This window comes from Sulfolobus tengchongensis (genome assembly GCF_036967215.1).
GTDB lineage: Archaea > Thermoproteota > Thermoprotei_A > Sulfolobales > Sulfolobaceae > Saccharolobus > Saccharolobus tengchongensis_A.
The window spans coordinates 2,458,524-2,516,194 of sequence record NZ_CP146016.1; the positions used below are offsets into that span (position 1 = coordinate 2,458,524).

General features: G+C 35.1%; 68 protein-coding genes, 1 tRNA gene and 1 pseudogene (2 of these 70 cut by a window edge). 34 read left to right on the top strand and 36 right to left on the bottom strand.

Annotated elements, in window-relative coordinates; genetic code table 11:
* The 12 genes in view from pyrB to V6M85_RS12135 are tightly spaced (at most 49 nt apart) and all read left to right on the top strand, a layout consistent with a single transcriptional unit that may run on beyond the window.
* Positions 1–110, top strand: the end of a protein-coding gene (pyrB, locus tag V6M85_RS12080; RefSeq protein WP_338600497.1) for an aspartate carbamoyltransferase. Its footprint begins 793 nt before the window's first position; only the last 110 of its 903 coding nucleotides appear in the window; its start codon lies beyond the left edge, outside the window; its stop codon occupies positions 108–110.
* A 3-nt stretch (positions 111–113) separates the two neighbouring features.
* A complete protein-coding gene (pyrI, locus tag V6M85_RS12085; protein WP_338600500.1) occupies positions 114–593 on the top strand; it encodes an aspartate carbamoyltransferase regulatory subunit in 480 nt (159 codons plus the stop codon).
* Positions 590–1,201, top strand: a complete 612-nt coding sequence (locus tag V6M85_RS12090) for a 2-polyprenylphenol hydroxylase (protein ID WP_338600503.1) — start codon at positions 590–592, stop codon at positions 1,199–1,201. The genes pyrI and V6M85_RS12090 overlap by 4 nt, the downstream gene beginning before the upstream one ends.
* Positions 1,191–2,360, top strand: a complete 1,170-nt coding sequence (gene pyrC, locus V6M85_RS12095; protein ID WP_338600506.1) for a dihydroorotase — start codon at positions 1,191–1,193, stop codon at positions 2,358–2,360. Before V6M85_RS12090 ends, pyrC begins: the two co-directional genes overlap by 11 nt.
* A complete protein-coding gene (pyrD, locus tag V6M85_RS12100; RefSeq protein ID WP_338600509.1) occupies positions 2,353–3,225 on the top strand; it encodes a dihydroorotate dehydrogenase PyrD in 873 nt (290 codons plus the stop codon). The genes pyrC and pyrD overlap by 8 nt, the downstream gene beginning before the upstream one ends.
* A 1-nt stretch (position 3,226) precedes the next feature.
* Positions 3,227–3,526 carry a hypothetical protein gene (locus V6M85_RS12105; protein WP_338600512.1) on the top strand — a complete coding sequence of 100 codons (300 nt, stop codon included), beginning with the start codon at positions 3,227–3,229 and terminating at the stop codon, positions 3,524–3,526.
* Entirely contained in the window at positions 3,519–3,830 is a 312-nt protein-coding gene (locus tag V6M85_RS12110; RefSeq protein ID WP_338600515.1) for a hypothetical protein, read from the top strand. The genes V6M85_RS12105 and V6M85_RS12110 overlap by 8 nt, the downstream gene beginning before the upstream one ends.
* Positions 3,827–4,435 (top strand): MarC family protein, encoded by a 609-nt coding sequence (locus V6M85_RS12115; RefSeq protein WP_338600517.1) that lies wholly within the window; start codon positions 3,827–3,829, stop codon positions 4,433–4,435. Before V6M85_RS12110 ends, V6M85_RS12115 begins: the two co-directional genes overlap by 4 nt.
* Positions 4,436–4,477: 42 nt before the next feature.
* On the top strand, positions 4,478–4,963 hold the full coding sequence (locus V6M85_RS12120) for an Lrp/AsnC family transcriptional regulator (protein WP_338600520.1): 486 nt from the start codon (positions 4,478–4,480) through the stop codon (positions 4,961–4,963).
* 4 nt (positions 4,964–4,967) lie between these two features.
* Positions 4,968–5,318, top strand: a complete 351-nt coding sequence (locus V6M85_RS12125) for an RPA12/RPB9/RPC11 RNA polymerase family protein (RefSeq protein ID WP_338600523.1) — start codon at positions 4,968–4,970, stop codon at positions 5,316–5,318.
* 49 nt (positions 5,319–5,367) lie between these two features.
* Complete coding sequence (locus V6M85_RS12130; protein ID WP_338600526.1) at positions 5,368–5,607, top strand: hypothetical protein; 240 nt, start codon at positions 5,368–5,370, stop codon at positions 5,605–5,607.
* Between the two features lie 41 nt (positions 5,608–5,648).
* A complete protein-coding gene (locus V6M85_RS12135) occupies positions 5,649–7,169 on the top strand; it encodes a radical SAM protein (RefSeq protein ID WP_338600529.1) in 1,521 nt (506 codons plus the stop codon).
* Here the strand turns inward: V6M85_RS12135 and serS are convergent, their stop codons facing one another.
* From serS to hisC, 11 genes are read right to left on the bottom strand one after another with little or no spacing between them, the layout of a single operon-like run.
* Positions 7,170–8,543: a serine--tRNA ligase gene (serS, locus tag V6M85_RS12140; protein ID WP_338600532.1), complete on the bottom strand. Its 1,374-nt coding sequence runs from the start codon at positions 8,541–8,543 to the stop codon at positions 7,170–7,172.
* A gap of 25 nt (positions 8,544–8,568) precedes the next feature.
* Entirely contained in the window at positions 8,569–8,967 is a 399-nt protein-coding gene (locus V6M85_RS12145; RefSeq protein WP_338600535.1) for a metal-sulfur cluster assembly factor, read from the bottom strand.
* 26 nt (positions 8,968–8,993) lie between these two features.
* A complete protein-coding gene (gene hisI / locus V6M85_RS12150) occupies positions 8,994–9,341 on the bottom strand; it encodes a phosphoribosyl-AMP cyclohydrolase (protein ID WP_338604793.1) in 348 nt (115 codons plus the stop codon).
* Positions 9,342–9,358: 17 nt separating this feature from the next.
* Positions 9,359–9,958, bottom strand: a complete 600-nt coding sequence (gene hisH / locus V6M85_RS12155) for an imidazole glycerol phosphate synthase subunit HisH (RefSeq protein WP_338600538.1) — start codon at positions 9,956–9,958, stop codon at positions 9,359–9,361.
* A complete protein-coding gene (hisE, locus tag V6M85_RS12160) occupies positions 9,955–10,239 on the bottom strand; it encodes a phosphoribosyl-ATP diphosphatase (RefSeq protein WP_338600541.1) in 285 nt (94 codons plus the stop codon). The genes hisH and hisE overlap by 4 nt, the downstream gene beginning before the upstream one ends.
* Positions 10,232–11,428: a histidinol dehydrogenase gene (gene hisD, locus V6M85_RS12165; RefSeq protein WP_338600544.1), complete on the bottom strand. Its 1,197-nt coding sequence runs from the start codon at positions 11,426–11,428 to the stop codon at positions 10,232–10,234. The genes hisE and hisD overlap by 8 nt, the downstream gene beginning before the upstream one ends.
* On the bottom strand, positions 11,425–12,180 hold the full coding sequence (gene hisF, locus V6M85_RS12170; RefSeq protein ID WP_338600547.1) for an imidazole glycerol phosphate synthase subunit HisF: 756 nt from the start codon (positions 12,178–12,180) through the stop codon (positions 11,425–11,427). The genes hisD and hisF overlap by 4 nt, the downstream gene beginning before the upstream one ends.
* Entirely contained in the window at positions 12,177–12,740 is a 564-nt protein-coding gene (gene hisBd / locus V6M85_RS12175) for an imidazoleglycerol-phosphate dehydratase (protein ID WP_422398143.1), read from the bottom strand. Before hisBd ends, hisF begins: the two co-directional genes overlap by 4 nt.
* Before the next feature lie 14 nt (positions 12,741–12,754).
* Positions 12,755–13,447: a 1-(5-phosphoribosyl)-5-((5-phosphoribosylamino)methylideneamino)imidazole-4-carboxamide isomerase gene (gene hisA, locus V6M85_RS12180; RefSeq protein ID WP_338600553.1), complete on the bottom strand. Its 693-nt coding sequence runs from the start codon at positions 13,445–13,447 to the stop codon at positions 12,755–12,757.
* Positions 13,448–13,449: 2 nt separating this feature from the next.
* Positions 13,450–14,310 carry an ATP phosphoribosyltransferase gene (gene hisG, locus V6M85_RS12185; protein WP_338600556.1) on the bottom strand — a complete coding sequence of 287 codons (861 nt, stop codon included), beginning with the start codon at positions 14,308–14,310 and terminating at the stop codon, positions 13,450–13,452.
* Positions 14,288–15,361, bottom strand: coding sequence for a histidinol-phosphate transaminase (gene hisC / locus V6M85_RS12190; protein ID WP_338604796.1), 1,074 nt, complete (start codon positions 15,359–15,361; stop codon positions 14,288–14,290). The genes hisG and hisC overlap by 23 nt, the downstream gene beginning before the upstream one ends.
* A gap of 58 nt (positions 15,362–15,419) precedes the next feature.
* Here hisC and V6M85_RS12195 point away from each other — a divergent pair, with 58 nt between their 5' ends.
* A complete protein-coding gene (locus tag V6M85_RS12195; RefSeq protein ID WP_338600559.1) occupies positions 15,420–16,019 on the top strand; it encodes a hypothetical protein in 600 nt (199 codons plus the stop codon).
* On the opposite strand, the gene leuS is transcribed toward V6M85_RS12195, so the two are convergent.
* The gene (gene leuS / locus V6M85_RS12200; protein ID WP_338600562.1) at positions 16,003–18,837 is read right to left on the bottom strand and encodes a leucine--tRNA ligase; all 2,835 of its coding nucleotides are present in this window, start codon (positions 18,835–18,837) and stop codon (positions 16,003–16,005) included. The two genes, V6M85_RS12195 and leuS, sit on opposite strands and share 17 nt — an antisense overlap.
* A gap of 82 nt (positions 18,838–18,919) precedes the next feature.
* Here leuS and V6M85_RS12205 point away from each other — a divergent pair, with 82 nt between their 5' ends.
* Positions 18,920–19,444, top strand: coding sequence for a cob(I)yrinic acid a,c-diamide adenosyltransferase (locus V6M85_RS12205; RefSeq protein WP_338600566.1), 525 nt, complete (start codon positions 18,920–18,922; stop codon positions 19,442–19,444).
* Here V6M85_RS12205 and V6M85_RS12210 read toward each other — a convergent pair.
* Positions 19,420–20,391 carry a TIGR00269 family protein gene (locus tag V6M85_RS12210; protein ID WP_338600569.1) on the bottom strand — a complete coding sequence of 324 codons (972 nt, stop codon included), beginning with the start codon at positions 20,389–20,391 and terminating at the stop codon, positions 19,420–19,422. The genes V6M85_RS12205 and V6M85_RS12210 overlap by 25 nt on opposite strands.
* Positions 20,378–20,668: a DUF211 domain-containing protein gene (locus V6M85_RS12215; RefSeq protein WP_338600572.1), complete on the bottom strand. Its 291-nt coding sequence runs from the start codon at positions 20,666–20,668 to the stop codon at positions 20,378–20,380. The genes V6M85_RS12210 and V6M85_RS12215 overlap by 14 nt, the downstream gene beginning before the upstream one ends.
* Positions 20,669–20,782: 114 nt before the next feature.
* On the opposite strand from V6M85_RS12215, the gene speD reads away from it, so the two are divergent.
* Both speD and V6M85_RS12225 read left to right on the top strand, forming a co-directional pair.
* Complete coding sequence (gene speD / locus V6M85_RS12220; protein ID WP_338600574.1) at positions 20,783–21,154, top strand: adenosylmethionine decarboxylase; 372 nt, start codon at positions 20,783–20,785, stop codon at positions 21,152–21,154.
* Between the two features lie 2 nt (positions 21,155–21,156).
* Positions 21,157–22,071 carry an NAD(P)/FAD-dependent oxidoreductase gene (locus V6M85_RS12225; RefSeq protein ID WP_338600577.1) on the top strand — a complete coding sequence of 305 codons (915 nt, stop codon included), beginning with the start codon at positions 21,157–21,159 and terminating at the stop codon, positions 22,069–22,071.
* Here the strand turns inward: V6M85_RS12225 and V6M85_RS12230 are convergent.
* The gene (locus V6M85_RS12230) at positions 22,042–22,272 is read right to left on the bottom strand and encodes a PolB1-binding protein PBP2 family protein (RefSeq protein ID WP_338600580.1); all 231 of its coding nucleotides are present in this window, start codon (positions 22,270–22,272) and stop codon (positions 22,042–22,044) included. The genes V6M85_RS12225 and V6M85_RS12230 overlap by 30 nt on opposite strands.
* Positions 22,273–22,283: 11 nt before the next feature.
* Here V6M85_RS12230 and V6M85_RS12235 point away from each other — a divergent pair, with 11 nt between their 5' ends.
* The gene (locus V6M85_RS12235) at positions 22,284–23,135 is read left to right on the top strand and encodes a UbiA family prenyltransferase (protein ID WP_338600583.1); all 852 of its coding nucleotides are present in this window, start codon (positions 22,284–22,286) and stop codon (positions 23,133–23,135) included.
* Here V6M85_RS12235 and V6M85_RS12240 read toward each other — a convergent pair.
* On the bottom strand, positions 23,125–24,102 hold the full coding sequence (locus V6M85_RS12240; RefSeq protein WP_338600586.1) for a hypothetical protein: 978 nt from the start codon (positions 24,100–24,102) through the stop codon (positions 23,125–23,127). The two genes, V6M85_RS12235 and V6M85_RS12240, sit on opposite strands and share 11 nt — an antisense overlap.
* Before the next feature lie 34 nt (positions 24,103–24,136).
* Between V6M85_RS12240 and V6M85_RS12245 the strand changes: the two genes are divergently transcribed.
* From V6M85_RS12245 to hjc, 6 genes are all read left to right on the top strand, one after another.
* Positions 24,137–24,940 (top strand): GTPase, encoded by an 804-nt coding sequence (locus V6M85_RS12245; RefSeq protein ID WP_338600589.1) that lies wholly within the window; start codon positions 24,137–24,139, stop codon positions 24,938–24,940.
* Entirely contained in the window at positions 24,918–25,418 is a 501-nt protein-coding gene (locus tag V6M85_RS12250) for a magnesium-dependent phosphatase-1 (RefSeq protein WP_338600592.1), read from the top strand. Before V6M85_RS12245 ends, V6M85_RS12250 begins: the two co-directional genes overlap by 23 nt.
* 211 nt (positions 25,419–25,629) lie before the next feature.
* Positions 25,630–27,348, top strand: a complete 1,719-nt coding sequence (locus V6M85_RS12255; RefSeq protein WP_338600595.1) for an acetolactate synthase large subunit — start codon at positions 25,630–25,632, stop codon at positions 27,346–27,348.
* A complete protein-coding gene (locus V6M85_RS12260) occupies positions 27,326–27,718 on the top strand; it encodes a hypothetical protein (protein ID WP_338600598.1) in 393 nt (130 codons plus the stop codon). The genes V6M85_RS12255 and V6M85_RS12260 overlap by 23 nt, the downstream gene beginning before the upstream one ends.
* Entirely contained in the window at positions 27,690–28,700 is a 1,011-nt protein-coding gene (gene ilvC, locus V6M85_RS12265) for a ketol-acid reductoisomerase (RefSeq protein WP_338600601.1), read from the top strand. Before V6M85_RS12260 ends, ilvC begins: the two co-directional genes overlap by 29 nt.
* A 247-nt stretch (positions 28,701–28,947) precedes the next feature.
* Positions 28,948–29,376, top strand: coding sequence for a Holliday junction resolvase Hjc (gene hjc / locus V6M85_RS12270; RefSeq protein WP_338600604.1), 429 nt, complete (start codon positions 28,948–28,950; stop codon positions 29,374–29,376).
* Here hjc and V6M85_RS12275 read toward each other — a convergent pair.
* The 12 genes from V6M85_RS12275 to V6M85_RS12330 all read right to left on the bottom strand — a co-directional run bounded on the left by V6M85_RS12275 (position 29,373) and on the right by V6M85_RS12330 (position 39,576).
* A complete protein-coding gene (locus V6M85_RS12275) occupies positions 29,373–30,878 on the bottom strand; it encodes a PINc/VapC family ATPase (protein ID WP_338604799.1) in 1,506 nt (501 codons plus the stop codon). The two genes, hjc and V6M85_RS12275, sit on opposite strands and share 4 nt — an antisense overlap.
* Positions 30,879–30,941: 63 nt before the next feature.
* Positions 30,942–31,544, bottom strand: a complete 603-nt coding sequence (gene pdxT / locus V6M85_RS12280) for a pyridoxal 5'-phosphate synthase glutaminase subunit PdxT (protein WP_338600607.1) — start codon at positions 31,542–31,544, stop codon at positions 30,942–30,944.
* The gene (gene pdxS / locus V6M85_RS12285; protein WP_338600610.1) at positions 31,541–32,554 is read right to left on the bottom strand and encodes a pyridoxal 5'-phosphate synthase lyase subunit PdxS; all 1,014 of its coding nucleotides are present in this window, start codon (positions 32,552–32,554) and stop codon (positions 31,541–31,543) included. Before pdxS ends, pdxT begins: the two co-directional genes overlap by 4 nt.
* Before the next feature lie 34 nt (positions 32,555–32,588).
* On the bottom strand, positions 32,589–32,876 hold the full coding sequence (locus tag V6M85_RS12290) for a 30S ribosomal protein S26e (protein ID WP_338600613.1): 288 nt from the start codon (positions 32,874–32,876) through the stop codon (positions 32,589–32,591).
* Between the two features lie 34 nt (positions 32,877–32,910).
* Positions 32,911–34,359: a proline--tRNA ligase gene (gene proS, locus V6M85_RS12295; RefSeq protein WP_338600616.1), complete on the bottom strand. Its 1,449-nt coding sequence runs from the start codon at positions 34,357–34,359 to the stop codon at positions 32,911–32,913.
* Positions 34,360–34,396: 37 nt separating this feature from the next.
* Positions 34,397–34,705, bottom strand: coding sequence for a V-type ATP synthase subunit K (locus V6M85_RS12300; protein WP_338600619.1), 309 nt, complete (start codon positions 34,703–34,705; stop codon positions 34,397–34,399).
* Between the two features lie 20 nt (positions 34,706–34,725).
* Entirely contained in the window at positions 34,726–34,884 is a 159-nt protein-coding gene (locus tag V6M85_RS12305; protein WP_338600622.1) for an ATPase, read from the bottom strand.
* Positions 34,871–35,512, bottom strand: a complete 642-nt coding sequence (locus V6M85_RS12310) for a V-type ATP synthase subunit D (RefSeq protein WP_338600625.1) — start codon at positions 35,510–35,512, stop codon at positions 34,871–34,873. Before V6M85_RS12310 ends, V6M85_RS12305 begins: the two co-directional genes overlap by 14 nt.
* The gene (locus tag V6M85_RS12315) at positions 35,509–36,900 is read right to left on the bottom strand and encodes an ATP synthase subunit B (RefSeq protein WP_338600628.1); all 1,392 of its coding nucleotides are present in this window, start codon (positions 36,898–36,900) and stop codon (positions 35,509–35,511) included. Before V6M85_RS12315 ends, V6M85_RS12310 begins: the two co-directional genes overlap by 4 nt.
* Positions 36,900–38,678, bottom strand: a complete 1,779-nt coding sequence (locus V6M85_RS12320) for an ATP synthase subunit A (protein ID WP_338600631.1) — start codon at positions 38,676–38,678, stop codon at positions 36,900–36,902. Before V6M85_RS12320 ends, V6M85_RS12315 begins: the two co-directional genes overlap by 1 nt.
* A 2-nt stretch (positions 38,679–38,680) precedes the next feature.
* Positions 38,681–39,268: a V-type ATP synthase subunit E gene (locus V6M85_RS12325; RefSeq protein WP_338600634.1), complete on the bottom strand. Its 588-nt coding sequence runs from the start codon at positions 39,266–39,268 to the stop codon at positions 38,681–38,683.
* 5 nt (positions 39,269–39,273) lie between these two features.
* Positions 39,274–39,576, bottom strand: a complete 303-nt coding sequence (locus V6M85_RS12330; protein WP_338600637.1) for a V-type ATP synthase subunit F — start codon at positions 39,574–39,576, stop codon at positions 39,274–39,276.
* Positions 39,577–39,651: 75 nt separating this feature from the next.
* Here V6M85_RS12330 and V6M85_RS12335 point away from each other — a divergent pair, with 75 nt between their 5' ends.
* Positions 39,652–41,760 carry a V-type ATP synthase subunit I gene (locus V6M85_RS12335; protein WP_338600640.1) on the top strand — a complete coding sequence of 703 codons (2,109 nt, stop codon included), beginning with the start codon at positions 39,652–39,654 and terminating at the stop codon, positions 41,758–41,760.
* On the opposite strand, the gene metG is transcribed toward V6M85_RS12335, so the two are convergent.
* Positions 41,749–43,470 carry a methionine--tRNA ligase gene (gene metG, locus V6M85_RS12340; protein ID WP_338600643.1) on the bottom strand — a complete coding sequence of 574 codons (1,722 nt, stop codon included), beginning with the start codon at positions 43,468–43,470 and terminating at the stop codon, positions 41,749–41,751. The two genes, V6M85_RS12335 and metG, sit on opposite strands and share 12 nt — an antisense overlap.
* A 62-nt stretch (positions 43,471–43,532) precedes the next feature.
* On the opposite strand from metG, the gene priL reads away from it, so the two are divergent.
* Positions 43,533–44,465, top strand: a complete 933-nt coding sequence (priL, locus tag V6M85_RS12345; protein WP_338600645.1) for a DNA primase regulatory subunit PriL — start codon at positions 43,533–43,535, stop codon at positions 44,463–44,465.
* On the opposite strand, the gene pgsA is transcribed toward priL, so the two are convergent.
* Entirely contained in the window at positions 44,435–45,022 is a 588-nt protein-coding gene (gene pgsA, locus V6M85_RS12350; protein ID WP_338600647.1) for an archaetidylinositol phosphate synthase, read from the bottom strand. The genes priL and pgsA overlap by 31 nt on opposite strands.
* A 34-nt stretch (positions 45,023–45,056) precedes the next feature.
* Between pgsA and V6M85_RS12355 the strand changes: the two genes are divergently transcribed.
* The 3 genes from V6M85_RS12355 to V6M85_RS12365 are packed head-to-tail and all read left to right on the top strand — an operon-like array spanning position 45,057 to position 46,314.
* The gene (locus V6M85_RS12355; RefSeq protein ID WP_338600650.1) at positions 45,057–45,368 is read left to right on the top strand and encodes a hypothetical protein; all 312 of its coding nucleotides are present in this window, start codon (positions 45,057–45,059) and stop codon (positions 45,366–45,368) included.
* Between the two features lie 26 nt (positions 45,369–45,394).
* Positions 45,395–45,880 carry a protein-lysine N-methyltransferase gene (locus V6M85_RS12360; protein WP_338600652.1) on the top strand — a complete coding sequence of 162 codons (486 nt, stop codon included), beginning with the start codon at positions 45,395–45,397 and terminating at the stop codon, positions 45,878–45,880.
* Entirely contained in the window at positions 45,877–46,314 is a 438-nt protein-coding gene (locus V6M85_RS12365) for a DUF2286 domain-containing protein (RefSeq protein WP_338600654.1), read from the top strand. The genes V6M85_RS12360 and V6M85_RS12365 overlap by 4 nt, the downstream gene beginning before the upstream one ends.
* 20 nt (positions 46,315–46,334) lie before the next feature.
* On the opposite strand, the gene V6M85_RS12370 is transcribed toward V6M85_RS12365, so the two are convergent.
* Positions 46,335–48,974, bottom strand: coding sequence for a DNA-directed DNA polymerase I (locus V6M85_RS12370; RefSeq protein WP_338600656.1), 2,640 nt, complete (start codon positions 48,972–48,974; stop codon positions 46,335–46,337).
* Between the two features lie 52 nt (positions 48,975–49,026).
* Between V6M85_RS12370 and V6M85_RS12375 the strand changes: the two genes are divergently transcribed.
* Positions 49,027–49,101, top strand: a tRNA-Arg gene (locus tag V6M85_RS12375).
* A 30-nt stretch (positions 49,102–49,131) separates the two neighbouring features.
* On the opposite strand, the pseudogene V6M85_RS12380 reads toward V6M85_RS12375, so the two are convergent.
* Positions 49,132–49,212: pseudogene (locus V6M85_RS12380) on the bottom strand (putative integrase); the annotation flags it as partial.
* 631 nt (positions 49,213–49,843) lie between these two features.
* Here V6M85_RS12380 and V6M85_RS12385 point away from each other — a divergent pair.
* The 5 genes from V6M85_RS12385 (at position 49,844) to V6M85_RS12405 (ending at position 54,422) form a co-directional block, all read left to right on the top strand.
* Entirely contained in the window at positions 49,844–50,164 is a 321-nt protein-coding gene (locus V6M85_RS12385) for a hypothetical protein (protein WP_338600658.1), read from the top strand.
* Positions 50,165–50,937: 773 nt separating this feature from the next.
* The gene (locus V6M85_RS12390; protein WP_338600661.1) at positions 50,938–51,723 is read left to right on the top strand and encodes a hypothetical protein; all 786 of its coding nucleotides are present in this window, start codon (positions 50,938–50,940) and stop codon (positions 51,721–51,723) included.
* Between the two features lie 41 nt (positions 51,724–51,764).
* Positions 51,765–53,000, top strand: coding sequence for a phosphoglycerate kinase (locus V6M85_RS12395; RefSeq protein ID WP_338604801.1), 1,236 nt, complete (start codon positions 51,765–51,767; stop codon positions 52,998–53,000).
* Positions 52,993–54,015 carry a phosphorylating glyceraldehyde-3-phosphate dehydrogenase gene (locus V6M85_RS12400; protein WP_338600663.1) on the top strand — a complete coding sequence of 341 codons (1,023 nt, stop codon included), beginning with the start codon at positions 52,993–52,995 and terminating at the stop codon, positions 54,013–54,015. The genes V6M85_RS12395 and V6M85_RS12400 overlap by 8 nt, the downstream gene beginning before the upstream one ends.
* Positions 54,012–54,422: a universal stress protein gene (locus V6M85_RS12405; protein WP_338600666.1), complete on the top strand. Its 411-nt coding sequence runs from the start codon at positions 54,012–54,014 to the stop codon at positions 54,420–54,422. Before V6M85_RS12400 ends, V6M85_RS12405 begins: the two co-directional genes overlap by 4 nt.
* Here V6M85_RS12405 and glyA read toward each other — a convergent pair.
* The 4 genes in view from glyA to V6M85_RS12425 are tightly spaced (at most 52 nt apart) and all read right to left on the bottom strand, a layout consistent with a single transcriptional unit that may run on beyond the window.
* A complete protein-coding gene (gene glyA / locus V6M85_RS12410; protein ID WP_338600669.1) occupies positions 54,415–55,716 on the bottom strand; it encodes a serine hydroxymethyltransferase in 1,302 nt (433 codons plus the stop codon). The genes V6M85_RS12405 and glyA overlap by 8 nt on opposite strands.
* Before the next feature lie 52 nt (positions 55,717–55,768).
* Positions 55,769–56,998: a hydroxymethylglutaryl-CoA reductase (NADPH) gene (gene hmgA / locus V6M85_RS12415; RefSeq protein ID WP_338600672.1), complete on the bottom strand. Its 1,230-nt coding sequence runs from the start codon at positions 56,996–56,998 to the stop codon at positions 55,769–55,771.
* Positions 56,985–57,395, bottom strand: a complete 411-nt coding sequence (locus V6M85_RS12420; protein WP_338600675.1) for a Zn-ribbon domain-containing OB-fold protein — start codon at positions 57,393–57,395, stop codon at positions 56,985–56,987. Before V6M85_RS12420 ends, hmgA begins: the two co-directional genes overlap by 14 nt.
* A gap of 5 nt (positions 57,396–57,400) precedes the next feature.
* Positions 57,401–57,671, bottom strand: partial view of a thiolase family protein gene (locus V6M85_RS12425; protein WP_338600678.1) — the end only. Its footprint extends 806 nt past the window's final position; only the last 271 of its 1,077 coding nucleotides appear in the window; its start codon lies beyond the right edge, outside the window; the stop codon is at positions 57,401–57,403.

Genomic DNA, 57,671 nt, shown 5'->3' on the forward strand with positions numbered 1-57,671 from the left:
ATGAGATTGATAGAAGAGTAGACAAGACTCCTCATGCAAAGTATTTCTATCAAGCATCTCTAGCTGTGCCAGTTAGAATGGCACTTTTCTACGATATTTTAGGTGAATGAGATATGATTAGCTACTCAAAGAAAGATGAATTAATCGTAAGTAAAATAAGAAATGGCACTGTAATAGACCATATCCCCGCGGGAAGAGCATTAGCGGTTCTGAAGATTCTAGGGATAAAGGGAAATGAGGGTTATAGAATAGCGTTAGTTATGAACGTAGAAAGTAAAAAAATAGAAAGAAAAGATATAGTTAAGATCGAAGGAAGGGAAATCGATGAGAAAGAAGCGAGCTTAATCACTCTGATAGCTCCATCTGCAACAATAAATATCATAAGAGATTACGTAGTAGTAGAAAAAAGGCATCTTGAAGTTCCAAAACAAATTAAAGGCTTAATAAAATGTCCCAATCCCCAATGTATAACTAATAATGATGTTGAGGCTGAAAGTAGGTTCCTAACAATCTCTATTAAACCTCTTAAATTAAAGTGTGAATACTGCGAGATTTACATAACTGAAGAGGATGTAGTAAGGCAGATATTATGACATATTATTACGACGTTATTGAGAAGAAAAGGATCATAGATCAAGGCATTTATGAGATAAAGATAGCCAATTTTAGCATACATCCAAAGCCTGGACAGTTTGTAAGTTTAGTTCTTCCCAGTGAGAGTGAAATACCTTTAGGTATTGGCGATTATGATGAGTTTAGCAAGACGCTCAAACTATACATAGAATCAGAGAAATTAGCCAGCAGAATAGGTAAGAGAGTAATATTAAAAGGACCAATGGGAAAACCACTGGATTTTAGTGGTTTAAGAACTATTATAGGAGTAGCGTATGGAAACCTTTATCATGATTTATTATATCCACTACGGTTTGCGAGTAAAATAGGAATACGAGTTTTAGCTAAATGTGTAGATTGCCATATTGGGTATGAAGAACCTAAAAGCCTTGAAGAAGGTGATCTAATTATAGTTTCTATGCCGTTACATCTACTTCATGAATTAAATTTACCTGCGAGAAAAACTCTAGTATATAATAGGTGGGTTAAAATGAACTGTTCTTTAGGGGTTTGCGGTATCTGTGAAGTTAAAGGCAAACTAGTTTGCGTTGAAGGCCCCTTTATGAGGCTTGAGGAAGTTGTGGATTAGAGGAAAAGCATATGTGAATAATGAGATTAGAGAAGTATGTATAAGTTTTGATAGGAGGATAAAAGAGATTAAATCGCTTTGTAAGCCAGATGTTACGTTACCACAAGGTACCTTAATTCTACCAGGTGCAATAGATCTTCACACCCACATAAGAGGTTTAAAATTAGCATATAAGGAGGATGTAATATCTGGAACCAGTGAAGCCTCTTATGGTGGAATAACCCTATTAGGTGATATGCCAAATACGATGCCCGTTGTAAATACAGTAGAAATCATAAATACTAAGTTGAAGGAATTCGAATACTACTCTAGAGTAGATTATTTCATTTATTCTGGTGTTACTAAGGAATTTGAAAAAGTAGAAAAAACTCCTATAGCAGGTTATAAGATATTCCCTGAAGATCTAGAAAAAGAAGAAACATATAGGGTTTTAAAATCTAAGAAATTGAAAGTTCTTCATCCAGAAGTTCCATTAGCATTAAGAGGTAATAGAAAATTGAGGTTAAATATTTGGTACGAGATAGGAGCATTATTTTATGTCAAAGATTATGAAAGAGTACACATAACTCATGCTACTAATTTAACTACAGTGAAGTTAGCTAGAGAGCTGGGTTTTAGCGTTGATTTAACACCACATCATCTACTAGTTAATGGTGAAAGTGACTGTTTATCTAAGGTGAATCCCCCAATAAGAAGTATCAATGAAAGGTTATGGTTATTACAAGCAATTAATGAAGTTGATACCATCGTTAGTGATCATGCACCTCATGCCAAGTTTGAAAAAGCACAACCTTACGAAATCTGCCCACCTGGTATTGCGGCAATCTCGTTCACTGTTCCATTTGTTTTCACATTGGTTAATAAGGGTATAATAGGTCTAGATAGGGCCATAGACTTAATATCGAGAAATCCCGCAAGGATTCTCGGAATTCCTTATGGCGAAATAAAGGAAAATAACTATGCCAATTTTACTGTTATTCAATTTAAAAACTGGAGATATTCGACTAAATATTCTAAAGTAACTGAGACTCCACTAGACCAATATCCTTTAGAAGCCTCTGTTTATATGACTATAGTTCAAGGTAAAGTAAGTAATCTAGAAGGAGAGGTTTTTCCAGTAAAAGGGATAAACCCATTTGGTGAGAATAGAGATGATTAAAATAAAAGATCTCGAATTTAGTGACCCATTAATAATAGCGTCCGGTATAGTACCAGACGTACCAAATTACATCAGAGAGATTTGTGAGAAATATAACCCATCAGCTATTACGACAAAAACAGTTACGCTTAATCCATTGGATCCACACGCACCTCCGACAGTTATTAAACTTTACGATGGAATTTATATTAATGCCATAGGATTAGGAAATCCAGGTGCAAAAATATTTGATAATATAAACGTTCAATGTCCTCTTATAGCAAGTGTTAGTGGTTCATCTGTTAGTGAAATTATGGAAGCAGTAAAAATTGTCGAAAAGAAAGCTAAAATTATAGAAATAAATGTGAGTAGTCCAAATAGAAAAGGATATGGCGAATCACTTTCGTCATTAATTGGTAATATAGTTAAAGAGGTAAAGAGCGTAACCAACCTACCAGTATTTGTTAAGTTAGGCCCTTGGGATAACGCTGTTGAATTGGCTGGGAAAGCTCTAGAAAAAGGAGCAGATGGATTAACTCTCATAAATACCATTAAGGGGTTAGTGATAGATGTAGATACCTTTAAACCGATTCTCAGCTATGGTACTGGAGGGATTTCGGGTAGATGTTTATATCCCATAGCGCTTAGGATAATAAAGGACGTTTACGAAGAGTATGGTGTTGATATTATCGGGGTTGGTGGAGTATTCGAGTGGGCTGATGTGATAGGGATGTTAGCAGTAGGGGCCAAATTGGTGGGTTTAGGTACAGTGCTTATTGAGAAGGGATTTAATGTAATCAACGAAATTCGAAAGGATTTACATTCCTATTTACTTGAAAAGGGTTTAAAATTTGAGGAGATTATAGGTATTTCAGTGAAAAAATAAAATGGTTAGGCCAGTAATGAAAGGACGAGACTTAGAAACGTTAGTGTTTTTGGGTAGGCTAAAAGAAGTAAAAGTAGAATATTGTGATGAAGAAAAGAAAATGGCTAAAGTAGTTGGAATTACAGATACTAATGAGGAAGTTGAAACGGAATGCATACCATTAAGAGCAGCGGGTAAGATTTCTACGGTGCTTAAACATTATATTAGGTTAGGTGTAGGAAAGTATATTATAAAACAAAGTGACTTAAGTAATGTTACGAACGTGGATACCATAGAGGAGGAGGAAGGTAAAAATGAGTAAGTTTAGAATAGATAAAATACCTAAGAATGAGCAAGATATGGAGGATATTCAAAGAGAGATTGAACAGACTCATCAACATGAACATGAACACGAGCACAGTGTGGAAGAATTATTAGGAGAACTATATTTGAATGTACAGAGCCTCCAGGGTAAATTAGAAGAATTAAGTAAGTCTAACGATGATTGCAAGAAAGAAATTTCTAAAATATACCTTATTGTTGGGAAGTTATTGATAGCATTAACTACTAAGGACGATAACGAGAAGATTAAAAATCTTAAAGAAGTTCTTAGTTTACTAGAATGAGTTCAATCTTATCAGTCCCAGAGATAGCCTTTAAGTTATATGCGATAATGGATCCTCTATCTATTCTTCCTTATCTTATTGCTATATATGAGGAGTTTAATCGTAATTCTCAAACTAAAATAAGCTGGAATTTCTTAGTAAATAAGCTATCTATAGCTGTTACTGCATTACTTGTGTTTTTCTCCTTACTAGGAGGACCTCTATTAGCATTTTTGGGAATAAGTGTCTCAGCTTTAGAAATAGGTGGAGGTATAATATTAGTATATCTAGGTGTTGATACACTTGGTGGATTTCAGCAATTAAAGTTCTTGTCAAGTAGGATTGAGGAAGCTATAATTACACCAATTGCAACTCCTCTCATTGTAGGTCCTGGTACTATGACTGCATTAATTACATTGACGGTTAATAATAATTTACTAATCTTAATATTAGGTAGTTTACTAGCAGCACTTTTAGTATATCTTTCCTTATTACTAGGGCCGATTATAATTAAGATCTTAGGTAATACTGGAACTGTAGCAGTGGGGAGATTTATGGCAATTATAATAGCTGCCTTTGGAGTCCAATTAATAATAAATGGTATATCCCAAATAAAGTTGATATGAAGAACTGTATTTAAGATGAAAATTTTTTAACATGATCTCTATATGTCTATTAGCATGTCAGATAGTAAAAAACGAATGGTAGATTTAGACGCAATAGACAGAAGGTTATTAATAGAACTAACCAGAGATGCTAGAACTAGTTTAAGGCGTCTTGCGGAAGAGATGAATGTTTCACCTGCTACTCTTCATAATAGAATGACTAGAATGGTTCAAGAAGGAATAATAAAAAGCTTCGTTGCATTGTTAGATTACTCTAAGTTAGGCTTCGCTCTAACGGGAATAATCATGGCTAAGGTGGATGGTAAGCATCTTGTAGAATTTGAGAAAGAAATAGCAAATGCTGATAACGTAATAGCTGTTTATGATGTAGTTGGAGAATATGATGTGGTAATAATAGCTAAATTTAGAAGTGTAGAAGAATTAGATAGTTTCCTAAAACAATTACTTAAAAACCCTAAAATTGAAAGGACTTATACAAGCATAGTATTGAATGTAGTTAAGGAAGATCCAAGAATAAGAATATTTTAATGTAATGCAAAAGTTTTTATACTATCCTATCGCTTTATTTTCACTTATGAAGTTCTGTCCTAAGTGTGGAGGATTAATGGTTCCATCGAAGAAAGATGGAAAAGATATTCTAAAGTGCAATAAATGTGGTTATGAAATGGCATTAAGTGAAAAAGAGAAGAAAGAATACAGTATAAAAGAAAGTAAAGACAAGAGTAGTAAAGTGCTGACTACGTCGATAGTTAGTGATAAAGAAGGAAGAAATTTAAGCGAAGAACTAGAGCATGAGAGAGAGGAATACTACAAAGAAATAGGATTGGAATTACTACGTGAAGAATTTGAGGGGAATGAGGAAGAAGAAAGTAGAGAGGAGTAAGTGTCAAAGTAGTAAATCTTTTATAATTATACGTCATAGATTCTAAGGCATGAAGGTAAGTGAGATAACAGCTAAATATAAGGCTCAAATTGGTAGGGAACAGATCCTTATAGAAGAAGCTAAGAACGAAAAGGGGGAGACGTTATATATTTTTACCTCAATAAAGGCGGTTAATCTACCAAATGGAGAAAAATGGAAACCTAAGGATGACGATGCAAAAGCTCTTGATAGGAATAACATAACGGAAGGTTTTAAGAAGAATTTTAGAAAAGCTATGCAACTTTTATAAAAAGGGTTTATATATATGATTAAAAGAAGGAAAACAAGTAGGTGAATTTTTTGGAGCAGACATTTGATTTCATCCTAACCACTGATAGATGTCTGATGACAAATCATCATGGTAAAGAGTTCCTGGGATTTTTAGGTACTGGACCCGCTGTTGGTGTACCAGAATCTGTTTGGAAATGGTTAGCTTGCCCTAAAATGAAAGTTGATGATATAGGAAGACCTAGAGAAGCGCCCTATGGAATGAGAAAAGTTGAAGCTAAGTTAATAGATGAAGGATTTAAGGCTGCAATAATAGATCCAGATTATCTAGATAGACACTTAAAGTATGCTAAGGCATTAATGTTTTCTCATCATGACTATTTCGCTTTTGGTCCGCCATCTTCTACATGGTGGGGTATCACTAAAAAGGAGCCGATAAACTACAAGAGTTTTCAAGCCTTGATAAATAAACCAGAAATTCAAGAGGCTAAAAAAAGAGGGATGAAGATCTTAGTAGGTGGTCCGTCAACATGGCAATGGTTATGGAGAGAGGATATGATAGAAAAAGTAGGAGTGGATACATTGGTAGATGGAGAAGGAGAAAAAGTAGTGGTAAAATTAGCCCAAATGATACTTGATAATGAACCTTTACCCAAATATGTCTATGTTAGTGGAGATGATGTACCAGATATAGACGACATTTCAGAAATAAAGGGTGCTAGTGTAAATGGTATGGTAGAAATAATGAGAGGATGTGCTAGATCTTGCAGGTTCTGTTCTGTGACCATAAGACCCACTAGGTATTACCCATTAGAGAAAATTGAGAGAGAATTACAAACTAATGTCAGAGCGGGAGTAAAGCATGGTATAGTTCACAGCGATGATGTATTATTTTACGGTGCAGTCGGAATATATCCTAGACCAGAACCGCTGATTAAACTTCACACTTTGGTAAAGAAATACTATAAGACAATAGCGTGGAGCCATGCCAGTCTAGCTGCAATAAGATACTCTGAAGAAAAATATGGTCTAATAAGTAAGCTAGGCGAAATAATATTTGATGATGAGCAGAGGTACTTAGGTGTTGAAGTAGGAATAGAAACTGGATCAGTAAGATTAGCTAAGGAAATAATGCCTGCAAAGTCTGCACCTTATAAGCCAGAAGAGTATCCTGAAACTGTAGAGGAAGCGTTCAAAATCATGCACGAAAATAAAATAATACCAGCAGGCACCATGATAGTAGGTCTTCCAGAGGAGACTGAGGATGACGTGTATAGGACAATTGAATTAGTTGATAATCTAAGACCATATAGAAGTATATTAGTTCCCATGTTCTTCGTCCCCATGGGATATTTCAAAAACAAAGATTGGTTTACGAGGGTGAAGTTAAGCGATGCACACATAGAGTTATATAGGAAAGTATTTTGGCATGATGTATATTGGGCTGAAAATATCATAGACTCATTTTACATGAAAAGTCCAGTGTATATGCCAGTTAGATTCGCTCTAAAATTGTTCCTGAGATTTGCAAAGAAGAAAATGAAAGAGGTTGAAAAGTGGTTAGAAAGCCAATTAAAGAAATAGTCAAATTATCTTATTTTTTAGGGGGTATATATAATCTTTAGGTGCTTTAGGAAATATTTCCAGATATTTTCTTAAAACTTTAGGAATTTCTACAACGCCATCTTCTCTTTGGTAGTTTTCCAGAATTGCAGTAATAGTTCTTGTACTTGCAATTGCTGTACTATTTAATGTGTGTACATAACCTTTCTTATTATTCTTTCTATCAACATATCTTATTTTCATTCTGAAAGCTTGCCAATCTGTACAATTGCTACAACTTACCATTTCTCTGAATTTAGCCTGAGCTGGCATCCAAACTTCTAAGTCGAACTTCTTAGCTGCACATGCACCCAAATCTCCAGACGCGATATTTACAATCCTATACGGTAATTCAAGTTGTTGGAATATATTTTCTGCATTCAATAATAATTCAGCGTGATATTTCCAGCTGTCTTCAGGTGATGAAAATATAAACTGTTCAACCTTATGGAACTGATGAACTCTGAAGATACCTTTTAAGTCCTTATTTGCAGCCCCCGCTTCTTTCCTGAAAGCAGGGCTTATTCCAGCAAATTTCAGAGGTAACTTATCTTTTTCTATTTCCTCTTTAAAGAACATTGCTGCTATTGGATGTTCTGCCGTAGCAATTAAGTATAGATCCTCATTTTCTATCTTGTATATTGCATCTTTGAAAGTATCTAGGTCAATTACGGATTGAATTACCTCCCCTCTTAGCATATAGGGCGGTAAGACCAATGTATATCCTTGTTGTGTCATGTAATCTATTGCAAACAGTAGCAAAGAGAAATCTAACCAAACTAAATCATTAAACAGATAGTAAAATCTGGAGCCAGAAACCTCTGAGGCCTTTAAAGTATTTCCTAAACGTAGAACGTCTTCAAGCATTTCTGCGTGTCCCTTAGGTTTCCACTTTATAACTTCGTAATTTACTTTAATGCCTGCAGTTTGCTTAAGGAACTCTTCAAGATCATTTTCATAAACCTTAAATTTTCCCCAGAACTTTATGGGTATATTGTAAGTATCGTCAGGGCCAATTGGAACATCGTCAGCTATTATATTTGGTAAAGAGGACAGTAATCTGTCTCTTTCGTTTTCTATTTCTTCTAACTCCTTCTCCTTCTCTTCTAGAACCTTCAATAAGTTTTTACTTTCTTCTATTTTCTTTTTTCTCTCTTCGCCAGTACTTTTGGAAATCTGAGAACTTAACACATTATGCTGGTGTCTTAACTTTTCAACTTCTTGTAATACTTGCCTCCACTTCTTATCTAATTCAACCGCTTTATCAACTAGTGAAATGTCTATAAATCTTTTTTTCAGATTATTTTTGAGTTCATCCGGATTTTTTCGCAAAAGCTCTAGGATACTCCAAGACATTGAATAACATAATTATTAAACAATTTTATGACTTCTGTTCATCAGCAGGTAATCCATAAGTTTGTACCCACATCTCCACTATATCATAACCGTATAGTTGTTTGAATTTCTCTCTCCCTTCAGCTGTCATTTTTAATGGTGTCCATTGCGTCTCTAAATCTATGTCCACTTCCACACTTTTGGCGGGAACACTTTCTTTTATTACCTGCTCTACAGTATATATTAAATCATCTACAACCGGGCAACCAGGGGCAGTTAAACCTAATTTTAGGTACACATCTCCCTCATCTGTTATCTTCAAATCATAAATAAGTCCCAAATTCACTATATCTACTGGAATCTCCGGGTCATAGACGTCCTTTAAAGATTCTATTATCTTTTTCTTCCATTCTTCCTTGTCTACTTTTTGTTGTTGTGAACTCATATTCTTTAACTCTGTTAAAGTAAATTTTAACTCTTACTATTAATGATATCGCTGTAGCTTCTGTAAAAACACGTAGAATTACCAGTATGGCAAATTGGTCCTAACGATTTAACTTTAAGAAGTATAGCATCAGCATCACAATCTACTTTTATTTCTTGAATAATTTGAAAATGTCCACTAGTTTCTCCTTTTAACCATAACCTCTTTCTGCTCAACGACCACAGATGAAGATAACCAGTGGTTAGGGTCTTGATTAACGCCTCCTTGTTCATGTTTCCTACCATTAATACTTCATTTGTTTTATAATCTTGGATTACTGCTATTATGGTATTTTCTTCATGCCTAAAATTTAATGACGAGACTATTTTTTTAATTTCATCTTCATTTAACTTTAACGTTTAACCCACCCTCTAAGATTCTCTAAGAATATTTTACCAGTGCTAGAACTTTTTTCAGGGTGAAACTGGGTACCTACGACATTTTTATCACATATTAATGCTGGATATTCTATGCCATATTTGCTCTTCATGTAAACATTATCGTTACTTGTTGGGTACGCAACATAACTATGTACATAATAAACGTAATTTCCATCTAACCCATAAGTTAGTTCACAACCACTTTTTACTTCGAAAATAAGATCCCATCCTATATGAGGTAGTTTTACATCTGCTTTAATCTTATCTACTATCCCTTTAAACCAACCTAACCCGGTACTTTCTTTTCCTTCAGTTCCCTTTTCAAACATTATTTGCATCCCTAAACAGACACCTAGAAAGTTTACCCCACTTTTTCTTAAATCATCGAATAAAGCCTTATATCTTAAAATAAAGTCAGATACTGCCGAGAAAGCACCCACACCCGGAAATACGATTAAATCATAATCCTTCCCAGGCTTATCGCTTATATTAACCTCAAACCCTATTCTATTTAGGGCAGAAGAGATGCTATATAGATTTCCAACACCATAATTAATTATAAGTGCCTTCATTTTCTTCTCCTCTCCAGCTCCTTGTATATGTCCTCTGGGGTAACTCCTTCTATTGCCATCAGTACTAATAGATGATAGAGGAGATCAGCTACCTCACTTATAAATCTCTCTCTTCCTTCAGATAATGAGGCCACAATCACCTCCACAGATTCCTCTCCAACTTTTCTTGCCACGTATGCTTTTCCTTTATTTACTATTTCCACAGTATAGCTACCTGCTGGTTTTTTATCTATTCTATCAATTATTATCTTATATAAGTCATCAATTATTATACTACTCATATCTTACACCTATACTCTTAGCGTGAGTTACAAATCCCTCATAATTAGCTAAAGTTATGGAAGCGTCTAGTAACTGTCTATTTATATCACGCAAATTGGCGTACATTATAGGTTTAATGAAGTCATAAATCGTGATACCACCTCTTACTTTAGCCCATCCATTAGTTGGTAAAATATGGTTAGGTCCTGCAACGTAGTCTATTAATGCTGGAGGTGTAACTCCTAAACTTATCGCTCCCGCATTGACTATTTTATCAATAACAGATGAAGGATCCTTAACGTATAATGATAGATGTTCTGGCGCTATCCTATTAGCAATTTCGATAGCTTCTTCTATATTTGAAGTTCTTATTATATAATATACTTTTTCATCGTCTCTGACTTTCTCCTCTACTTTCCTTATCAATTCTTCACTATCAGATAGTAACACTATAAATGTATTAGGACCATGCTCAGCTTGGGCTTTCATATCCAAAACTACGTAATCATATTTTGCACTCTGATCTGCTATTATAACCAATTCAGTTGGTCCCTCAATACCATCAACACTAACAACATCGCTTACTAGATATTTAGCTGCTTGAACGTAAATATTACCTGGGCCTACAATTTTATAGACCTTCTTTACACTCTCAGTTCCATAAGCTAATGCTGCTATTGCTTGTGCACCACCTACCTTATATACTTCATTGACTCCAAGCTTGATTGCAACATAAGCTAATGCTGGGTTTATTGTGCCTTCTTGATTGGGAGGGGACGCAACATAGATCTCCTTTACTTTCGCTACTTTAGCAGGTATTCCTGCCATTAATAAGGTAGATGGATAAGAGTACTTGCCAGAGGGAACATATATTCCCACTTTTTCTATACTTTTCCATACTACGCCAAACGATATTCCTTGATATCCACCACCAATATTGGGTGGGACTAACATTTCATGAAATGCCTTTAGCTGCTCATAGGCTATATCTATAGCCTCTTTAACCTTACTATCAACCTTTGAAGCTTGAGTATTTAGCTCTTCTTTACTTACTTTAATGTTACTTATTTTCACCTTATCTAATTTTTCAGTTAGCTCGTAGATTGCATTATCACCTTTAGTTTTTACACTTTCAATTATGTCCTTAACTATAGGGATTACCTTAGTGAAATCATTAGGTCTAGTTTCTGGTAAGTTATGGGATATCAAAGTCTCACCTCAATTCCTCTCTGCTTTAGATATAGCTTCAAATCTTTTATTTTGATTATACCATCATGGAATATACCTGCAGCTAATGCTGCATCTGCATTTGCAATTGAAAATACATCATAGAAGTGCTCCATCTTTCCAGCACCCCCACTGGCAATCACAGGGATACTAACAGAATCTACGATATTTTTTGTAAGTTCTATATCATATCCAGCTCTTGTGCCATCTCTATCAATACTAGTTAGTAATATCTCTCCCGCTCCAAGTTCTTGAACCTCCTTAGCCCATGCTATTGCATCTAATCCAGTGTTATGAGTTCCTGCTTTAGTGAAAACTATCCACCTATTTTCAACCTTTTTTGCATCTATAGCAACTACAACAGCTTGTGAACCAAATTCCTCTGCGGCTCGTTTTACTATTTGCTTATTTTCGACAGCAGCTGTATTTATACTAACCTTATCTGCACCAGAGCGTAGTGCCATAGAAACATCTTCTATGGTCCTAATTCCACCACCAACTGTTAATGGAATAGACAACACACTCGCAGTATCTCTTATAACATTATAAAGCGCTTTTCTAGCCTCTACTGTTGCGGTTATATCTAAAAATACTATTTCGTCAGCCCCCTCTTCCTCATATATGCTAGCCAATTTAACTGGATCTCCTTTCAGTTGAAGATTAAGGAAATTCACACCCTTAACTACTTTTCCGTCTTTTACATCTAGGCACGCTATTATTCTTCTTGTAGTCATATTACTCCCTTCGTACTTCGTATTTCATTATCGATTATCCTAGTTGCATCATATAACGCTAGACCTAAGGCCTTAAAGCTAGCTTCTATAATATGGTGCGTATTGTATCCATTTAGTTGGTTAACATGCAAAGTAATTCCACTATTATATGCGAATGATTGAAAGAAATGCGAAACGTTCTCTGTAGCCATTCCCCCAATATTACTCCTCTTAAGATTAAGGTTAACGAAAGCCATTCCTCTACCTGAAATATCTATGGCAACTAATATTAACGCATCGTCCATTGGTATTATTTGGTGTGAAAACCTCTTTATCCCTCTCTTATCTCCCAATGCTTCTTTTATTGCTAATCCAAGCGTTATCCCAACATCTTCAATTACATGATGATCATCATACGGTAATTTGTCAGTTGCAGCTATAGTAGCTGTAACGTTCATATAAGATAATAATGTAGTTAACATATGATTAAAAAATGGTATCGGGGTGGATACTTTCACTTCTCCCTTTCTATCTATATCCAAAAATACTTCTATTCTAGTCTCTTTAGTTTCTCTTATCATGTTTGATGTTCTATTCAACTTAAATCCCCTAATTTATTCAAGTAGAAAGCCATTCCAACTATTACGTAATCAAATCCTACCTTTTTTAGATAATGTACGTCTGAATCTGACGATACTCCACCTGCATATTCTTTCAATCCTTCTATGCTCTTCGCATATTCTTTAACGTTAGAATCAATTCCTTTTGTGGTTCCCTCGTTTGTAACGTAGGTTAATATTATTCCTAGTAATTTAAGTTCATTTATTTTCTTTATTGCATTATAAATATCTATAGATTTCTCCTTCCATCCTCTTATTAAAACGCTTCTAGTATCGTCATAATCTATTGATGCTAACACTTTATCTCTACCTACTTCATTAACTAACTGTATAAATAAATTATAATCCGTAAAAATAATAGTAGAAAAAATTAAAGCAGTAGCTCCAAACGAGATTAACCTTTCAGCTTTTTCTTTATCTCGTATACCCCCACCTACCTGTATCCAATCAAATCCTATTCTGCAAATTTCCCTAATTTTCTCCTCATTATTACCGACACCTTCAGCAGCATCTAAGTCTACAATGTGTATGTGAGTATATCCCTCATCGTAAATTTTTTTAGCAACGTTTATTGGGTCGCCTAGAACCAATCCAGTTCCCTTAATTCCTCTAACTCTCTTTACAGCTTTTCCAGAACTTATATCAATACTGGGTATTATACTCTGCACTTCTATTTCACCACTTTTTCTATATCAACTACGACAATATCTCTAGCACCTGCTGCTTTTACTTTTGCTATAATTTCTGGTAATATATCCTCATCAGCGACTGTTATTACTTCCCACACATCTGATCTGCTTAGTCTAGTAATTGCTGGTGCGAGCATGGCCGGTAATGAGTTTATTACTTCATCTAGTTTACTATCCGGAACATTCATAAATATCATCTTTTTACCCTTAGCAGCTAATGCCCCCTTCATCATCGTGAGAAGTAAATTAATCTTGTCAGCTTCATCACTTTTTATCCAATTTCTGTTCCCTATTACTACTGCATAAGATTCCATCACGTTATCAATCGGCTTTAATCCATGTAGTTTTAGAGTTGTACCAGTACTCATAACATCAATTATAGCATCAGAAGCCCCTAATGAGGGCATTACTTCAGCTGCTCCACTTATTTTTACTATTTTAGCATTTAACTCTTTTTTTGTTACATATTCTCTCGCTATATTGTAATATTTTGTTGCTATTCTTATTTCCTTTCCCTTTAACTCCTCGACGGAATTTATACTCCAGTTTTGTGGTATGGCTAAAACTATTTTGGATTTTCCAAAATCTAGCTTGATCAATTCTTCAACATCTGCATTACTTTCTATGACGTAATCATGTCCAGTTATTCCTAGTTCTGCAGCCCCACTTTCTACAATATTTGGTATGTCCTCAGTTCTAATCATAACTAGTTGAACTCCCTCCCAGCTAGTTGGTACTATTAACGCTCTATCGTCACTTGCTAAAGACTTTATACCTACAGATTGTAAAAATTGTAGAGTAGGCTGTTGTAATCTCCCTTTATTTGGGATTGCTATTTTCAAGTTCATCACCTAACTTTTCTATAACTAATCTACATTGTTCTTCAGTTCCTACGGTTATCCTATAGAAGTTATCATATAGTTTCCTTATCGCAATACCACGTTTGAGTAGTATTCCTTGCAAATCCCTATCATCTTTTATTAGTAAGAAGTTAGTGATTGACTTATAAACCTTCAGATTAAGACTCTTAAGTCCTTGGTAAAGTATTTCTCTATTTCTTCTAATAGTTTCCACAACATTTTTAACATAAGAGGGATTCTCTAGTGCAGTTATTCCAGCAATAAGTGAGGGTAGGGGTATATCAAAAGGCGTTGAAGATTTCATTAAAGCTTTTACTATTTCATCATTAGCTATTAGGTAACCAAGCCTATAAGAGGCTAATGAGAACGCTTTACTTAAAGTTCTTACTACTAACAAGTTAGGATAATCGTAAATTAGTGGCGCGACAGTATACCCGCCAAACTCGTAATAGGCTTCATCCACAACTAAGAAGCCCTTAGTGTTTTCTGCTAGTTGCGAGATTAACTCTTTTTTTGCACTTAACATGGGAGAACCAGTGGGATTATTAGGATCATCAATTACTACCAATTCGGCGTTTTTAGATTTTGAAAGTAATTCATCAAAATTCTCTCTCCACCAATCATTATCTTCCTTCAGGTTAATTCTCATTAACTTTACTCCTCTTACTGATGAGTACACTGAGTACATACTATATGATGGATAATTTACTACTACTGTATCTCCCGGCTCAATTAAGTTATAGAATATTGCTCTAAGCGATCCATCAGCTCCCACTGAAGGGTAAATATTATTCGGTTCCACTTTCGCGTATTCTGCTGTTAATTCTCTATATCTCTCTAACAGTTCTGGGTGCTGGTATCTATTTCCCTTGCTTAGGTAATTTTTAACTGCTTCTATAATAAACTGTGGCGGTTCAAATGGGGATTCATTTAAATGGAGCCTTACTCCCTCTTTAATGTCTGAGAAATCGTATTCACTAGCATTTAATAACCAAGATTTTATTTTATTTCTAGCTAAGCTGGTTGGTGCAATATAAAACCCTAGTTAAGCAAAGTAAAATAAATAAATAAGCTTTGATGAAACTCTGATCGTGAATCTAGTAGATTATGTAGTATCCTTGAGAAATGGTAACATACTAATATATTCCTTTTATATTAACGTAAAAATAGTGTTAATCTATAATATTGCACAGAAACTACTAGAAAGTAAAACTGACATATGTATAGTTAATTATGAGAAATTTCTAAAATTTTCTGAAAGGCAAATAATACAGTCATGTAACGATACGTCATATGTTATTGTATTTGAAGTAGAGAAAACTTCAGAATTACCACCTCGATATAACCTAGTAACGAGTTCTGTTAAGCTAAATAAGGACTTTAATGATATTATAAGAATTGATAAAATTTCTACTAACCTATATAAAGCTCTCAACAGTTCTGGAGAGTTATTCTTGTTCAGCGTTATTAACGGTGAGGTTGTCGAAAAGACGTTAAAAACTGTACATGAGGAGATAATTCAGTTCTTAAGAGAATTCGGTGGAGAAGTACAAATTAATGATGTAGTAAGTATTATTTCCAGAAAATACAACATAAGTAGGGATAATGTTAGAGTTGAGTTAGCATTTCTAAAAGATCTAGGTCTGATAGAAATAAGGAATGGAAAAATAATTCTTACTCAATTATTATAGCTGGTCTTAATGGTAAGGCTTCCTTATTATAAGTCTTCCTAACCTCTTCAGAATACGCTTTAACTAGAACTTCTACATTCAACTTTTTCTTCAAATACTTTGATAGTTCATTAAGTACGCTCACTTCATTAATCTTATAGTTCATGATTAATCTCTTCATTTTATCATCTATTTCCAAAGATTCATTGAATATTTTTTGTAATAGTCTAACTTCTTCTTTATTCTTAGGTTTATGAGCATCCATAAACTTCTTCATTTGCCCATTCGCACTTATAGCATCTCTTAATAGCTCTACGTACCTATCGTCTTCTAATGCATATAGCTTAACAGCCTTTGGCGAACCCTTATATATGTTTAGAATTGATCTTATATCCTCAAGAATTCTTTTCATATACTCATATTCTAGTAATATTAATTCATCTATTTTAGATTTTTCTACCTCTGGCCATCTTTCATTAACTATGAAAGTAGACTGGCCTAAGATTTCATGCCATATTTCCTCTGCTATATGAGGTGTAAATGGTGTTATTAACTTAAGCCATACTATCAAAACTTCTTTTAAAACCTTACCGTTTCCTCCTCTACCCTCAGCATTAACCATATTGAAGTATTCGTCCAGATCTGAAGAGAATACAAACAAAATTTCATTAATTGCGTCTCTTAATTCTAGAGATTCTATGTTTTTAGTTACTTTGTCTACAACCTCATATATTCTGGATAATAACCACTTTTCTGGGAATCCATAAGTTTCATCTTTATAATTATCTAATGTCTTGAATAGCTCGTATGTTTTTCTTATCGTTTCCCCTACCGTTTTAACTAATGACTCAGAGAAGTTAACATCTGATCCCATGTCTGCTGTTGAAGAGAGTGCGACTCTCATTACATCAACGCCATATAATTTTAAGCCTTTTCTTAAGGGTATGATATTTCTTAATGACTTACTCATTTTCTTTCCTTCATATAATACCAAACCATTTACAGCTATTGCCTTAGGCCATAGATTTTCTGGAAATATTGCAGCATGATTGAAGATAAAGAAGGTTAAGTGATTTGGAATTAAATCTTTTCCACTGTGTCTAACATCTAAAGGATACCAATACAAGAATTCATTTCTTAGATCATTTATTACATCTGCAGGTATTCCAGTATTTTTACTAATCTCCTCTAGATTACCTATGCCTAACATTACATAGTCCCACAACTCTTGAGTTAGTTGAGATGGAGATAGTCTATATTGTTTAATTTTGTGTGATATAGTATAATAGGCCATATATATTGTAGAATCACTCAAACTTTCAATGATCCATTTTTTATCCCAAGGCAGGGGAGTACCTAGTCCTCTAGTTCTGGCACAAGCTCTTTTCTCCAACCATCCTATTGTAAACTCAAAGTCTTTTCTAGCCTCTTCCGGAATTATGCGCATCTTTGACAATGATTTTTTTGCCAATTCTTTCCAATCTGGATTTGAATAATCTAAGAACCATTGATCTTTAAGGATCTTGACTACAATCTCAGTTCCACATCTACAGTAAACTGGTTTATTCATAATTTCAAATATTTTTCTGCCTAAGCCTTTTGAAATCAGAAAATCTGTAATAAATTCTCTAGCTTTAGGTACTGGGAGTCCACTTAAACTTCTCAACTCAGATTTATACTCCTCTCTAATAATTAGTTTCTCTAAATCACTTCTCATAATGCCCTTGTTGTACTCTGTTCTGTAAACGTATTCTGTAAGCTTCTTTAGATCCTCATCATTCCTAGGATTGTTCTTCTCTACCACGTCTTTACCTAAAGTGTTACCTAATCCCTCAACCGTAATTACTGGAACAACTTCAAAGTTACTTTTGTTAACTTTCTTAGAATAGTAATAATCAAATGGAGCATGTGCAGGTACACTCATAACTACGCCAGTCCCTAGGCCAACATCAACGAAGTCTGCACCATATATCTCTATTTGTTTTCCAGTTATGGGATTTTCAACCTTAAGTCCAACTAATTTTGACCCTTTGATTTTATCCTCTATTTGAATATCATCTATTTGAAAAGATAGTTTGAAAGCAGCTTTCTCACTTAATATCATTTTATTGCCCAATACGTTAGCTATCACGTAGTTCTCATTAGGATTTATCCATAGATTAGTAGCGCCAAAAACAGTTTCTGGTCTTAATGTAGCTGCAGGAAATATTCCCTTGTCAGATTTGAAATATATTAATATAAACTCGCCTATTTCTGGCTCTACATCTCCTTTTGTATCATGCATACCAACTGGAATATGATGTACTGGGCACCATCCAACTGGGTGGGTATCCTTAACTATATACCCTTTACTTTGTAACTTATGAAATTGCCATATTATAAACGATGAAAATTCTGGATCTATAGTAGTGAATTCTCTTCTCCAGTCTATTCCTAGGCCTATTTCTTTCATTGAAACCTTAATATCTTCCTTAAAGTAGTTTGCCATAAATAGTGGGTCAGACATTCTAGGAATTATATCAGCAGGTATTTCATAGATATCTTTAAAAGTCTCAATTAACTCCTTATCGCCCTTCGCAATAGCATCTGCCATTGCCATAATTGGCGTTCCAGTATAGTGGAAGCCCATAGGGAATAGTACATTATATCCTCTCATTCTCTTATATCTGGCTAAGATATCTCCAGTTACATAAGTTCTTCCATGTCCTATATGCCAAGGGCTATTAGGATAAGGAAAAGCAACTGTAGTAAAAAATTTAGGTTTACTGGGGTCGGGATTTGCTTCATAAACTTTGGCCTCTTCCCACTTTTTCTGCCACTTAGAAGCGACAGCATTCAAGAAGTCAATAAAATCCTTATACTGTGAGCTTATTTTACTTCACCAAAAATGATATATCTATGTCTTTTTTAAATATTAACTAATGTTTACCAGAACTGGGGATGATGGGAATACTAATTTAATATCTAAAAGAGTGGGAAAAGATTCTCCTTTAGTCAACTTCTTAGGCGACATAGACGAATTAAACTCTTTCATAGGTCTAGCATTGACTAAAATTAAGTGGGAGGACATGCAAAAAGATCTCATGCGAATTCAGACTGAACTATTCATATTAGGTGAGGAGGCAATTCAGAATAAAGGTAAAATAAATGAAGAAAATGTTAAGTGGCTAGAGAATAGAACTATAGAATATAGGAAAGAAAGTGGACCAGTCAAATTATTTGTAATACCCGGAGGATCTGAGGAAGCAGCTTATTTACATATAATTAGGAGTATTGCTAGGAGAGTTGAAAGAAATGCTGTAGCATATTCTAAAGAACTCAACTTCAGTAAGTGGTTAATTGTATATTTAAACAGATTATCTTCTCTTTTGTTTGCCATGGCAATAGTTGCTAACAAGAGGAGAAATGTTGAAGAGAGAATTTATGATATAGGTAAGTATTTCTGATATTCTTGTGGCATCAGCCCACTTCTAATTAACAGTTCACAATTCTTGCATACTGCTCTACCGGGCGTTGTAGGTTCTCCACAAATGATACAAGTAGGTAGTTCACTAGAGAGTTTATACTCATTTTTAAGTTTTTGAGAGATCTCGTCAAACTGTTCGATTATTTTTAATAATGTTCCAGGTTTTCTTTCCTCTAACTTATATAGTAACTCTCTAACTTTAGCTCGAAGAGTTGGTTTTTGTGAAATATAAGGGCATTCAACTTCTTGAAATTCAAATCCCTTAAGATTTGCATACATGGTAGTTTCCCATTCATATATCTTTCTTAGAGGCTTTACCCTCATTACGAACTTACTACTCACCCTCAATGGTTTATCACCGAATCTTATTAGCCTCAATAGATCTCCCCTTATTAGATTTATAATTATAGTTTGTGCTTCATCATCAAGATTGTGGCCAGTTGCAACATAATCTGCAGAGACCTTAATTCCAGCTTCGTTTATCAGTTTTCTTCTAAATCCTCCGCAGAAAGTGCAAGCAGAGACCTTAAGTCCTTTCTTTAATGACGCACTTACCATTTCATCTAATGAGAAACCTACTTCTTGTCTAAAACCACTTTTAATGAGCTCTATTCCAAGGTCTCTTAAATAGTCTTCAAGCTTCTTAACCTGATCATCTCTATTATATCCTCTTATCCCTTCATTTATATTAAATGCAATTAGCTTGGAGGGGTTAACGAATTGAGATAGTGCATCAGCAAGTACTAGACTATCTTTCCCTCCAGAGACTGCTAAGAGTATTTTATTAGCATTTATTATACCTTGCTTTCTAGCTTCCGTTTCAATCCTTTTTCTAATATCTTCTATAAAACAATCTTTGCAAAGTTTCCTTCTAGTGTGCGATTGTAGCACTACTGCTTCTCTACTTTTACAATTATCGCAAATCATTCTTTATCTTACCCTCAATTATCTTGTTTCCGCTAATTACTTGGTCGATACTATGTATCGCACATCCCTCTTCTTCTAACATTTTCCTTATATCATCAAAGTTGAGGCTAGTTCCTTCAATAATTATCATTAACCCCATGGTTTCGACGTCCATATCAGTAACACTTATATTAACTCCCTCTACACCGCTTAGGCTTGAGATTTTCTCAGCTAGTTCAACTATTGATGTTCCTCTAATGGGCTTCAGAACGTCTAAAACAAGTCTTCTAATCGCCACTGTTCATCAGATACAATAGTATTTATCAATTAGCATTAAAAACTTACTTTTAGCCCTGATTAGGCGGAAATAAATTTATAAATGATTAAATAGAGGGGTTTAAGTGGGGGGTTAATGATGGGGGTAGAGTTATCTTTTCCTAAAGTAGTGGGAAAGCAAGTATATGGAAGCTTATATGATTGTGACGAAGAAATACTTAAAGACTCTAAAAAATTAGAGCAGATAGTAAAGGAGGCAGCAGAAATAGGGAATATGAATATACTTGATATAAGATCTTGGAAAATTGGCGAAGGTGTTAGTATTGTTGCAATTATCCTTGAGAGTCATATAACGATTCATACTTGGCCTGAGTACAAATTTGCTACAGTTGACGTCTATTCATGTGGAGCCCATACAGATCCTTATAAAGCGTTTTCATATATAGTTGCAAAACTAGGAGCAAAGAAATATACTATAAACGAGGCTGATAGATCATCAGAGTTCTAATAGTGGGTGGAGGGATAGCAGGATTATTACTAGCTCATAAAGTCCTAGACTTTAATCCTACGGTTTTTGACAGAAGGCGTATCCCCGGAAAGAAATGTACGGGAGTAATAAGTTATCAAACTTTTACACAATTAGGTATAAGTAAGGAGTTCATAGATAGAGAATTTAAATCAATTGAAATCAGGTATGGCGATAGGTATTCAATTTATATAAACACGAACGTTATAAGGTTAAACAGAGAAAAGCTAGAAATATGGTTAGACGGCGAGGTTAGGACGAAAAGACCTAATGATGCTGTGATTAAAGGAAACACAGTAATTGTTGGCAGCGAGAGATATGATGGACTAGTAATAGACTGTGGCGGATGGAAGGGAAATGCTAGATGGATTAAAGCAATAGAGTATCTAGCAGAACCTATTAATGAAGATAAAATAATTGTATATATAGATAAGAGAAATGTAGGAGGGTTTAGCTGGATAGTTCCATTACCTTATGGTACTCTTATAGGTGCAATTTCCTATAAAGATCCTAAATTATTCTTACCTAAATTTAACAAAAGAATTATAGACGTTCATGGCGGGGCAATCCCTCGTGTTAGACCAGAATCTAAGATAGTTACTTTAAAACTAGGTGATTCCACGGGTCTTGTAAAGACGTTTACTGGTGGGGGTATATTTGGTATTGCAAATTTGCTAGGACCTTTAGTAAGTGGAATTCGAAATGGAAGCTTCAAGAATTACTACGCGAAATATAAGACGCTAGCCAAGGAGGTTAGAAGGCAATATTATTTAACAAGATTCTTAGAAACTACGTGGAGACTACTTCCTTTTATTTTCAAATTATATAATGAAAGAACAATTAATGTCGCAGAGGAATTTGATTTGCATTCACTTCTTATTCGTAGAATTCCTCACTAAGTTATAACAACCTTCTCCTCGCTCTATTATCCCCATTTCTATTAGTTTTGATATTACAGCTTGTGGGTTTGAAATGCCTTTTGCTTTAAGATCCATGACAGCAATTATTTCTCCTACTGAAACGTATGTTTTAAAGTACTCTATTGCTATCTCAATTTCTTTCTGATTAACAGACATAAGATATATTAGCCTAGTATTCATTTAACGTTATCGTGAGTTTTAAATCATACATGCAACTTGTCAGGATACATAACGTTATTGGAGCAGCATTGGGTGCTATTATGGGCTTTCTCGTCTCTTCAAAATGGCAAATCTTAGAAGCTAAGCAACTTCTACTATCAGCATTAGTAGTGGGCTTAATAGCAGCTGGAGGATATGTCATAAATGACGTATATGACGTGGAAATAGATAAAATAAATAAACCATACAGACCTATCCCATCCGGTAGTATATCCATTAATCAAGCTAGGACGCTAGCAATAATCTTATTCGCAGTAGGTGTTTTGGCCTCAATATGGTTAAATGTTTTCGCGATAATTGTGGCATTGCTAACTGTAATAGGTCTCGTTTATTACGCAAAGGAACTAAAACGGACCGGGTTGTATGGAAACTTGTTAGTAGCTACGACCACAGCCTTATCTATATTTTATGGCGGATTGGCCTTTTTCTCAGATGATTGGCTATCAAGAATAGCAATTCCTACATTTTATTCCTTTTTCTTAACATTAACAAGAGAAATAGTAAAGGGTATTGAAGATTATAATGGTGATCTAGCTAATAATGTAAGGACCTTAGCTACTACTTTAGGAATAAATAAATCATGGAAAATAGTTAAGGCTCTTCTTGCTCTCTTGCTGATAGTCTCTCCTATACCATTTTTTATAGGTTTTAATTTTATTTATATTGTAATTTTAATTGTAGCTTTTATTCCATTTACAATCCTTTCAATAGTTCAGAAGAACACGATAGAGGGTGCGTCAAAGGCTAGAAGTTATTTAAAAATATCCGCAATTGCAGGAATTATTGCTTTTCTACTGGGTAGTTTACCATTCTTTAGAGGCTAATTTGTTTGTCGACTATTTGCCTATATCCTCCCTTAACTCCCACTACTCTTATGTTTATTATATGTGCTTTTTTATTCTGGGTAATTGTTAAGGGAAGTTTAAGATCTATCGTGGAATTAATTTCTATATTGTTAAATGATTTGAAATGTGCAGGGACTCCGTTTATCATTACGTTTACTATTAACTTGTCTAGGTTTATCTCACTATCGTTCCTTAAAGCTAGATGGATGAAGTTGTTATCCACCTTACTATCCACATTAATGGTTATCTTAGGAGTTTTCTCCAATAAACTATATGAAGCCAAAATTATTCCATAATCCTTTTCATTTGCGGATTGTAATATTGTTGTAATTAGACTCTTATCTTCGATCTCTATTTCATCGCTATCAGAATTGGGTAAGACCGTATAAATCGGCTTCCCATCACCATCACTTATCTTTACTTTCCCTTCTTTGCTCTCATTTCTTATAACAAAATAGGATTTTCTCATCAGTTGAAAAGAGACTATTTCATTGGGCTTTAAAATCAAAGAACCAGTAGATAATTTATATTTAGTGCTAAAACCTTCTATCTTATAAAAAGAAATTGCACTTACGTTTAATAACTCTAAAGTGTGAATAGAAGGATGATAAATTATTATTTCATGTTTTCCTTCCTTAACGATTGGCGTTATATCATATACTATAGTGGAAATAATATGTGAATCATTTATCTCAATTTCAAAATTTGGTTTGAATTCTTTTGTAAGAGAGAAATTGTCAAACCAAAGCCTCCATCTCGGTAAATAAGTTTTTTCTCTTTTAGCTTGAATTATAAGATAGAACTTAGTGGGTCTAAATGTTATATCTAATGGGAAACCTACTTCCTTATTTATGTTATTTAACTTGATCGCCTTTGTAAAAGATTGGTAGTCTATTGATCCCTCAAAGTCTCCTTCGTCAAATGTCATTAATTCCCCTTTAGGCATGCATAAAAATAGTAATTACAAGAAAATAAAATGAATGCTGGGGAAAATCATTCAGTTGGTCAAAAGATCTGATCTCATAATAGAAGTATTGGATGCAAGAGAACCATCTTTAACCAGATCAAAGAAAATTGAGCAAATTGTAATAAAAAACGATAAGAAATTATTATTGGTACTAAACAAAGGAGATCTAGTTCCCCTATGGGTACTTAAGTCTTGGAAATATTATTTTAAAGAGGAAGAAAATAGGGAATCCGTTTACGTTTCTTCGACGTCTCACTTGGGAACTAAAAAATTACGTGATACTATGAAAGCATTGCTAAGAGGAAATAAAGGTGTAGTTGCCTTTATTGGCTATCCCAAAACTGGCAAATCCTCCATTATAAATGCTCTTAAAGGTAGACATTCAGCTCAGACTTCAGCTTATCCTCTAGAATATGGGTATACTAAATCTATACAGCTGTTTAAAATAGATAACAAAATATACGCATGGGATACGCCTGGTATAATACCGCCTGATGGTAATGAACTAGAAAAAATAATTAGAGGTTATAATGTAGATCTACTTGAAGACCCAGTAAAGCCAGCAATAGAATTGATAAACAGAATAATTAAAGCTTCAAGAGAAAGCCTTAAGCAAGCTTATGGAGTGGATTTTACAGATCCTTATGATTTACTCGTTAAAATAGCCTTAAAAAGGGGATGGGTTTACAAAAGCGATAAAGAACCAAATATAGATATGGCAGCAAAAACGATAATAAGAGATTATCATGAAGGCAAGATTACTTATTATACTCTCCCCCCAAATCTGTATAGGGATGATAAAAGCAGTAGTGTTTGACGCAGATAAAACTTTATGGGACCATCATAATATATCGGAATTTGAGGAACCATTAAAGATAGTAGATGCGAATACTCTAGAAGATTCTAAAGGACGAGCACTTCATTTATTTCCAGAAGTTAGAGAAACACTCAGGGAACTTAAGAACAGAGGATATATATTAGGATTAGCAACATGGAACTATGAGGAAAAGGCTATTAAGGTTTTAAGTGCGTTAGACTTAATGCAATATTTTCATGTAATAGTAGCTAAGCCTTTTCCTTACAAGTTCTTAATGCTAAGTTATATTATGATTGAAATCCGTAATAGAATGAACGTACGGATAAAACCAGACGAGATATTATTCTTGGATGACAGAAGAGGTCATTTTGGCAATATTTGGCTATATCTAGGTAATGTAAAGTGTTTAGAAATGTGGAAAGACGTAACACGATATGTCGAAATATTTGATATTATAAAGGGCGTAGATAGTGAATAATTTTTATTATTGAGTTTATGCTTGCTAAATAAAAATAATAATAAAGTTTAAAAACACACCAGCATTAAAAATTAGTCGTGAAAAAGATGATAGGTGACTTCTCCCTCCAAATTTAATACATTTTGTAAAAAAGTTAGTGGAATATTTGTTCAAAATAACAAGAGGCGGAATAATTCAAAATGTTCTTCTAAGTATAAAATGGTGATTCAAATTGCCAACAGGAGCTAGAATTTTAGTAGATTCTCTAAAAAGAGAAGGAGTAAAGGTAATATTCGGAATTCCAGGTTTATCAAACATGCAAATATACGATGCCTTTGTTGAGGATCTGCAAAATGGCGAATTACGACATGTACTAATGAGACACGAACAAGCTGCTGCACATGCTGCAGATGGTTATGCCAGAGCTTCTGGGGTACCCGGTGTATGTACTGCTACATCTGGTCCTGGGACTACCAATCTAACTACCGGGCTTATCACCGCATATTGGGATAGTTCGCCAGTAATTGCGATAACTGGAAATGTACCTAGAAGTGTAATGGGCAAGATGGCATTTCAAGAAGCAGATGCAATGGGTGTTTTTGAAAATGTAACTAAATACGTTATTGGGATTAAGAGAGTAGAAGAGATACCACTATGGATAAAGAACGCGTTTTATATTGCAACTACCGGAAGACCGGGACCAGTAGTTGTAGATATACCAAGAGATATTTTCTATGAAAAAATGGAAGAAGTGAAATGGCCAGAGAGACCAATGGTAAAAGGATATAGAGAGTTCCCAACTAGAATAGATCCCTTATCTTTAAAGAAAGCTGCAGAAATTTTGATTAACGCTGAAAGGCCTATAATATTAGTAGGTACTGGAGTAGTATGGGCTAATGCTACACCAGAAATTCTCGAGTTAGCAGAGATTCTACATATACCAATAATTTCTACGTTTCCTGGAAAAACGGCAATACCTCATGATCACCCATTATATTTTGGACCTATGGGATATTATGGGAGAGCAGAAGCATCAATGGCCGCATTAGAATCAGATGCAATGCTAATTGTTGGCGCAAGGCTTAGTGACAGAACGTTTACATCTTACGACGAAATGGTAGAAACTAGAAAGAAATTTGTTATGATCAATATTGATCCCACAGATGGCGAAAAGGCAATAAAAGTTGATGTAGGACTTTATGGCAATGCCAAAATAATATTGAGGGAATTAATAAATACAATACTCAAGTTAGGTGAAAAAAGAGAAAAAAACGCTTGGTTAAAAAGGGTTAAAGAATATAAGGACTACTACTCGCAGTTTTATTATCATGATGAGAACGGGAAACTAAAACCATGGAAAATATTGAAGACTATAAGACAAACGTTACCAAGAGATGCAATAGTTACCACTGGTGTAGGTCAACATCAAATGTGGGCTGAAGTGTTTTGGGAAGTACTAGAACCTAGAACATTCTTAACATCATCTGGAATGGGTACTATGGGATTTGGGCTCCCCGCCGCTATGGGCGCGAAATTAGCTAGGCCAGATAAAATAGTGGTTGACTTAGATGGTGATGGATCATTTTTAATGACTGGAACTAACTTAGCCACAGCAGTGGACGAACACATTCCAATTATTTCAGTAATATTTGACAACAGAACGTTAGGTTTAGTAAGGCAAGTGCAAGATCTATTCTTTGGAAGGCGAATAGTAGGTGTGGATTACGGTCCTTCACCAGACTTTGTTAAATTAGCTGAGGCATTTGGTGCATTAGGATTTAACGCAACAACCTATGAAGAAATAGAGAAGTCTATAAGGATCGCTATAAAGGAAGATATCCCTGCAGTTATTAGAGTTCCCGTGGATAAGGAAGAACTTGCACTACCTACCTTACCGCCTGGTGGAAGATTAAAACAGGTGATTTTACGTGACCCTAGAAAGAGTAGTTAGAGTATTAGCTTACTATAGGGACCCAGCGCTTATAGAGAGGATAGCGTCAAATTTTAGAAAATTATTTATGGATATTAATTGGATATACGGATGGAAAGTAAATGATGATAACCTATATGAGTTTTATATTGGTGTCAAAGATCATAATAATTTCCATACTGCGATTCTTCTATTAAGTAAAACAGTAGATATAGAAAGGGTAGAAATTCTCGAAGATGCACAACTAAAAAGAATAATAATAAGAGAAGGAAAAATAATAGAAGATCAATCAGAAAAGATAAATGAAGGAGACATGATAATTTATGTACCAGTTTTCAATAAGATAAAAGGGTATAGTTGGGGTGAAACATATGTCAAAAGTATACACTGATAAGGATGCAAGCCTAGATGTAATCAAAAATAAGAAGATAGCTGTATTGGGATATGGAAGTCAAGGTAGAGCTTGGGCTCAGAATTTGAAAGACTCTGGACTAAATGTGGTAGTTGGACTGGAAAGGGAAGGAAAATCATGGGAATTAGCTAGAAGTGAAGGATTTACTCCGCTTTATACTAAGGATGCTGTTAAGGACGCAGATATTATAATTTTTCTAGTACCAGATATGGTACAACGAACATTGTGGTTAGAAAGCGTCCAGCCATATATGAAAAAAGGTGCTGATCTAGTATTTGCACATGGCTTTAATATTCACTACAAATTAATCGAACCCCCCAAGGATTCAGACGTATATATGATAGCTCCTAAGGGACCTGGCCCTACAGTAAGAGAATATTATAAAGCAGGAGGTGGAGTTCCAGCTTTAGTTGCAATTTATCAAGACGTAAGCGGTATTGCTATGCAAAAGGCTTTAGCAATAGCTAAAGGAATAGGAGCTACTAGAGCTGGAGTTATTCCAACTACTTTTAAGGAAGAAACAGAAACTGACCTATTTGGTGAACAAGTAATATTAGTAGGGGGAATAATGGAATTAATGAAGGCCGCATTCGAAACCCTAGTAGAAGAAGGTTACCAACCAGAAGTGGCCTATTTTGAGACTATAAATGAATTGAAAATGTTGGTGGATTTAGTTTATGAAAAGGGAATTACGGGAATGTTAAAGGCAGTATCTGATACTGCTAAGTACGGTGGAATGACAGTAGGAAAGTTCGTTATAAATGAAGACGTTAAAAAAAGGATGAAAGAGGCACTACAAAGGATAAAGAGTGGGAAGTTCGCCGAAGAATGGATAGAAGAATACGGAAGAGGTATGCCAACAGTAGTTAATGGATTAGCGCAAGTACAGAATAGCCTAGAGGAGAAAGTCGGTAATCAGCTTAAGGATTTGATCCAAAAAGGAAAACCTAAGACTAGTTAAGTTAAACTGTGCTTTATAATTAACTTTAATTAAATTTTTACTTTCTCATAAGATTTTACATTTTTGAAATGACATTTAGTATTTTAAACATCAGAAGATATTGGGAATATGGAGTCTAAGTAACGCGCTAAAATTGATGTCTCAGTTTTTATTTCAACTTTATAGATGATCTCCAAAGTTAAAACATGTTGTTATTTGTTGGCTTTACGATGGAAAGACTAAAAACTATTAATAATAATTATAACGAGTGAATGCTAAAAAGAGGAAAGGTACAAGTGTAGAACGCGAGGTTGTAAGTAAATTAAGGGAAAAAGGGTTTGCAGTGCTAAGGGCACCAGCCAGTGGAAGTAAGAGAAAAGACTCTGTACCAGACATTGTAGCGCTAAAAAATGGTGTTATTATTCTCATTGAGATGAAAAGTAGAAAGGATGGCAACAAAATATACGTCAAGAGAGAGCAAGCTGAGGGAATAATCGAATTTGCAAAAAAGAGTGGTGGTCTCTTGTTTTTAGGCATAAAGAAACCTGGCATTCTAAAATTTGTTCCGTTCGAAAAACTAAGAAGGACCGAGACTGGAAATTACGTTGCTGATATAGATATGGAAGGTTTAGATTTAGAAGGTTTAGTGAGATTAGCAGAAGCTAAAGTAAGTAAAACATTGGATAATTTTCTCTAATCTGATAATTTTATCTTTATTTTGATGTTGTTCTTCTTCTCTAAACGTTTTAGTCTTTGAACTAGTTTCCTGTTATACTTCCCTATTTCTTCTCTGGGTATTACTATGACATATTCCCCATCTTCATATCTTACCATAGCGTTAGGTATGATACTATTTACGATTTTCGATATTTTGAATTCTAGGTTACCCATTACCATACTTCTATTTACTGGAACGATCATAGTCTGTTCTCCAAATACATATATTTCATATTCAGTATTTCCAGTTGCTAGATCTTTTATTTCAACAACTGGTCTAGCTAAATCAGCTTCTTTTAACCCAGCAGGGACTTTTACAGTCATTTCGAGAGTATAAACTTTGCTTACATTACCAGAATGTATGAAAATTATAGTATCTAGAATATTCGGTATTGTACCTATATCGACTCTATTTACAAATCTATGAATCGCGTCAATAGGCGAAGTAGCATGTACTACTCCTATCATTCCAACTCCAGCTAAACGAAGATCAACATATAACTTGAAATCTTCGTCATTTCTCATCTCGTCATAGACGGTATAATCGGGCCTACTCAATAACAGTATATCGTGTAACTCTCCAATTTCTGCGTAGTTTTTAGAGTATTGCGTTATTTCTGGTGGTAAATGCATATCTCTTGGCGATTCGATAGTTTTTACTATTTTTCCCAATCTCATATAGTATTCAGCCAATGCTTGGGCAAAAGTGGTTTTACCCATACCCGGTGCTCCAGCTATTATTATACCCTCTGCTCTTTCTTCTAATCTTTTTATTAACCTCTCATCCAGATTATACTCCTCTAATCTCTTCCTTACCACTGGTCTGGTTATTGTAATCTCCCATCCATCGCTTAAGGGAGGCCTAGTTATAACCACCCTATAATTACCTAATTGAATTATAAGAGAACCCTTTCTTTCTATTTCTATAAATGACCCTTTAATAAACCTAACCGCATTAATTATTTCATTTGCTATTCTCCTCACATCAAGGGAAAACATAGGTTTATCTGAAAGATTTACAAATTTCCAATTTCCTGGCTTACCTTTTTTGGCTCTTGGTACCGTATCCTCTTTTATGTGAACACTCATGGTCTCTTCATCAAAGAAACTCTCAAACGACAGACTCTGCTCTACTGGTTGCAAGAAATAATACTGAAGCCCCATAATTTCACAAATCTTTCTCTGTATTTCATCGGCTGTCACTATTGTACATCCTTTTTCTGTACAATATTCACGCGTAACTTCATTTACTTCGCCTCTTTTTGAATCATCACCTACTATTTCAAAGTTAACTAGAATTCTTTCTGTGACCTCTTTTACCTTTTTTACTTCATCAAGAGCTATTTCGGCACTAACTAAACCTTCATTACTTTCATTTTCTAATTGAGTTAAGAGCGATTTATGAATTAAAACGTTGCCAGTTATTATTCCCTTTTCTAGATACTTTGAGACTCCAAATAATAGAGCACTCTTGTCCAACATTAGATCATTCAAAATTCTTATCCCCACTTTTCAACCAAGATATATATTACAAAAAATAAAAAATTACCCTTTAACTATATGTAAAAAGTATTCGTGGATAACTGTAGTATCAGACAACTCTGGATGAAACGTTGTTGCTAGCATACCATCTTCTTGCGCTAGGACTGTTATGCCATTTAACTCTGCTAGACTTTTAGCTCTTCCAAAAGTTTTTGTTATTGCCGGGGCCCTAATGAAAACAAATCTAGCCCTTCCCATTCCGATTTTTGATAAGTCAACATTAGCTTCAAAGCTTTCTCTTTGTCTTCCATAATAATTTCTAATGATATTGATGTCCATTGTCCCAATTAGTGGCTGTGAAGTTTTACCTACCTTTGCATCACTTACTTCCTTTGCTAGCATTATAGCACCAGCGCACGTGCCTAAAACTGGAAGACCAGAGGAAATTTTATCTTTTAGATCATCTAGAACTCCTAATCTCTTAGCCACTAAACCTATTGTAGTACTTTCTCCACCAGGTATTATAACGCCATCAATTTCTTTAAGATCTTTAGGAATCTTTATCTGTACGATCTCTCCATTTAATGAAAGCTTATCAAAAGCTCTTTTTAGTTGCAAATAATGCTCCTCAAAACTTCCTTGATAACCTATTATCCCTATTCTCATAATCCTCTCACTTGCAATAATTCTTCTGGCTTTAATGATTTTATATCAATTCCCATCATGCTCTTTTGTTCACTTATCATTTTTTGTGCTTCCAAGACAATTTCAGGATATTCCCAGCAAGCAGCTGCTAATACTACTGCTTTAGCTCTTTCCTCTGGGTCTTGACTCTTAAATATACCAGAACCCACAAATATTCCATCAGCCCCTAACCACATCATGAGTGCGGCATCAGCAGGAGTGGCAATTCCACCCGCCGCGAAGTTTACTACTGGCAATCTCTTAAGTTTTGCAGTGAGTTCTACTATTTGGTAAGGAACTTGATATTCCCTAGCTTTCTTTACTCTATCTTCTTCTTCCATACTTATTAAGCTCCTTATTTCACTATTTATTATCTTCATGTGTTTAACTGCTTCACTTACATTTCCAGTCCCAGCTTCGCCCTTAGTCCTTATCATTGACGCTCCTTCTGCTATTCTTCGTAATGCTTCACCTAGGTTTCTAGCTCCATTTACAAATGGTACCTTAAATTCCCATTTATTTATATGATGTTCCTCATCAGCTGGGGTTAACACTTCACTTTCATCTATCATATCTACGCCTAAAGCTTCCAATACTTTAGCCTCATAATAGTGACCTATTCTTACCTTCGCCATTACTGGTATAGTTATTGAATTCATTACTTCTTCAATTATCTTAGGGTCTGCCATCCTTGCAACACCGCCTGATTTTCTTACATCATAAGGTAATTTATCCAGTACCATTACGGCTACTGCACCAGCTTCTTCCGCTATTTGTGCCTGTTGCACACTCGTTACATCCATTACTACACCGCCTTTCTGGAAAATTGGAAATGCGTGTTTTACTCTCGTCGTTCCAATCTGTATGCTACTATCAGATTTTAACTCTGGTAAGAATTCTAATAACCCATTATCTTTTATAATATCCTTGACTTCTGCTAATTTATAGAAAAACTCCTCTATTTGTGCAAAAGATAACTCGTAAAGTCTCATTACATCACGTAGATTTTCTCCTAGACTTAAAAAGTTATGTTAAACGAGCCTTTTGTTTTCTTTCGTTTTCTGCTCTTATTTTAACAATTCCCATAAACACTGCACAGTTTATACAATAGCACTTAGTAACTGGGTATCTAGCTATAATAGCGCCCTTCTTCTCTAACTCAGATGCTAGTGAAGGGTCTACTGGACTATACATCTTAGTTACACACACTGCCTTATCTTCTGGAACTCTGGCTCCACACTGATCACAATAAATGTAACCTACGTGACCTTTATCTCCTTTTCTTCTTCCTCTATTCTCTCTCTTCTTAGGCAAATTTGCACCCTATTTAATTCACAGCATTTAATCGCTAATAAGTTTTTGCAATCCTTAGAACTGTTTTTGCGTCCATTTTACATACTACGCATTTGTCATTTATTTCTCTTTCTTCTTCAGTAGGATAACCCAATACTCTCGCGTTAGTTAACTCTTCAATTTTTAATCCACATTCATTTCTTCCACACCATGGGACCTCTATAATACCGAGATCCTTCTCTAAGGTTTCCTTAATTTTTTCTATATCATTAGAGTATTTTACTTTAGATTTTAGATCGTCCCATGCTCTTTTTCTTAAACTCTCTTGAATATCATCTAGAATTTCATTTACCTTACTAACGATTTCCTCTCTCTTTATTGTATAAGGTTTTAGATTGTCCCTTCTCTTTATAAATACAGTGTTTGAGGAAAGTTCTCTAGGTCCTATTTCTATTCTAATTGGGACGCCCTTAAGTTCCCAGATATAATACTTCTCCCCTGGTGTTTTATCCATATCTAAATCCGCATTACAAGTTATGCCACTTTTGTTTAAGATATCGCAGATTTCTAAAGAATATTGTATTATCCTTTTAGTTTCATCTTCGCTTTTTCCTGGAATTGGTATAATTACAACCTTAATTGGAGCAACAGTTGGAGGTAAGACCGGACCGTGATCATCACCATGTATAGCAACTATTGACGCTATTGCCCTATCTGAAATTCCATAACTTGTTTGATGTGGATAATCCAAACTACCATCTTTTTTCTGTATCTTAAAATCTAATGCCTTACTGAAATTCTGACCAAGATGATGAACTGTACCTATCTGCATTACTCTACCATCTGGCATAATAGTATCAAAAGCATAAGTATGGAGTGCACCAGCAAATCTATCCCATTCTGGTCTCTCAGATAAGATATATGGAATTGCCAACTGATCAAAGATCTTTTTATAGATTTCTATGGCTTCTTTAACTTGCCTCTGTGCGTCTTCATAGGTCTCATGAACTGTATGAGCTTCTTTGAAAGTAGTGATTTCCCTTAATCTTATCATTGGTCTAGTTGCCTTGGTCTCGTATCTAAAAACACTAACTATCTGATAATATTTTTTAGGCAACTGCTTATAGCTCTTTATCCACAAGTTCTCCATTAATGTTATTGCAACTTCACTTGTTGGTCTTAATGCTAACTTTACATCTAAATCTTCATTTCCTCCTTTAGTTACCCAATATACTTCGTTTTCAAATCCCTTAATGTGAGTACTTTCTCTTCTTAACAGATCTTCTGGGATTAGAAGTGGGAACAATACTTCCTCATGCCCGGTAGAGTCTAGAAGATTTCTGATAAGGTTTATTACATTTTGCCTTAGCTTAAATCCATATGGCATCCATACTCCCATTCCTTTTACCGGATATCTTCCATAATCGTAAAATTCTCCTTCTCTTAGTACCCACTCAAACCACTCGCTGAAATTTTTCGACCATTTCTCTCTAGTTAACTGCACAAGAAGGAGAAAACACACAAAATAAAAAACTTTAACTTTAGAACTTACCGAATAACATTAGGACCGCGAATAGTATTCCGTATACTGCTATTCCTTCACCGATAGCTACGAAAATTAAAACCGTACCAAACATGTCTCTTCTTTCTGTTAATACACCTACACCAGCAGCTGCAGCCATACCTACAGCTATACCTGCACCAATAGCGGCTAATCCTACAGCTAAACCAGCACCGATATTTATACCCTCAAACCCTTGTGCTGTCTCTGATGGAGCTTGTGCAGCAGCTATTACACTACTTATTAGTATTGGTAACAATATGCTTAAGACCAGGGTTCCTCTCTTCATGGTTAAATCCCACACAATTATTATGACAATTCCTTTAAAACCTTTCTTTTCACTTCATCTAGTTGACTAAGCCTACTTTTTAATAATCTTTCATATTCAGCGTTGAGATTTTTTAAAATTTCGCTCTTTTTCTCTTCTAATGAGTTTCTTAAAATTTGCAAATATTTATCCTGCTCCACTTTCTCTCCTCCTCTGTAAGATTCTTCTTATAATTTTAAGTCTAGAGAACTCTTCTCTTTGTCTATCTTCTAAAATTTGTTTTATGAATTTTATAGATCTCCTATAGAAAGGCAAAATATAATTATCTATGGAGTTAATAAGCCGTTGAGTTTTTCTTAATTCAGAAACTAGTGACCTTATTGTTGATTCTAATTCAACCAACTCGATAACCTTATTTAAAGCTTCAGTCATCTCCTCATAGGACTCAGACAGATAGGGAGAGGTTTCTACGTCACTAAAGGGTTTTGGTGGTATTGAGTCCTTGTTTAATCTGATCACGGGCACTTTTACTCCAAATATAACTTTTATCGAACTATTTACCTCTAAACTTGGTTTTTGTGAAAGCGCTATTTCCTCTATGTTAGATATTCCTTCTGCTGCAACGGCTTGTAGATAATTCTCATAAACTTTCTTCATGGTTTCATTAACTTCATTGTAAATTTTCTCATACTCGTTAGCATAGGTTCTTAAGTAAAGAAGTAAAACCTCTCTCTTATTTTCTAATAACCTTTTTATAACAGTAATTAATCTAAGCTGTCTTCTAAACTGTATCAAATTTATTTTTGTTGGTAAAACTTTTTGACTCATTTCTTACCCCTATAGTTTGGATGGTACTTCTGGATGTACTGCGTCTTTATGTTAGTTAGCTCAGATTCTGGTAGAACCGAAAGGATTTCCCATCCTATATCTAATGTGGTCTCAATATCTCTGTTCTCATTAACTCCTTGACTGACAAATTTTCTCTCGAATAGCTCACCAAATAATAGGTATTTTCTGTCGACTTCTGATAAGGAATCCTCGCCTATTATTGCAGCTAATCCTCTTGTATCAACAGCTCTCGCATAAGCTGCGAATAACTGATTTGAAACATCTTTATGATCGTCTCTTGTCTTTCCTTCTCCTATTCCATCTTTTGCAAGTCTCGATAGGCTCATTAACACGTTAATGGGTGGATAAATACCCTTGTTATATAATGCTCTATCAAGAACTATTTGTCCCTCAGTTATATACCCCGTTAAATCTGGAATTGGGTGGGTGATATCATCGTTGGGCATTGTCAATATTGGCATCTGCGTAATTGAGCCTTTCTTTCCTATTACTTTTCCAGCTCTCTCATATATTGTGGCTAAGTCAGTATACATATATCCAGGATATCCACCTCTACCCGGAACTTCCTCTCTAGCAGCGCTGATTTCTCTTAACGCCTCGCAGTAGTTTGTCATATCAATTAGTATAGCTAAAACGTGCATATCTTGCTCAAATGCTAAATATTCAGCTAATGTTAGTGCTGTCTTTGGTGTTAACGTTTTCATTACAGGTGGTTCATTAGCTAAGCTAACTATCATTGCGACTCTATTAATAGCCCCAGTTTCTTCAAAGAACTTACGGAAGAATAGTGCGTCATCGTATCTTGCACCTATTGCAGCGAAAACTACTGCAAAATTGCTTTCCTCACCCCTGACAGTAGCTTGTTTAGCAATTTGTGCCGCTAAAACATTAGCTGGTAATCCACTACCACTAAATATAGGCAATTTTTGCCCTCTTAGTAATGCGTTTAATCCATCTATTGCAGAGATTCCAGTTTGTATGAACTCTTCCGGATATTCTCTAGCTGCAGGATTTAAGGGTGAGCCGTTTATATCTCTCTTATCTCCTTTAATCACTGGAGGACCATTATCTAATGGATCCCCTAAGGGATTGAATATACGTCCCAGCATCTCCTCTGAGATTTTTACCTCCAATCCTCTTCCTAACATTCTTATCTTAGTTCCAGTGGGTGAAACACCAGTGGTTCCTTCGAAAACTTGAACTATAGCTATACCTAATTGTGAGTCTATAACTAGTCCTCTTCTTCTCTCCCCATTTGGCATTTCTATTTCTACTAGTTCATTATATGATGCGTCTGTTACACCCTGAACATATACTAATGGACCTTTAATCATAGATATGTTGGAGAATTCTCTTACGCTTAACATTAAACACCAGCCTCCTTTTCTAGATTCTCAAATGAGGTAATTAATCTTCTCTCTAACTCATCATATTTATTCAACTCATCATTTTTAATTGTAGCTTTTGATCTAATTATTTCTGGTAAAAGTGATCCTAAATTATCCGTAATCTTCTTAACTGGAATTCCCTTTTCTACTAATTTGCTAGCATAGTTATTGAACAAGTAAATTAGTCTCATTATCCTAGCTTGCTTTTGTGGAGAAGAGAACGCATCTATATCGTCATAAGCATTTTGTTTCAAGAACGCCTCTTTTATTAGCCTTGCTGTCTCAAGTACTAATTTATCCTTTTCCGCTAATGACTCTGGCCCTACTAATCTAACTATCTGCCTTAGCTCGTCTTCTCTGATTAATGTTCTCACCATCATATCTCTTATTTCCTTCCACTTTGGATCTACATTAGTATTCCACCAATTTGCAACCAAATCTACGTAAGCTGAGAATCCTTGTAACCAGTTAATTGCTGGATAATGTCTAGCTTGAGCTAATGAGACATCTAAAGGCCAGAAGACCTTCACAAATCTTAAGGTCTGACTAGTAACTGGCTCAGTGAAATCACCACCTGGTGGTGAAACCGCAGAAGCTATGGTAACGGAACCAAATCTTTCAGGTTTTCCTATTGTTCTAACTCTTCCAGCTCTTTCGTAATATTCTGCTAACCTAGATGGCAAATAACTTGGGAACCCTTCTTCAGCGGGCATCTCTTCCATTCTACCTCCTAAGTCCCTTAAAGCCTCAGCCCATCTCGAGGTTGAATCAGCAACGAGTAGAGTATCATATCCTTGATCTCTGAAATACTCTGCCATAGTTACTCCTACATATATACTTGCTTCTCTAGCGGCTACCGGCATATTGCTAGTATTAGCGACTAATATAGTCCTTTCCAATAAAGGTCTTCCCGTCCAAGGGTCTTTAAGCTTAGGGAATTGCCTTAACTCGTCTGTCATTTCGTTACCCCTTTCACCGCATCCTACGTAAATCACTATCTTCGCTTCACTCCATTTAGCCAAACTTTGCAAAGTTACAGTTTTGCCACTTCCGAAAGGCCCTGGTATTGCTGCAGTACCACCTTTGGCTATTGGGAATATTGTATCTAGAACTCTAGTTCCAGTTAGTAATGGTTCAGTTGGTTCTAATTTTTCTTTGAATGGTCTCGGAATTCTAACAGGCCATCTTTGCATTAATTTTACTGGTATCTCATCTCCATTCATATCAACTACCGCTATTGTATCTTCTACTGTATAATCTCCTTCAGATACTATTTCCTTCAATGTTCCATGAACGTGTGGAGGTACTAAAATTCTATGTTCCACCAATGCGGTTTCGTTTACAGTACCAATTATATCTCCTCCTTCTATCTTATCTCCTTTTTTAACTTTAGGTATGAAGTGCCATTTCTTATTTCTATCAATCGAAGGAACTTTAATTCCTCTAGCTATAAATGGAGATTTTGCCACATCCCTAATGGAATCTAGGGGTCTTTGTAATCCATCAAATATTTTTCCCACTAATCCTGGACCTAATTCTATTGATAGTGGTGCGCCAGTCCTATATACTGGTTCATTTGGCTTTATTCCGCTAGTATCCTCATAAACTTGGATAAATGCTCTATCTCCTTCTATTCTGGTTATTTCCCCAATTAATCTGAGCTCTCCAACTTCTACTACTTCGTACATTTGGGCATTTCTCATGTTGTCAGCTACTACTAAAGGTCCATTTACTCTAACTATTCTCCCCTTCTCCATTTTCATTTACCTCCGAATAATATATCGGAGATCTTTCCCCTCATACTATCAAAAACCTGGTCTAAGATAAGCTTTAATGAAAAATCTTTTGTTAACCCACTTCCCTCGTAATATATTCTTATACCACCTAACATCTTTTCATCAACTTTTACCATAGCATTCTTGTTTTTATTTACTATCTTCTCGATTAATGGTTTATCGTTTGGGGAGCAATATATTGTTATTTTTTCTCCTTCTCCAGCCTCTTTAATTTCTCTGCTTAGGATATTCTCTATAGCGTCTTTGTACTCCTTGGTTTTAATTATATTATTAATTTTCTCTAATACCCTTTCATAAACTTTATTTATCCAATATTCCTTTTCAGATAATAATACTCTTTTATTCTCTACTTCTAATCTGGCTTTTTCTCCTTCTATTTCCTCTTTTGTCTTATTTATTAAATCATTTATTTTCTGGGTATATTCCTGCAATATCTTGCCATGTCCATCATTAATTAATTTTTGAGCCTCATCTAGACCCTTCTTTAACTCCGTCTTTACCTCTTCTCTAACTTTCTCTATTGATTTATCAAGTAATTTTTCGAATTCCATTCACATCACCCAAAACCTAACGCTTTCATTATCATCTTTTTCACGTCTATGGGTTTAGATTCACTAAAGGGAGAAGGAATAATTGTTATTAAAGGTTTTTTCTGGTCAGCAATAATGGGATCTAGTTTCTCCTTAATTGGTTCATATATATCCTTTGTTATTAGTATTAAATCAATATCCTCCCTTTTCCTTAGTTTAGAAATAAGATCTGGTAAACTATACGGATCGTCTAGAAAGTCTCCCTCTGTCCCCACCATTCTAAAGAGGGACACCGTATATTTGTCCCCTATTACAAACACTTTACCCATTGCGGATTAATTCTAAATAACAGAGATTAAATACTTATAAGTATCCTTCTATTACATATTGCGAGGGAAATTAAAGTGCTATTACCAGAGAATATGGTTAGATTACAGATAATTTCTGATAAAGCGTCTTTAGATACGATAGTAACTAAACTCCTTAAACTTGGCGTATTTCAGCCAGAGGAACCTCTTTATCCTATAGGGAACGAAAGAATAGAAGAAGCTAGGAGATTAATTACCGCAGTTCAAGACCATATTAGCAAATTGAAAATAATAATGGAGTTAGGAGGATTAATAATAGAACCCTTAGGGAGTATAAAAGTAAGTAGTTGGTCTAAAACTGCAGAAGAAGTAAATGAAGAAGCGTTAAAATTAGAGGAAAGATATAAGGAGTTACTAGAGGAGATAGGCAGGTTAAGAGCTGAGAGAGATCTTTATCAACAACAACTAAAAGAATTGGAGCCTATTAAGACAATAACAGTTGAACTATCGAGATTATATTCGCTGGAACTATTTGACGTAATATTGGCTCAAGTAACAGAAGATAAATTAAAGCTTCTTAATCAAATACTAGGAGAATCTAGTGGTTTCGTATATAGTGTAAAATCTGGAGAAAATAGCTATACTGTTTTAGTGATAGCTGAGAAGTCTGCGGATATAGACAAAAAATTGAGAGAAGTAGGAGTTAGAAGGTACGAATTACAAGAAGGCAAGTCTCCATATCAATTATATAATGAAATTCTAGAGAGAATAAACCAAATAAATACTATTCTTGAAAGGACTAGGGATGAATTAGCAAGAAAAGTGAAGAATGAGGAGAACTATATAAAGAATGTTTATGGTAAATTGCTAACAATTAGAGATGCCTTAAATATAATGAATAAAGCAAGAGTATCTGAATATTACCTACAGATTGAGGGGTACATTCCAGAGAAGTATGTTAAAAGAGTGCAGAGTGAAATGAAGGAAATAGCATATGTTGATTATATAAGACCAAGGCGCTATGGCGAAAAAGAGGAACCGCCAACATTGGTTGAAATGCCTAAATCAATAAAAGTTTTAGAATCATTAGTTGAAATATATGGAACTCCATCGTACTGGGAGATTTCCCCTATAGCGTTTCTAGTTTTCACATTCCCTATCCTTTTTGGTCTCATGTTTCCAGATTTCGGTAACGCTATAGTTTTACTTCTATTCTCAATTTGGTTTTATAGATATGGTAAGAAAAGGGGAAGCGAAAATATTCCTAAGTTATCTATAATTCTAATATACTCAAGTGTGATTGCAATGATAACTGGTTTATTAGCTAGAGATTTCTTTGGCCCTCTGCCAGTAGGTGGCTTGAGGGAAATATTAAATAATGGCAACTATTCTGTAGGTCCTCTATATAACATATGGCCAATTCCAGCTAGCGTATCAGAGGCGTTAAAGTTCCTTTTACCTTTTGGTGAGTATAGTACCAGTGTCAGCATAGAGAATACTATGATATTTTCAGTTTTATTAGGCGCAATTGCATTATTCGTAAGCTCTTTACTGGGTGTTATCAATGCTGTTAGAAAGAAAGATTCGGAATTCCTATTCTTCGAAAAGTTACCGTTATTTCTACTATATGTAGTTCCCATATTCATTTTCATGTATGGTGTAACAAACCCCGCTAACTTCTTTGCTGCAGATGAGCAGGTTTTAGGTCAAATACTTAATGCCGTTTTAATGAAGTCCTTCAGCCAGAATATTATAGGTTATGGAATAGTGTGGTGGACTTCCTTTGCTTTATTATATAACTGGGCAGCTCATGCAATTTTAGTTAAGAGACATGATAACGCGAGTTGGGGTTCTGCAATTGCAATGGGCTTTATAGAGGGTGGTTTTGAGGGAGCACTCTTATTGCTATCCAATACTATCTCGTTCATAAGAGTTTTAGTATTTGCGTTGTCACACTATTACATATTATATGCGTTTTCATATATGGCTTACTTAGTTGCACCATCTACGACTACAATAGGAGTACTGATAAATCCTATCGCGATTGTTATTCTAATTATAGGAAACTTGTTAGCAATAGGTTTAGAGGGATTAGTAGTATTTATACAAGATCTAAGGCTTCACTTTTACGAGATGTTTAGCAAGTTCTATGAGGGAAGAGGAAGAAAATTCGAGCCAGTAATGGCTTATGTGTCACTTGAGTAAGGTAGGTCTAATTTTTTCTATGTCTTTTCTTATGTTTTCCAACTTACTTTGTATTTCTTTTTCGAAATCAGTAGGAAGTTTCTTGAAAAGCGTTATTACTTGCCCTATCTTATGGCCAGGCTTAATGTATAATTTAGACGCGTCATCCCATTTCTCATTTTCTATATCTCCCATATTTAGCATATCATATATCTTCTGTGCATAGGAAGGCATTAATGGATATAATAATATTGCTATCGTTCTCACTGAATTAACACCTATATAAAGGGTGTTCTTTAATTCGATTTCTTTACCAATTTTGTATAGATTCCAGGGAGCCTTCAAATTTAAGTACGCATTACACTCTCTAACGAATTTCAACATTTCTTCTGTTCCAGCCTTTAGTTTGCCTTTTTCAAAAAGACTTCCAACGTTCTTAGGAGTCTCCTTTATCATTTCTATAATCTTCTTATCGTTATCGTCTGTATTATTATCATTAAATTCTGGAATTACCCCATTGTAATATCTGTTTATCATACTAAGTACTCTGTTAATATAATTTCCAATATCATCATTGAGTTCCGTATTAACTATCCTAACGGTTTCTCTCCAAGTAAAGTTAGTGTCTTTTTCCTCTGGCCTCAATCTAATTAAGATGAATCTCCAATATTCTACATCCATAAGTTGTGGCGCCTCATCAATCCACACTCCTATTCTTCTGCTTTTGCTGAACTTTTGCCCTTCATATAATAAGTACTCAGTAGCTGCTATTACATCTGGTAAGTGATATCCTTCTTCAGAGGCCATAAGCATTGCAGGTAGGATTACTGCGTGAAATGGAATATTGTCCTTTCCTATAAAATAATAGCTCTTTATATTATTCCCAAACCAGAATTCTTTCCAATTCTGTGGTTCACCTCTTTTTTCAAAATATTCTATAACAGCCGAAATGTAGCCCAAGAGTGCCTCAAACCACACGTAGATAGTTTTATCTTCTGCTTCAGCAAACGGAGCCTGTATACCCCATTTGTTATCTCTTGTTATACTTCTAGGTTTTAAGCCCTCGCTAACCCAACTTAATGCAACCGACTTTACGTTTTCAGGCATGTCTCTGGATTCACTTATCCATTGCTTTATCTTATCATTAAACTCTGATAGATCGAAAAACCAATGTTTAGTTTTCTTAAATACTGGTGTTCTTCCGCAGATGCTACATTTAGGGTTTATTAGTAGATTTGGCGTGAGTAATCTTCCACAATTATCACACTGATCTCCTCTCGCATCTTCAAATCCACAATAGGGGCAGGTTCCTTTAATAAATCTATCAGGTAAATATAGTTTATCATATTCACAAAATGGTATTTCATCTTCAGAGACCTTAATGTATTTATCTAATTTAAGTAAGAACTCCCTTACGAATTTCTTGTGAGTCTCACTTTCAGTTCTGGTATAATTATCGAAACTTATTTTCCATACGTTCAAAAAAAGGTGCTTATCGTACTCATGGGCTTGGTCAGTAAGCTCTTTTGGATTAACTCTCCTTTTTATCGCCTCTACTTCTATAGGAGTTCCATGCTCGTCACTACCACTAACAAATATTACATTTTCTTTCCCGTACTTTAGCCTTGCATACCTAGCGAAGACGTCTGCTGATAATATAGAGCCTATTAGATTACCTAAATGTGGTACTGAATTTACATATGGCCAAGCCGAAGTTACAAGTACTTTCATTACATTCTGTTTTTCAGCAAGTCTTTATTAAACATAACTAAATAGATAGCTTAGTAAAAGTTATGGTATTAGACGTCAAGAAATATCCCTTCACTAAGAGTCTAGAGGATGAACTAAGAAAGTATGGTGGAGGAATTACTTTAACCGACTTATTACTCAGCGATAGCGAGATTATAGATCAAGCTAAAGATAGAATACAGAAAGCAATAGCAAATGAAAATCTTCCGCATTACACAATGTATAGAGAGCCCGTATTGGTTTTTTATACAACATTATTATCCTTAGCAATATTAAATGATGCTAAGCTCATTCGTAAATACGCTTATGAAGAGGCAAAGCAGTTCAGAATCTTACTTCTTAATGAGAGTGAGGAAAATCTAATTGAACTTTCAAGACTGTTAAATATCAAAATAAATAGATGTACTCCAATAAAGTTTAATTTAGAGAAAGGAAAAAGAATCATTCAAAAAGAATTCTGTGTACATTTTATAGATTATTTAAGATACACTAAAAATATGAGCGAAGAGTGGAAATTAAGTAAACAAGTATTACAAAAGGGATACGTCTATCTCACTAAAAACCAGTTAAGCGATATAATAGTTGAAAATATTAGGAATAAAATAGTTGAAATGATAAAGCCATTAAACTTGAAGGAAATTCCTGAAAAACTAAAAAGTTTGATTGAGAGAAAAAGAACAATTCCACCTTGCATAGAGAACATCTTAAATAAAGAACAATTAAATGAAGAGGAAATAAGAACATTAATTACCTTTTACATAGATATAGGAAAGGGATTGAATAGTATCACGGCAATTATGAAGAAGTGGAATTTAACGAACGTCAGAGATCTGTATAAAAAGTATAGAGGAAGTGGTAGAACAAAGTATATAGTATATTCATGTGAAAAAATGAAACAACTAGGTCTTTGTGTAAGTAATTGTAATGTTAAAAATCCCTTACAGCTCTACTTTCTCAATAACGAATACACTACGTAGAATCTTTGAATTACAGTAATTGCTGTAAGCATAAGAAATATATAAAAAATGTATACAGATACAATTTTATTGACTATCACATAAACCAAGAGAATTATTAAGACGAATATTATTCTCTCTCCTCTTTCTATTATTCCTCTTCCTTCCATCTTAAGTCCGAGAGATTCAGCCTTAGCCCTAATATATGAAATTACTAAAGATAAGCCAACAGCTATTGCAACTAGATAAGATGAAAATCCTAAGAAAATGAAGGCAGAGATGTACAATATATCTTCTACTCTATCGAGTGTAGAGTCCAAGAAGCTTCCAAAAGGCGATACGGTATTTGAGACTCTAGCCACTTCTCCATCAATTGCGTCCATTAATGCTGAGATTATGAGAAAGATTATCCCCAATATTATATTGTAACTCATGATTTCAAGAAAATATATAATTGCAAATATTAGCCCTAGAACTGTAATATAATTTGCACGGATATTAGCACCAGCTAACGTTTCTGCTAATGGTTCTATTATCCTCTTAACTTGCTTCCTTATTCTAGTTAGCATGACAACCACTACTATTTTAAACCCTTTTAACTAGTGATACGGGATGACAGCTAAAAAATTGATTCTGGTAACTTCGGAATCCCACCCTTTACATAAGGTATTCATGGAAATTGTAGACGAACTTTCAAAGGAATTAAATTTAGAAAAAGAAATTAAAATGGAAGACTATGCGTTTCTTGCAGACTATGGTGAAAAGGACGAATTCGATATGCCGTTTCTTCCTCAACTTTTCATCCAAACTGCAGATGGTAAAATAACTCCAATATTAACTAAAATACCATTCGACGCCAGTTTAAAACCAGATAAGAAGAGTGGGAAAGAGGAAGCTATTAAAAAAATTAAAAATCTAGGATAGGATAAGATTATTTTGAAGTGAGAAGTGTGAGTTACGTACCACATGTCCCTTATGTACCAACACCTGAAAAAGTAGTAAAGAGAATGCTAGAATTAGCTAAAGTATCTGCAGATGATGTGGTATATGATTTAGGATGCGGAGATGGTAGAATAATAATATCTGCAGTGAAAGATTTTAACGTGAAGAAAGCTGTGGGTGTTGAGATTAATGATGAGAGAATAAGAGAAGCGTTATCTAATATTGAAAAAAATGGAGTAACAGGAAGGGCAGTAGTGGTAAAAGGAAACTTCTTTGACGTGGATATTTCAGAAGCGACTGTAGTTACAATGTTTCTCCTAACGAATGTTAATGAAATGTTAAAACCGAAGCTCGAAAAAGAGCTTAAACCGGGAACAAGAGTTGTTTCTCATGAATTTGAAATAAGAGGTTGGACTCCAAAAGAAGTCGTAAAGGTTGAAGATGGTAATATGAACCATACTGTATATCTTTACATTATTGGTGAACATAAATGAAAGTTTTAGTGATAAAAAGTGAAAATGGGAAAGTAACTTCAGAAAAGATAGCTGAAGGGGAAATTAGTAAGGTTCTGCGTGATGTTGCAAAAGAAGCGCTAGAAGAATGGAACGAAATGACATCAGATTTTATAATAATGAGAGATACTCAAGAAGTGCGAATACCTCTTCCTCTAAAGCCCGATGTTTACGAGGCTATAAAAACTTTTCTTGTAGGTAAAGATAAAAAAGAAGCAATAGCTAAAATTCCAGTATATATAATAAGTTATGAAAATGAATGGAAGGAAAGCGATTTTCAAGATAAGAAGATTTACGTTATATCATACTATATTAATGATGAAATAAAGAAAGATGTATTGGCTGATGCAGCCCAAATGACCAGTGAGCAAAAACAAGAAGAAGCAGAGGAAGAGGATTTAGAAGAAGAGGAATAGGAAAAACTAAAACTAAGATATTAATTCCTTTTCTCAGAAAACGAAAAGAATGAATCTATGGATATAGTAGCTGCGATCTCATCCCACGATACTCCAAATGCCTTCAGTATTTGTTCAAACGTGCTTCTTAATGCTTCAAGATATTTCTCCACATCTATCTCAGTTACTTTAGCTAATTGTACTGGTTTTACACCATCTTTCGACCTAACCTTTACATAGTATATCACATCCCTAGGTAATACGTTTATCCCAAATGGCCTCAACTGAAGAGCAGCTTTTACATGCTGCGGAGTATTCTTCTTATAAGCGTCTAGAGGCTTGGATAACATCACCTTAAATGCTAATTCGTCTAGATTGTAACCTTTGTTCTTTAACCTTTCATATGATTCTTTTATCTCCTTTACTATTTCTCCTTTTATTTTCTTTACGTCATCTGGTGAATTTATACGAACCATTAAATCCTTTACTTCATTAAATACTTTTTTCACGAATTCTGGAGTGTTTCTCTTCTTCACTAACATACCCTTTATATCAACTTTACCATCTGGATAAACTCCAAAATAGTTCTTCTTTAATCCAGAAAATGCCACAAATTTGTACGTTTTATCAACTTCCAGATCTAAATTAAAGTTAGCCTTTACCCATTTTATAATATTTTCTAGACTTTCCTTGGGAGGACTAAGGAGGAATAATGAGTCAGTATCACCATATAATACAGTTAATCCTTCTTCCCTTGCTTTTTTAACAGTATTAGTTATCACATATCTACCCAATGCGGTAACGCTCTCAGCTACAGCAGGTGCATATAGTGGGAAGCTTTCAGCGCCAAACACTCCATATGTCGCATTTATGAACACTTTCATTGCTCTTTGCACTACATCATAAAGCATTTTTTGCTCTTCGCTAATACTTGGACTCTTCGCTTTCTTCTTGTATATCTTAACTCTAAAATCCCTCAGCAAACCAGTTATTACTGCTGTAATTCCTGGCCTATCCATACATACTACATGCAATACTTGTCCAGTCTCATCTTTAACCTCATACGTCTTCTTACACTCTTGTATATCAACAGTTTCATAGCTTAGATTCCACGTCCTAATTATTGATGGGTACAGTGAAGCAAAATCTAATACAGTTATATTAAAGAATATACCAGCTGGAGGGTCTATAACTACTGCACCTTTATACCCTTTCCCTTTTATCAAGGCAGAGGTCTTTATGTTTGAGGATCTTGCAAGTATTTCTTCTTTGAGTGGGATGAGCCAGTTTCTTTTCCTATGTTCCCAATAATATAGATTCTTCACCCATGTGGATATTTCAGTTCTCGTTAATTCCTCTAGTCCTAGTCTAGAAATCCTAGAAAATAGAATTATTAACTTCATAGTTAGTTCATTATTAAATGTCGTAAGTTGTAATGTTATTTCAGCATCCCTAAAGTTATACTCTATAAGTTTTCCTATATCCAAGAAAGATATCAACGTGTCAACTTTAACTTTAGATGTACCTAGTAATGCCTTAGCAACAGCATCCAAGTTGTACTCACTATACTTACCCTCAAAGGCATAATTTCTTACAGCTTTGTTAAAGAAGAACTTATATAAATCTATATGAAGACCAGCTAAATATTTTGCCTCATCTCTACTGGGTATGTCTATTGGAATTTCTTCCGGATAAAAGCCTAATTTTAATGCTCTAAAGTAAATGTAAGGTAAATCAAAGTCATCACCATTAAAAGTTAGAATTATGGGATAATCCACTATTATATCAAAAAAGCGTCTTAACAGCTCATATTCGGAGTTGAATCTCTCTACCGCCACACCATCAAGATTTACAATTCCTTCTTCTACATCGTCCCTATTTAGTACGAGCACTTTCTTTAGTCCATCATTACCAGCTAATGCAATGCTTATAATTGGAAATTCTGCCTTCTCTGAATCTGGAATTCTTCCCTTTACCGGAGTGTATACTTCAATATCTATTGCAACTCTCTTTATTTTTGGAATTTCTGTTTCAAATATAGGAAGCCAGTCAACTGCCATCTGCCTTGTCATCTCATCAGAATCAGCAAAAGCTTTCTTTATTTCTTCAACGTCCTTTTCATCTAAGGTTAAAGAAACACTGGATAGTTTGCCGTTTTTAACAACATAAGGCATTCCGGGAATTAAGCCCATATCATAAATATAATTATTGTAATATTTTATGTGAGCCTCATAAGCTTTCGGAACATCATTCCTTAATCTCCTTACAGCTAATGGGTCCTTGACAACAATTTTGGTCAACTTCATTCTATTCCAAGTATATGGGTCTATTTTTACAACCGTTTCTATATGATCAAAGGAAGGATCTCTAATTATTTTAGGTATTTTGCTTACCTTATCGGGTTCAATATCAACTAAGAAATAAGACTTGTGTCCAGTATTATCATAAAGGACATAGATTTTTTGGGTTTCCTTATCGAATAACTTACATACTGCCTTGCCCTTCTTTCCATCATAGTCAACTTGTAACAAGAAGTAAATCTTATTTTCTTGCGCTTCTGAGAGCCACTCTTTTTTAGATATCTTTCTTTCTTCAGATTGTGGTTTAGTTTCTTGAACTTTCTCTTCACCCTTTTGCTGTTTGGCAGAAGGAATGTCAAATAGTGTAAGTTGTTTAGCCATTTTCTAACATATATACTTTTTTAAGAAATACGCTATAAGTTTTAATGCATAAGGACCCGTAGCTCAGCCAGGACGGAGCGACGGCCTGCGGAGCCGTAGGTCCCGGGTTCAAATCCCGGCGGGTCCGCTGTGGGGGTGAAACCCCCACACCCCCACTCCTAAATTTCTCGTAAGTTTCAACGACGTCAGCCAAAGGACCAACGTAATGTTCCTTTACCTCACCGTTTATCGTTTCCAATTTATAGACGTAATACTTCCCTTTCCTTTAACGTATAATCACGTCACTATACTTATATCTCGTTTTTTTCTTTCAACATTTTCGCCCTAAAATATCGGTTGCCAATTTTAGTTTATAAGCTATTGGCAACCGTTAAATTTTGCCGTTAAAACGTGTTAAATTGAAAGAAGAAGGCAAAAATTCCTTAATTAAAAACACTAAGCCATTTTTTGAATTTACGGGGTTTCCACTACAGCTTCCATGGGATTAATATGTATTCGTTTTCCCCTTCCAATGAATACCAAACTAGTCTCTCTATTAACGGTACTCCTAATTCTTAATTCCTATACTAATAGTACTAAATGCTAGCGCTAGTTCGAGTGGCGGTTCAACGTACACAGTGGCATTTTACCCGTCATTCCCACTAAAAAACTATAACTCTTTCTCAGTCTATTTTAACACTCCACCATATATAAATACGGGTAGTAGCGGTAACTATAATGGTTTAGTTCTAACCGCAGTCCAATACGACGCCGTGAAAGAATACGATCCATAGACGGGCGCCATATTATTAAGTGGTGACTACTACATATGATTCCAAATAGGCTTTGTTTTCGCTTATAACTATGGTACATACAATACAACCGTACAAGTGTGGGACCCAAAAAACTATAGCGAACAAGTCCTTTACGCTATTTATTATTACACTCTGATTCCGGTTAGTCCCGGTCAATACGTCAACATGACATTAGCGGTGACGTCGAGCAATAATCCATATGCCGTATTCAATGGACAAAAGTACAACTTTCCTCTGACATTTGTTTTATCTTCATCTGACGTAGTCCAATTAACACCACTCGGTAGCTTCTCTATCAGGTCTTCTAATAGTTTAGTACCTTCATTCGCTATCGAAGGAAACTACTACAACTTACCGTCCTCTTTATTCGTTTCAGCATCTATTTATAATAGATAATAGTCTCATCTACGACATTAACGCCACAGCGGGCGTAACGTCAATAACGGGAATTGGCGGTATCTATCCATTTCCGTCAGTTCTGGCAGAATCTGGTCTCAGAATAATGACTCCAAATGGTGCGGTATCTTGTATTATGATAGGAACACCGCAAACGTTCCAAAGCCATGGATATAATTACGTACAACTGTCATTAGGTCAAACATATCCTTATATTGAAACGCTAAATACACAATTCGTTGGCTAATACGATAAGGTTTATATTCTAAAAGACAACTCCTTTTTTTTTAGGTGATTTAAAATATCATTTGCTTATACCAACACGAGCTTGACTCCTCTACTATTACTATTGGGACATTCAGTGCTCCAATAGATGCGCCAACTCCTCCATGGTACGTAACCTATTTACCAGAGATTTTGATAGGGGTAGCGGTAATAGGACTAGTATCATTCTTTGTACTTAGAGGTAGGTTTAAGTTCCTATCTCGGAAAAGGGGAAAGGGGATTTGAGTTCTAAATTCTTTGATATCTTTTAGCCCTTTTTAAATCCCCCTACCTTTTTAATCTCAATGAGGACGAGAAAGGGCTCACATTACTAATCTTTACTATCTTCCTACTCACGCTTTATACACTCACACTATCTCAGAACTAAACAGAGGGAGTAATAGGATATATATTTGTTAGGAACTCATAGATTTAGGCTTTAGACGTAAAACCATATCTTTCAATTCTAATGTAGATCAATTGTTAAGGATTTAAACTTTAATAGCATAATGTTATTAGAGGCCCAGAAATTGATCTTTGACATATTTAAGAGGGACAAGAATGATGACATCAAAGATCCTTTTTACGCTGATGATTACGGTGAGTGGTTAGTAATCTCGCATAATAAACCATTAATATTTATTTCAAATCTATTGCAGAAATCCGTTAAGAAGGCAGGTCTAAAAAATTACGATTTTTACGTCATACAGTACTCAGAAGATGAGAAAATAAAGAATCTAGCTAGCGTAAAGGGAATGATAGCAAGTAATGGAAATATAAAGGAATTAGATCTTGCGAATGCTATAAAGAGTTCATCAAGTAACAATCTCGCGATAGGCGAGATAAAGATATTTAAGCTAAAAATCTGTGGAACACTATTCATATTTTTCCACATAGACGTAATAGTGAGAAACCTGAAGGAGACGAAAGGTAATGTTAAGCTTCTCTTTCCACCGTCAGGCGTAAGTTTGTATGATATACCTTATACACTGCAATCATTAATGAAGAGCGTAATAGAACGAAATTTAGGTGTCAGTTGTAATATCTCTGAAATAGACACAGGAGATGGAACAAAACTTAAAGTGATAGCTGAGTGTAGAATACAACAAGCTTTGGATTCTATTGAGCCATTAAGAAAAGCGTTAGAGTATTTTAGCCTCTCTGAGCCTAAAATATCGTTAAATAGACAAAATACTAGACAAATAGAACTACAAATATTTATAAATCAATTAAAGACTAGAACCCTAATACCCCTAATTTGGGATCGTTTTATCATAGATTCCTTACGTTGCTAAAAAATTATTACCCTAAACTCCAGTATAAATTGGGGATCTTTCTGATTAGAGTCGGAGACTTGACTATACCCACTATGGACGATATAGATCTACATTCAAAAAAGGTTTTATTGCGAATAGATATAAATTCTCCGATAGATGAAAACGGAAATATAATTGACGATTCCAGAATAAAAGCTCATATTTCCACTATTAAGGAATTAATAGATAAAGATAATTCTGTTGTATTAATATCACATCAAGGAAGACCCGGTGATAAGGATTTTGTAAGTTTAGAGGAGCATGCCAAATTACTCTCAAGATATTTAAATGAGGAAGTAATTTTTGTAGATGATGTTATAGGTCCATATGCTAGAGAGGCAATAAAGAAGCTAGAAAATAAAAGAGTGTTGCTTCTAGATAATGTGAGGCTCATATCAGAGGAATTAATAGAGGCTCCTCCACAACAACATGCGAAGACGTTTTTAGTAAAGAAGCTGGCCCCACTCTTTAATGCATATGTGAACGACGCGTTTGCTACAGCTCACAGAAGTCAGCCTAGTATTGTAGGATTTCCATTGGTTCTTCCTTCAGCTGCTGGAAGAGTAATGGAGAAAGAAGTTTTTGCATTAGCTAGGATTTTTAACGCAGAAGATACGCCAAAAATCTTCGTACTAGGTGGAGGAAAAGTTCATGATACTATTAGGATAATCGAAAATCTGGTAAGGAAGAGAATAGCAGATAGAATACTTACTGGAGGTCTCGTGGCTGAATTATTTGCTGCTTCAAAGGGAATGAACTTAAATCCTAAGAACATGGAAATCCTAGAGAAATTAGGCATATTAAGCCTAATTCCAAGAGCAAGAAAATTGCTCTTAACGGGCGCACCAATCGAAATACCCGTTGATTATAAAGTTGAGGTAAATGGTAACGTTGTTGAGGAACCCGCGAGTAAGGTAACTGGAGTGATAAAGGATATTGGATCTACTACAGCAGAGATATATTCATCATTTATAAAGGACGCTAAAGTAGTAGTTTTAAGAGGACCAATGGGAGTAATAGAGGATGAAAGATTTAAGAGCGGTAGCAAGAGTGTTTTAAAGGCCGCATTAGAAGGTCAGGGTTACGTTATAATAGGAGGTGGACATATGGTAAGTGCATTAGATAAAGACGTCAAATTAGATAGTAATAAGGTTCATATATCAACTGGTGGTGGAGCACTTCTTCTATTCTTATCTGGAGAAAAACTACCCGCCCTCGAAGCATTATCCATGTCGGTGGTGAACAGCAGTGATTAGTGTAGCAGTTAATGGATATGGCACCATAGGAAAAAGAGTTGCTGATGCCATAGTGAAACAACCGGATATGAGGCTAATAGGAGTAGTTAAGACATCACCTAATTACGAAGCCCTAATGGCTCATCGTAAGGGAATAAAGATTTACGTTCCACAGCAATCCATTAAGAAATTTGACGAAGCTGGAATACCAATTGCAGGAACTGTTGAGGAACTAATAAAAACAGCTGATATCGTAGTAGATGCGACACCAAATGGAGTTGGTGCTCAATATAAATCTATTTATCAACAGCTTCAGAAGAATGCGATATTCCAAGGTGGCGAGAAAGCAGAGGTTGCCGATGTTTCCTTTTCAGCATTATGTAATTATAACGAGGCGTTAAATAAAAAATATATTAGAGTTGTTTCGTGCAATACTACAGCCTTGCTTAGGACAATTTGCACCATGGGTAGAGTTGGTAAGGTAGAAAAGGTTAGGGCTACAATTGTGAGAAGGGCTGCAGACCCAAAAGAGGTTAAGAAAGGTCCTATAAATTCTCTCATACCAGATCCAGCAACTGTTCCCAGTCACCACGCAAAAGACGTTAACAGTGTAATTAAGAATCTAGATATAGCGACAATGGCCGTGATAGCGCCTACTACACTAATGCACATGCATTTTCTTAATATAACCTTAAAGGATAAGATAGAAAAGAAAGATGTATTTAGCGTGTTGGAAAATACGCCGAGAATAGTACTAGTCTCTTCTAAATATGACGTAGAAGCTACTGCTGAATTAGTAGAAATTGCAAGGGACTTAAAGAGAGAGAGAAATGACATACCAGAGGTAATGATATTTAGTGATTCAATTTACGTTAAAGATAATGAAATAATGCTAATGTATGCGGTTCATCAAGAATCCATAGTCGTACCAGAAAATATAGACGCAATACGCGCTTCCATGGGGGCTAGAAGTGCAGAAGAATCAATAAGGATTACTAACTCAAGTCTAGGAATATTAGGGGGATATTTAATATGAGTGAACCTTCTTATTTCGTAAGTTTCTGGATGAGAAAGATATTAGTGCCAGTTGATGGATCTGAAAATAGCCTAAGAGCTTTAGATTTAGCTGTAGACTTTGGTATGCGTTACGGTTCAAAAGTCACAATAATACATGTATGTGGTGATTGCAATAATGTAAATGACATACAATCGCTTATTGAAAAAAGAGTAAATAATAAGATTGAATATGAGTTAAAAATACTAAAGGTCAATATTAAGGAATCCAGCATATCAAATGAACTACTAAGAGTACTAAGTGAAGAGCCTTATGATGCAATAATAATGGGGGCTAGAGGGACATCATTAAACAGCGATATAAATATAGGATCAACTGCCTTGGCATTAGCCATTAATGCACCAGTCACTGTTATATTAGTTAGATAACCAACCTTAGTGATTTAGTGGAATATTTTTCTAACTCCTTTGAGTCCTCAAAAGTATATTTAACCTCTAGGAAGTTCTTCCTCATTTCTATTACTTTCTTTTTAACTTCAACCACGTCCTTTTTATCTATAATTACTTCCTTAAATAATTCAGCAATTTCCTCCATTTCACCCTCCTTCATGCCGTACCTTGTCATCTCTTGAACTCCTATTCTTAAACCGCTAGGGTCAGAAACATTTTCTGGCTTATCATATGGCAATAAGTTCTTATTAACAATTATATTAGCATCTTCCAATAACTTAGCTATCTTATTTCCACCACCAAATTGCCTCACATCAACTGCAACTTGATGACTCTTAGTGTAGCCTAAGTTTTCGCCAATTACTTTAAATCCTCTTTCAGCCAATGCCTCAGCTAATGCTTTTGAATTCCTTACTATCTGACTGGCATAACTTTCTCCAAAATATTTCATTTCAATTGCAGTGACCGCAGTAGCTGGTAGCCTATGTAGGTGATGATTGCTCACAAACCATGGAAATATCGTTTTAGAGACCTGTTTAAATACTTCTGAACCATTTGAGAAGATGGCTCCGCCTTGAGGACCAGGAAAAGTCTTATGTGTTGACACAGTTAATATATCTGCCCCATCTTTTAACGGATTACTCCAAACTTTACCTACGATTAACCCATAAACATGAGCTGCATCATAAACTAATTTAGCTCCAACTGCGTGAACATGATCCGCAAGTTCTTTAGTTGGATGAGGGAATAAATATAGACTACCACCTAATACTACAAATTTTGGTTTAACTTCTTCTATCATTTTTATTGCCTTATCTACATCTACGTTAATCTTCTCCTCATCAAAAGGCATTTCGATGTGTTGAATACCTAAAGCGCCTAAAGTTCCAAATTTAGTATGACTAACATGCGCTCCAGCTTGAACTGGGGCTATTAATGCCTTATCACCGGGTTCGGCTAAAACTCTGAAAACTGCAGCATTAGCTATGGTACCACTAGTTGGTCTTAAATCACAATCTTTTGAATTAGTTATCTCATTCATTAACTCCATTGCAAATGTCTCTATTTCATCTACATATTTAGTGCCTTGATAGTATCTTTTATATGGTTTCCCTTCTGCGTATCTAGACATGAAGTCACTCATGTATACACTTTCAGCCAAAGGACTCATAACGTTCTCAGATGCTATTAGATTCAAAGTTTGAGTTCTTCTCCATATATTTTGTTCCCTAGTAATTTCAAGAACCTTTTCCAATTCCTTCGGAAATGGCATAAGATTAGAGTAGTTACAGAATATTTAAACTTTGATAAAAAAGGAAAAGAGGTTAAACTCTCATTGCTCTTCCAAATTTAGCGTGGGCCTTTCCTAATTCTTTGTTTGCTAATGCCGCTAAAAGATTCAGCTCTCCAGCTAGCACAGTTGAGGCAATTATTTCAGCCAGTTTCTTTGAATTAGAACCGGGTGGATCTCCACTACCGTAAACACCCATAATGGATAAGGCTTCTTTTTGCGTTGGTAATCTCGTACCGCCTCCTACAGTTCCTACTTCTAGAGAGGGTAACGTTATCGATATATACAAGTCTTCTCCTCTTACCTCAGTCCAGGTATAACCAGAACTGCTTTCCACTAATTGAGCTACATCTTGACCAGTTGCTATAAAAATAGCAGCTATTATGTTTGCGAAGTGTGCATTAAATTGTGCAATAGATCCCGCTCTAGCTGTGCCAAGCCAATTCTTTCTCAAATTAATATCATGAATCATGTTCACGTTCGAGCGTAGTATTTTCTCTACAATTTCTTTCTTAATAATAGCTTCAGCGACAACAGTCTTGCCTCTGCCAAAAAGGCTGTTTATACTTGTCTGCTTTTTATCACTACACATATTTCCACTTACAGCTATACAATCAGCTGAGGGAAAATTCTCTTCTAAGAACTGACATACCTTTTCAACGGCTATGGTAACCATATTCATGCCCATCGCATCACCAGTTTCGAAAGAGAATCTAAGCCAAACATTATTTCCAATAACGAAAGGCGTTATTGACTTTAGCTTACCATGTGAGGTAGTAGAATTTGCAATATTTTTTATTTTTTCTAAATTTTCTTCTATAAATTTCAGAAAAGTTGGTATATCCTCTATGGAATTGAACTTGAAGACTGGAGCCCTCGTCATCTCATCTTTAAAAATTTTAGTCTTAACCCCACCACTTAATGTAACTGCTTTAGCGCCCCTATTGACGCTAGCTATTAACGCACCCTCCGTAGTCGCTAAAGGTACATAAAAGTCTCCTTTAGCGTAATCACCATTAACTCTAATTGGACCCACTACACCTAATGGTATCTGAACAGCACCAATTACGTTCTCAGCATTCTTATTCTTTATTTCACTATAATCAATTACTGTGGAACCAATTGAAGGAAGACCGATTCCTAATATTTTCTCCAGTGCGAGTCTTCTAGCAACCATTGCTGCATTGGCTTCTAATAAGTTATCGACTTCGTGAAAAGAAATTTCTCCTTTAACTAGCTTTTCAACAACTTCATCTATTTTCATCTTCAGCTACCCTAAATTTTATACCATATTGTATTAAACCGTTATACGAGTCCGTATAGACTCTTCTAAGAGTAGCTTCTACTCTTGCACCTTCCTGCAATTTATCTAAATCCACATCAACAATAGGAGCAACTATTTCTACACCCTCATCCAGTTTAATAAGACCTACTACATTTGGAAGTCCTTTCTCATATCCGTCTCTTGATTGATAACTTACAGTATAAGATATCAATCTACCTTTACCACTAGTTTCGATCTTTTTTACATTCTTGCTTCCGCATTTAGCGCAATATGGGGAATAAGGAAAACTTATGTTACCACATTTTTCACATTTAGACGCTATTAGCTTATACATGAATCTTTTATTTCGCCAAACTTGAGGAGGAGCAATCTTCATAATTATCACCTTGTTAAATTTATCCCATAACTTACAATGCCTAAATCATCAGAGGAAACAACGAAATATTCTTCTACACTTGCCTTTTTACCTTTAAATGAGCCGAGTAACTGCATATGAGCCTCAGCAACTTGATATATAGCTGAAGCACCGCCTGCATAACCTCTAGCCTTAAGCCCACCACCTAAGTTTACATTTATATTATCTAAGTTATACAAAGATTTGCCACTTTCAGATATCCCAAGTTCCTCCAACATTAAGGCGGCCATTATACTA

What these genes read in the sequence shown, in the direction of transcription:
- V6M85_RS12145 (WP_338600535.1), bottom strand. Translation starts at nt 8,967, where the DNA reads ATGAGTTCACAACAACAAAAAGTAGACAAGGAAGAATGGAAGAAAAAG.
- V6M85_RS12125 (WP_338600523.1), top strand. Translation starts at nt 4,968, where the DNA reads ATGCAAAAGTTTTTATACTATCCTATCGCTTTATTTTCACTTATGAAG.
- V6M85_RS12300 (WP_338600619.1), bottom strand. Translation starts at nt 34,705, where the DNA reads ATGAAGAGAGGAACCCTGGTCTTAAGCATATTGTTACCAATACTAATA.
- glyA (WP_338600669.1), bottom strand. Translation starts at nt 55,716, where the DNA reads ATGCCATTTCCGAAGGAATTGGAAAAGGTTCTTGAAATTACTAGGGAA.
- pdxS (WP_338600610.1), bottom strand. Translation starts at nt 32,554, where the DNA reads ATGAGACTTTACGAGTTATCTTTTGCACAAATAGAGGAGTTTTTCTAT.
- V6M85_RS12250 (WP_338600592.1), top strand. Translation starts at nt 24,918, where the DNA reads ATGATAAAAGCAGTAGTGTTTGACGCAGATAAAACTTTATGGGACCAT.
- pyrI (WP_338600500.1), top strand. Translation starts at nt 114, where the DNA reads ATGATTAGCTACTCAAAGAAAGATGAATTAATCGTAAGTAAAATAAGA.
- priL (WP_338600645.1), top strand. Translation starts at nt 43,533, where the DNA reads ATGGTATTAGACGTCAAGAAATATCCCTTCACTAAGAGTCTAGAGGAT.
- V6M85_RS12090 (WP_338600503.1), top strand. Translation starts at nt 590, where the DNA reads ATGACATATTATTACGACGTTATTGAGAAGAAAAGGATCATAGATCAA.
- hisBd (WP_422398143.1), bottom strand. Translation starts at nt 12,740, where the DNA reads ATGATAAGAGAAACTAAAGAGACTAGAATAGAAGTATTTTTGGATATA.
- V6M85_RS12315 (WP_338600628.1), bottom strand. Translation starts at nt 36,900, where the DNA reads ATGTTAAGCGTAAGAGAATTCTCCAACATATCTATGATTAAAGGTCCA.
- hisF (WP_338600547.1), bottom strand. Translation starts at nt 12,180, where the DNA reads ATGACTACAAGAAGAATAATAGCGTGCCTAGATGTAAAAGACGGAAAA.
- V6M85_RS12115 (WP_338600517.1), top strand. Translation starts at nt 3,827, where the DNA reads ATGAGTTCAATCTTATCAGTCCCAGAGATAGCCTTTAAGTTATATGCG.
- metG (WP_338600643.1), bottom strand. Translation starts at nt 43,470, where the DNA reads ATGAAAGTACTTGTAACTTCGGCTTGGCCATATGTAAATTCAGTACCA.
- hisH (WP_338600538.1), bottom strand. Translation starts at nt 9,958, where the DNA reads ATGAAGGCACTTATAATTAATTATGGTGTTGGAAATCTATATAGCATC.
- V6M85_RS12205 (WP_338600566.1), top strand. Translation starts at nt 18,920, where the DNA reads ATGTTTACCAGAACTGGGGATGATGGGAATACTAATTTAATATCTAAA.
- serS (WP_338600532.1), bottom strand. Translation starts at nt 8,543, where the DNA reads ATGTCTTGGAGTATCCTAGAGCTTTTGCGAAAAAATCCGGATGAACTC.
- V6M85_RS12275 (WP_338604799.1), bottom strand. Translation starts at nt 30,878, where the DNA reads ATGTTGGACAAGAGTGCTCTATTATTTGGAGTCTCAAAGTATCTAGAA.
- V6M85_RS12405 (WP_338600666.1), top strand. Translation starts at nt 54,012, where the DNA reads ATGAGTGAACCTTCTTATTTCGTAAGTTTCTGGATGAGAAAGATATTA.
- V6M85_RS12105 (WP_338600512.1), top strand. Translation starts at nt 3,227, where the DNA reads ATGGTTAGGCCAGTAATGAAAGGACGAGACTTAGAAACGTTAGTGTTT.
- V6M85_RS12320 (WP_338600631.1), bottom strand. Translation starts at nt 38,678, where the DNA reads ATGGAGAAGGGGAGAATAGTTAGAGTAAATGGACCTTTAGTAGTAGCT.
- V6M85_RS12210 (WP_338600569.1), bottom strand. Translation starts at nt 20,391, where the DNA reads ATGATTTGCGATAATTGTAAAAGTAGAGAAGCAGTAGTGCTACAATCG.
- V6M85_RS12110 (WP_338600515.1), top strand. Translation starts at nt 3,519, where the DNA reads ATGAGTAAGTTTAGAATAGATAAAATACCTAAGAATGAGCAAGATATG.
- V6M85_RS12230 (WP_338600580.1), bottom strand. Translation starts at nt 22,272, where the DNA reads ATGAATACTAGGCTAATATATCTTATGTCTGTTAATCAGAAAGAAATT.
- V6M85_RS12130 (WP_338600526.1), top strand. Translation starts at nt 5,368, where the DNA reads ATGAAGGTAAGTGAGATAACAGCTAAATATAAGGCTCAAATTGGTAGG.
- hmgA (WP_338600672.1), bottom strand. Translation starts at nt 56,998, where the DNA reads ATGAAAATAGATGAAGTTGTTGAAAAGCTAGTTAAAGGAGAAATTTCT.
- pdxT (WP_338600607.1), bottom strand. Translation starts at nt 31,544, where the DNA reads ATGAGAATAGGGATAATAGGTTATCAAGGAAGTTTTGAGGAGCATTAT.
- hisE (WP_338600541.1), bottom strand. Translation starts at nt 10,239, where the DNA reads ATGAGTAGTATAATAATTGATGACTTATATAAGATAATAATTGATAGA.
- V6M85_RS12245 (WP_338600589.1), top strand. Translation starts at nt 24,137, where the DNA reads ATGCTGGGGAAAATCATTCAGTTGGTCAAAAGATCTGATCTCATAATA.
- speD (WP_338600574.1), top strand. Translation starts at nt 20,783, where the DNA reads ATGATGGGGGTAGAGTTATCTTTTCCTAAAGTAGTGGGAAAGCAAGTA.
- V6M85_RS12370 (WP_338600656.1), bottom strand. Translation starts at nt 48,974, where the DNA reads ATGGCTAAACAACTTACACTATTTGACATTCCTTCTGCCAAACAGCAA.
- V6M85_RS12120 (WP_338600520.1), top strand. Translation starts at nt 4,478, where the DNA reads ATGTCTATTAGCATGTCAGATAGTAAAAAACGAATGGTAGATTTAGAC.
- V6M85_RS12325 (WP_338600634.1), bottom strand. Translation starts at nt 39,268, where the DNA reads ATGGAATTCGAAAAATTACTTGATAAATCAATAGAGAAAGTTAGAGAA.
- V6M85_RS12365 (WP_338600654.1), top strand. Translation starts at nt 45,877, where the DNA reads ATGAAAGTTTTAGTGATAAAAAGTGAAAATGGGAAAGTAACTTCAGAA.
- V6M85_RS12310 (WP_338600625.1), bottom strand. Translation starts at nt 35,512, where the DNA reads ATGAGTCAAAAAGTTTTACCAACAAAAATAAATTTGATACAGTTTAGA.
- V6M85_RS12420 (WP_338600675.1), bottom strand. Translation starts at nt 57,395, where the DNA reads ATGAAGATTGCTCCTCCTCAAGTTTGGCGAAATAAAAGATTCATGTAT.
- V6M85_RS12330 (WP_338600637.1), bottom strand. Translation starts at nt 39,576, where the DNA reads ATGGGTAAAGTGTTTGTAATAGGGGACAAATATACGGTGTCCCTCTTT.
- pyrD (WP_338600509.1), top strand. Translation starts at nt 2,353, where the DNA reads ATGATTAAAATAAAAGATCTCGAATTTAGTGACCCATTAATAATAGCG.
- V6M85_RS12355 (WP_338600650.1), top strand. Translation starts at nt 45,057, where the DNA reads ATGACAGCTAAAAAATTGATTCTGGTAACTTCGGAATCCCACCCTTTA.
- V6M85_RS12240 (WP_338600586.1), bottom strand. Translation starts at nt 24,102, where the DNA reads ATGCCTAAAGGGGAATTAATGACATTTGACGAAGGAGACTTTGAGGGA.
- V6M85_RS12390 (WP_338600661.1), top strand. Translation starts at nt 50,938, where the DNA reads ATGTTATTAGAGGCCCAGAAATTGATCTTTGACATATTTAAGAGGGAC.